Below are 55,604 nucleotides of genomic sequence, written 5' to 3' on the forward strand. Positions count from 1 at the left end.
AGCCTATATATAAAAACAAAAAATTTGACAAAAAAATATAAGCCAGTAGCGGCTTAGCGGTGTTTTTTTTAGATTGGGGGTGTCAAACTCCCGGGCTGTAAACAGTGATGCAGCCCGGCTCAAATCCTGTGCGAAAATAAGAACTGGTTGCTTTTTCTGTGTCCAGATAATATAATATCCTTATACTTTTTTGATTAAATTACATCGAACTGAGAGGTAACTGATATGGCAAAGAAACGTATTGTTATGGCATTGGGTCACAATGCCCTGGGAACAAATCTTCCGGAACAGAAAGAAGCGGTGACTGAAACGGCGAAAGTAATCGCGGATTTTATCCAGGCCGGATGGCAGGTTGCTTTAACGCACAGCAACGCTCCGCAGGTCGGAATGATTCACACGGCTATGAATGAATTCGGAAAACAGCATGACGGTTATACCTCTGCTCCCATGTCCGTCTGCTCAGCCATGAGCCAGGGATATATCGGATATGATTTACAGAATGGAATCCGCGCAGAACTGGTAAAACGCGGTATCTATAAACCAGTAGCCACAATCCTCACCCAGATGATGGTAGATCCATACGACAACTCCTTCTATACACCCATGAAGCCGGTCGGCCGCTTCATGACAGCCGGAGAGGCAAAGGAAGAGGAAGAAAAGGGAAATTACGTGGAAGAAATCCCCGGAAAGGGATTCCGCCGAGTGATCGCGTCACCGAAGCCGGTTTCTATCGTGGAGATCGACGTGATCAAGGCTGTCATGGATGCGGATCAGATCGTCATCGCCTGCGGCGGCGGCGGAATTCCGGTTATGGAACAGGGCTATAACTTAAAGGGCGCCAGCGCGGTCATTGAAAAAGACAGGGCGGCGGGACTTTTAGCCAAAGAGATCGACGCCGATGTCCTCATGATCTTGACCAGTGTCGACAACGTCACCATTAATTACGGCACGCCGGATGAACGTCCGATCTCACACATGAGCATCGAAGAGGCTGAGAGCTATATCAATGAAGGACAGTTTGAATTTGCCTCCATGCTGCCGAAGATCGAGGCGTCCGTGGACTTCGTCACGCACGGCAAGGGACGCAGCGCCATCATCACCTCTCTTTCCAAGGCGAAGGCGAGTCTGGCAGGCAAGGCCGGTACGACAATCGAGTAAAAGAAGACCCGTTACATTTATGAAAAAAATCCCTCCATCTTTACAGGTGGGGGGATTCATCGTCATAGACCAGAGAATTTGTTTTATTTCAGGAGGCTTTATGAAAGTTGATTATCATATGCATACGCTGTGTTCAGACGGAATCTGCGAAGTGGAAGCTGTCGTTGACATGGCAGTAAACTGCGGAATTCTCGCCATGGCGATCACGGATCATGACACACTATCGGGCATCGGCAGAGCCAGACAGCGCTGCCTGGGCCGTATCCGCTACGTTACCGGCACGGAAATTACGTGTGCGGAACATCTCTGGGGAATTCTCCCCATTTCCCAGTCTATTCACCTGCTTGGTTACGGGTTCGATGAGACCGATCCGATGCTGTGCGCGCTGCTCTCCGCCCGGAAAGAGCGGACAGAAGCCGTCTACCAGGAGCTGGCAGAGGCTGTAACCGCGTCAGGATATCCAATCCGTATCCCGGATGTCCCCATGAGCTGCGGAAATGTCCTTCAGCTTCGAGATGTGATGGCTCACGTCAGGGCAGCTTACCCTGCGGTCAGCGCGGAGGCCGCGGGGCTGATCGATTCCTATGCGAAAGCCCTGACAGAGGCCAATATCACCGTGGAAGACGGCATCGCAGCCCTCCACCACGCGGGAGGAAAAGCAGTCTGGGCCCATCCCTATAACTGCTACCACCATTTTCAGAAACAGTCCCTCCATGCACAGGAGGTGTCCATCCTGCTGAAGGAGCTGGCGCTCCTGGGAATCGACGGCATAGAAACTGAATATCCCGCATTCTCCGACTCTGAAAAAAGCTTTTTAAACCGACTCGCCGCTGAATACGGACTGTTTACGACTGCCGGCAGTGATTTTCATGGTTCCGAAAACAGAAACCATATGGGGATGGAGTCAACTCAAAACTCCTTTTTATTATAGACCGACACGCTGATAAAGTACGAGAGCACCATCATCACAACGGTTCCCAGAGCTCCCGCGATGATGACGAAAGTCACTGTGCTGTCACTTACAGCAATATCATCCCCATACGCCGACGCAAGCGCTACGATCAAAAAGACTGCCACTCCAATTAAAACGCTGGGAATCATTCTGGCCTTCTCCACACCCAGCCAGTACGTGAGCGGGATGGAGATCGAATTATAAAAGAATGCCAGGGCAACGCCGGTCAGCCAGTTAATCAGCAGCTCAAACAGAAATTCCGGTCCCATTACCATGCCTTTTATGGCTGTCGCGGCGGCCACAGCCGCCACTGCTATAATCCCAAAGAAAGCTGCAATGCAGACCGAGTAAAGATACTTCTCCAGTACCATCTTCCAGCGCGGAATCGGCATAGTCAGAGCATACGTCTCCCACTTTGTCTGCCTGTCGTAGGAAAACAGATTCAGTACATTCATTCCAGCTATCATGATAAACATGGGAATCAGGAACATTCCCGTCTTTTTACCTCCCAGAAAAACGACTGACCACACCACAAGGATAAACAGCATTGACTTAATACTCTGGCGCATGATATACAAATCTTTGATCAGTAATCCTGTCATTTTCTATCCCTCCTCACAGAATACAGCATGATTTCCTCGATGTTCGTCCGGTCTACCACAAGCTCCGGATATCTTCTTTTCACAATATCTCTCCCATGAATCAGTGCTTCCACTCCATAAGGATTCCGCCTGACGCCCACGATGCGGACACCAGACAGCCCGGCTAACGCTTCTTCCCCGCATCGCAGAATTCCCATATCCTCCAGAAGCTGATCTTTCTCCTCGGAGAACAGGATGCTTCCATTGTGGATCATTGTAATATAATCCGCAACCTTGTCGAGGTCACTCGTTATGTGGGAGGCAATCAGCACGGAATGTTCTCCATCCTCAATAAATTCAAAGAATAGATCGAGAATCTCATCCCGTGCCACCGGGTCTAATCCGCTGGTCGCCTCATCCAGAATCAAAAGCTTCGGATGATGGCTCAGAGCAGCCGCGATCGCCAGCTTCATGGTCATTCCTCTTGAATATTCCTTAACCTTTTTCTTCTCCGGAAGAGCGAATCTGGAAAGATAGGAGGAAAACAGCTCCTCATCCCAGTTTTTATAGATTCTTTTCATAATTCCCGATATCTGAACGGCGTTGAGGAATTCATGGAACTGGCTTTCACTGAAGACCGCGCCGATCTCCTCTTTAATGTCCTGCTCCCGCTCTCTGATATCCATGCCCAGAATCTCGACTTCACCTGTGTCACGCTTCACAATATCCAGCATGGCCTTGATTGTGGTGGATTTTCCGGATCCGTTTTCCCCAATCAGCCCCATTATGCTTCCCTTGGGAATATCCAGGCTGATGTTATTTAATGAAAAATCCGGATACTGCTTGCTTAAATTTTGTATTCTGACCGCATATTCCATAATTATTCCCTCACTCTCCGTCATAGAGCATCTTTAATACATCGCACAGTTCTTCACAGGAAATGCCGCTTCTCCTGGCAATGTCCACGGCCTTCGTCAAATACTCTTCCGCGATCCTTAAGTTTCCTTCCCGGATCACCTCTGTGTTTCTTGCCGCCACGAAGCTGCCTTTTCCGGTTATCGTCTCTATAAACCCTTCCTGCTCCAGATCGTTATACGCCCTCTTCGTCGTAATAACGCTGATCCGCAGATCCTTAGCCAGAGTTCTCATACTGGGCAGGGCGTCCCCCGCCTTCAGATGGCCGCTGATAATCAGATTCTTTATCTGAGATGTGATCTGCTCATATATTGGTTTACCGCTGGAATTGCTGATGATGATATTCACTGCACCACCTCCAAATCTGTTATCCGCATCCCGCATTCATTGTAATTATTGTATATAGTTTATATATACACTATATCATCCCATCACACATCTGTCAACCAGGATAAACTTACAGAATTATTAAAACTGCTTTCGTCAATAGCTTTAGCCGGAATTTCGGAGTTTTCGTTCCGCCGCAGAAATAAAACCTTAATATGCGAATAGAGACAGACTATTCCCCAATATATTAAACCAAACGGACTCAGGTGATGCTATGGATAAGAAAAAACAACTCTTCCGTCTGGTAAAGGTGCTGCTTTTATTTGCCCTGGCTTTTATGGCCGGCCGATTCGGCGCCATGATGACGGATGGAAAACAGGCGGTAGAAACGGCGGCTGATGGGAACTGGGGCTTAAGCTTCCAGCAGGAGGGGCAGCCCCCGGTGGCCAATGCTACCGCCGATTACCTAAAGAAATTCAACGCATACTATGCAGAAAACACGCCAGAAAAAGTGCTCTATTTAACGTTTGACGCAGGCTACGAGAACGGCAACACCCCTGCGATTCTGGACGCGTTAAAGAAGCACAATGCACCGGCCACCTTTTTTGTGGTTGGAAACTACATAGAGACCGCACCGGATCTCGTGAAGCGTATGGTGGCGGAAGGCCATATCGTAGGCAATCACACGTACCACCACCCCGATATGTCAAAAATATCATCCAAGGAAGCGTTTGAGAAAGAGCTGGGAGATTTAGAGAAGCTGTTTACTGAGACCACCGGGCAGACCATGAAAAAATACTATCGTCCGCCCCAGGGAAAATACAGTGAAACCAATTTGCAGATGGCAAAAGACATGGGATACAGCACATTTTTCTGGAGCCTCGCCTATGTAGACTGGTACCAGGATAAACAGCCGTCCAAAGAGGAAGCCTTCAAAAAACTTCTGGGACGCATCCACCCCGGCGCCGTCGTCCTCCTCCACAGCACCTCCAGCACCAACGCCCAGATTCTTGATGAACTTCTGACAAAATGGGAAGAGATGGGATATACATTTAAATCCCTGGATCAGCTTGTGACAGAATAAGATGCAGAAATCACACAGGTTTTGTGGTTGAGGATACGCGGACTTTTACGTAGAGTATCGAGGAAACGGAGGCGTGGAGCCAGTACACAGCGGACTTATTCACAGCCTGGCCGGAAAAGGGAGAGCGGCCCGCTCTCCCTTTTCCCTGATACCCTATGCAAAAGTCCGCGTATCTTTCCTCACAAATCCCCCGTCTTACTCCCCGCTTCGGCAGACCACAGTAACCGGCTCCGCCGCTCCTAACTGTCTGCTCCTGGCATCCGGCTGGCTCGTTCCGATACTGAATTCATAGACTGACGCATTTTCCACATATTCGCCTTCGGCGTTTACGCACTCATACGTATGGGCTCCCAGATCCAGCTCCACCCGCTTTTCTTCTCCCGGTTCCAGATCTACCCGCTGAAAACCGCACAGACTCCAGTGCTCTGCCCGGTCCGGCGAATCCACGGGATTGACATAGACTTCGATCACCTCACACGCACGCCGGTCTCCGGTGTTACGCGCTGTGACATACGCTTTCTTTCCGTCCACCGCTCCGTCTGACAGCTCCGTCTTCCCGTAGGTTAATCCAAAACCAAACGGATACAGCGGCTCTTCCCGGATGTAACGGTACGTTCTGCCCTCCATGGAATAATCCTCAAACGCCGGCAAAGCGGATAAGTCCTTATAAAAAGTCACAGGAAGTTTTCCTCCCGGAGCGCTCTTGCCGAAGATCAGACGTGCAAACGCCGTGCCGCCTTCCGCTCCCGGATACCAGGCCTGAATCACCGCTTTGGCCTTTTCCTGGGCCAGCGATAAGTCGATGGCGCTTCCCGTCATATTGCAGACGATCACCGGTTTGTCCTGGGCCAGAACTTCTTCCATCAGCCTGCGCTGAGAGGCCGGAAGCTCCAGTCCCTCTTTGTCCCCGGAGGAATAGCTGTTGCCGGTATCGCCCTCCTCGCCCTCCAGCGTTTCGTCCAGCCCGACGCAGAGAATCACCACATCGCTGTGCCTCGCGGCGATTCTCGCCTCCGACAGCCGGTCTCCCGGAAGTCCTAAATGTTCCACCCGGTCCTCAAAGAGATGGCAGCCCTGGGCGTACAGCACCGTGGTTCCCTCCGCCGCTTCATTCTGAATTCCTTCCAGGATCGTCGTATAGTGGGACGAGGTTCCGTGGTAATTTCCGATCAGCGCAATCCGGCTGTCCGCGTTGGGACCGATCACCGCGATCTTTTTTACAGAATTTGGATTCAGAGGCAGTATTCCGTCATTTTTCAGTAATACCATGCTCTTCTCAGCCGCCTCCACTGCCAGCCTGCGGTGCTCTTCACATTCCACTGTCTCGTACGGAATTTCATCGTATTCTGTCGTCTCGCCCATGCCCAGCAGGTACCGGGTCGTAAACAGTCTTATAACGGCCTGTTTAATCTCCGCCTCCGTAATCATCCCTTTCTCATACGCCTTCAGTACGTATAGGTACGTATTTCCACAGTTTAAATCACAGCCCTTTGAGACTGCCAGAGCAGCCGATTCCTCTGCATTGTCCGTCACCATGTGGCTCTGGTGGAAGTCACGGATAGCCCAGCAGTCCGATACGAAATGGCCCTCAAAGCCCCATTTTCCACGGAGAATCTCCTCAATCAGCAGTGTACTGGCACAGCACGGCTCTCCCTCATAGCAGTTGTAGGCTCCCATAACGGATTCCACGCCGCCTTCCTGCACACAGGCCTCAAATGCGGGCAGATACGTTTCCCATAAATCCCGTTTCGTTGTGGTGGCGTTAAATTCATGGCGAACCGCCTCCGGCCCGGAATGCACGGCAAAATGCTTCGCACAGGCGGCTGTCTTTAAGTGTTCCCCCTCTCCCTGAAGGCCCTTTACGAAAGCAACGCCAAGGCGGGAAGTCAGATACGGGTCCTCTCCGTAGGTCTCATGGCCTCTGCCCCATCTGGGATCCCGGAAAATATTCACATTCGGAGTCCAGTAGGTCAGTCCCTTATAGATGTCCGTGTCGCCTTCCTTCTGAAATTCATTGTATTTTGCCCTGCCTTCCGTCGATACGACATCTGCCACACTGCGAATCGTCTCCTCGTCAAACATGGCCGCCAGCCCTATTGCCTGTGGAAACACGGTAGCGGTACCGCCTCTTGCCACGCCGTGCAGCCCCTCGTTCCACCAGTTGTAGGCCGATATCTGCAGCCTCGGTATCGCGGGCGCGTCGTAGCGCATCTGGGAGGCCATCTCCTCCACCGTCATCTGTTCCACCAGTTCCACTGCTTTCTGCCTTGCTTTCTGTCTGTCCATAGGTTCCTCCAAATTATCTTTATTCAAAATTCTTATCCTGGTAAAGCTATACCATATTTTTCTTTTCAAGCCTGCATGGCTGCGGTATAATTGCATCATGATTTCACCGTTTCCAGTGAAAGGAGGACGCAGTATGAGCCGTTTAAACTATACACTGCCGGATGAATACCACGGCAGGGAGTTGGAAGGATACGTGGAAAAAGTAGATTACTACTTAAATTCCAATATCCGCATCTGGCACAATGTCCAGAATGAGGGGTATGCCCTGCACCAGCACAGTGCCATCGAGATTCTCGTTCCGATCGAGAACGTATACACCATCATCGTAAACAACAATACGTACCATTTAGAGCCGGGCGATATCCTCTTTATTCCCGGGCTCACTCTTCATGAGATCATAAAGCCGGACTGGGGCGAGCGCTTCTTTTTTATGTTCAACATGGACCCTTTGACCAGTTTCCACGATTACAGCGCCTTAGAGCCGGTGCTGCTGGACCCCTGCCTTCTGACGAAACGGACGAACACGGGAATCTACGAACATATCTATTCCAGGCTTATGGAGATCAGCAATCTCTATTTCTCTCCCGGCGTCACCTTTCGGGAATACTCGATTTATGCCAATTTAATCGATATTCTGACCACGATCGGCCGGGAACATTACGACACACTTTTCGCCGGCACAGATAATACCGCCGAGAAGAGTTACGATTATTACCAGAAATTCAACAGCTTGCTGGCCTACATCAACGATCACTACGGCGAACAGCTGACGCTGGAGAAGATGGCCGATTATACAGGGTTTTCTAAATATCACTTCACCAGGCTGTTCAAACAGCACACGAACTCAACCTTTTACGACTATTTAAGCCGCAAACGGATCCAGGCGGCCCAGACGCTCCTGACGACCGGCGCCTCGATCACGTCTATCGCATTTCAGACGGGATTTAACAACTCAACGTCATTTACACGATGCTTTAAGAAGTATACGAATTACAGTCCCAGTGAATACCGCACGAAATTCATCGAGGACGTGCCAGGGAATGTTCCGGTCTTCTAGAGCGTGTCTTCAGACACGCTCTGGCCCGCGCTTTTATCCCCGGTCATTTAGTCACTGCCTTATCCCTTCACTCCGCCCAGGGCGACGCCGGCAATGATGTATTTTGACAGGAGTAAATACACGATGATCAGCGGAAGCACCGTAAGGGCCAGGCCCAGATAGACAGAGCCATATTCCGTCTTGTAAATATCGCCCCGAAGAAGGCTTACCATAATCGGCATTGTGTATTTGTCTTTGTTCGTGAGGAGCACCAGCGGTGTGAACAAATTGTTCCAGCTGGATACAAAGCTGAATATGGCCTGTGTGGCAATCGCCGGTTTCATGATCGGCATGGCGATCTTATTAAAGATGTAGAACTCTCCCGCCCCGTCGATCCGGGCCGCCTGCACGATTTCCAGGGACAGCGACGGCAGCATATACTGCCTCATAAAAAATACCATAGCCGGGGAAGCGATTGCGGGCAGAATCAGCATTGACAGCTGATTTGTCATGTGGATCCGGTATACCATCTGGTAAAAACCGATCATCGTCACCTGGGCCGGAATCATCATAACCGCCATGATAAAGCTGAAAAATGGTCTGCGCAGACGCCAGTCATACACCACCAGCCCGTAGGCAGTCATGGTGGAAAAATACACTGCGCAGCCCGTAGAAAATGCCGAGATGATCAGCGAGTTCATAAATCCCACCATCGGGTTGAAGCTCTTGCCCAGCAGAATGGACAGGTTGCGCATCATATAGCCGGAAGGAATCATCGAGATGGCATGCTGCTGGATCTGTGTCGTAGAACGCGTAGCATTGACGATCATGATCCAGAAAGGAAGGATGCTCAGTATGGCAAGGCAGATGCAGACAACGTAAATGACGATTTTTAACGCAGTCGAAGTACGCTTCTTATATTTCATCAGCTTTTCCTCCCTTCTTTTAACGCTTTTCTGTATTCCCGCTCCTGTCTGCGCATCTGCTTATTCAGAAGCACCTCATCCTTATCCCGCATCAGGAAAAACAGGACAGCTGAAGCTGCGCAGATGATTACAAACATAATCATGCTGGCTGCGGCGGCGCGGTTGTACATGTAACTGCCGCTGAACGCCTGATTATAGATAAAGACACTGGTAGTAAGCGTGGCATTATCCGGCCCGCCCATTAAAAACAGTTTCGGAATATCGAACATCTGCAGACCGCCGATTAAGCTGGTAACCAGCGTGAACAGCAGAATGGTCTTTAAATTCGGAATGGTAATATAAAAAAATGTCTGAATCCGGTTTGCTCCATCCACCTCTGCGGATTCAAAAAGCTCCGGATTGATTCCCATGACGCCGGAGATCAGAATAATCATCGTGTAGCCATACCACATCCAGAACTGGATAAATTCCACCGTTCCGCGGGCCACCGACTTGTCAACCAGAAAGTTGATGGGCTCCTTTGAAATTCCCAGGCGCATAAAAATATCGTTGACCGGTCCCATAGGATATCCCAGCAGAGCATTAAACAGGATTGCGATAGTTGCAGCCGTGATGATATTCGGCATGTAAAACAGCACCTTAAACAACCCTTCCCCCTTAATATGATACCGCTTGTCGGTAAACCACGCAGTCAGCAGGAGCGCCAGACCAATCTGGGGAACGAAGTTGAACAGCCATATATGGATGGTGTTGCTGAACGCCTTCTTAAATGACGGATTGGAAAGCACTGTTTTAAAGTTCTGAAACGGGTCCTCCAGGAAATTAAAATCCACGGCGCCCATTCCCTTAAAATCCGTAAACCCGATCACCCCGGTAAAGATAATGGGATACAGGGAAAAGATCAGAAATCCAAGTACAAACGGAGCACAGAATATGTATCCCCATTTCGCATATCTCAATCGTTTGCGTTTCATAGTTATAACCTCCCTGTAAAATGGGGGAGGACAGAAACTGCCGTCCTCCCCTTGCTGATGTTCTGTCTCTGGTACTTACTCCACGATGATGTCAAGATTATCGGCTACCTGCTGTTTAAAGTCCGTGAGCGCCTGCTCTCTGCTCTTATTACCGGCAGTGTATTCACGCACCTGGCCGCGCCAGTAGTTGTTGATGGTCTCATCGTACTGGGTTAAGTTTGTACCATTGGCGTACTTGTTGGCCGGAACGAAGACATCAAACATATTCTGACCGCCTAAGAAATCTACGGAGCCGTCCGATTTGCTCATAACCGCACCGGAAGCAACCGCATCCTTCGTACCTGCGTCATTCATGGTTCCATTTGCCCACATATACTGAAGACTGTCTTCTGCGTCATCCAGAGTGATCCAGTCAATGATATCCGCAACCGCGTCTTTTACTTTGGTATCCTTATTAGCCAGTACCCAGGTGCCGCCCCAGAAAAAGCCGATTGGGGAATCACAGACAGCCCAGTCACCAAATGTTCCTTCGCCAACTGCAGTTCCGCCGCAGTTTGGCGCCATGGTGTAGTTGATCAGCCAGGCCGGTCCGAAGAAGCCGAGAATCGGTTTAGCGCCTTCTCCCTTCATATCGGCAAACCATGCATCCTGCCAGTCCTGCGTGTCATTGTGATAGCCGTTGTCCTTTAACTGTTTGGATAAATCCAGGAAAGCCTCTCGTTTTGGATCGATGTTTAATTTACCGTCCACAATCCAGCCTTTGTCCGAGCTGTTTTCCACTGCGTGCCAGATATCTCCGTCGCCGGATACAATGCCGTAGCCCTTGCCCTTTAACTCTTCTGCCGCGTTAAAGAATTGTGTCCAGTCGTTGGTGCCTGCGCCAAGCTTTGCACCAATTTCCTTCGGATCGTCAGTTCCCCAGGTATCCTTGGCAATGGAACGACGATAGATAAACGCTCCGCCGGTTGCCTGGTAGCCCAGCGCCACCACTTTACCGTCAGGATTCGTTCCGATATCGACCGCATACTGTGCGATCTCAGAGGATTTGATCTTACCGTCCGCGTCAATTCCCAGATCTTCATATGGTGCGGCGTAACGGCTGGCATCACCCTGCGTATATTTCAGAACAAATGCAGCTTCCGCACAGTAGATATCCGGCGCATCGCTGCCGCCTGCTGCCAGCGCCTGATCCAGAGCCGGCTGGTACGCGCCATCGGTAGTTGCAATAATCGTTGTTTTAATCTCATAATCAAAATCCGGGTGCAGTTCTTTGTACTTTTCAATCATCTTAGGTACTTCATCGGTAAACGACCAGACATTAATTACCTTGGAATCGGAAGAAGCTTCGTTTTTATCTGCTGCTTTTTCTGTCTCCTCACTGGCAGCCTTTTCTGTCGCACCACCATCGGAAGCAGGCGCTTTTCCACAGCCCGTTAAGGAAGCCGCGATCATACAGCCGCACAATAACCCAGCGATCATTTTTTTCATTGTAAATCCTCCTTTGATCATGGTTCGCAGGCTCATTCGCTCTAAGCCTGCGACGTTTTTGATGGATTCATTCTACCATATACAAAAGGAGATTTTCTCTACATATCTTGCTTTTTACACAGCATAAATTGCGATGTATCTTTGTGTGTTGTGATAGATATTTATTTATTTTAATATTCATTTTATGCATTTTTACCCCGTCCATAAAATTATCGCGCTGCTAATCCGTGATTTTCTTTGTTTTTGGTTATATTTCTTTGATTTTGAGCACGTATAAATAAGCAATATATGAATGGTTGACTAGTCATATAATCAGTTTATTACCATAAACAAGAAAAATGCTGCAGGACCGATCCGCAATGATCTGCCCTGCAGCATTCCTCTTTCTTATTTTTTAAACAGTCTGATTCGTTTTCCCCTCCATCGCATGAACCAGCTCCACGACCATTTCATGAGAAGGAACAGGGACTCCGTTTTTATGACCGGAGCGTACTACCGAACCGCTGATGGCCTCTACCTCCGTCTTTTTTCCATCACGAAGATCAGCGTATATGGAGGGATATCCCTGCCTGGCTCCTTCCAACAGACTGCGGAGACCTTCCAGCACCTTCTCCGGTTCAAAGACAATGCCTTCTGCCCGTGCTGTTTCTATCGCCTCCCTTGTCAGCCGTTCTACCAGGCTCCATGCATGGGCATTGTCCAGTAAATAGCCCTGGGGCACCTGTAAAATTCCGGATACAACACTTACAGAAGTGTTCACAAACAGCTTGTCCCAGATCAGGCGCCGGATTTCTTCGGATACACTGGTCTCTATACCGCACGCTGACATTTCTTCCCCCAGTGCATATACCGAAGTATTCCTGCCATGTACGAAGCCAATACAGGTAGCCCCTCCGCCTCCGTGGAGAACCGATGTATTTCCTGTTAAAACGCTGTTATGGCGTGTCGTTCCGATGACCACACGTGATTCGTCCACAAATTCTTTCAGCAGTTCCTCATGCCCGCATCCATTCTGAAGTGTCAAAAGAAGCGTATCCGGACCGAACAGTCCACGGTTCTGCTCCAGAACCTCTCTGGATACCAGTGATTTAGTAAAAAGCATAACCACATCGGGCGTCTCCCCCAAGCTTTCCCCCGATACAGCCGCCTGCGGAAAGAAATGATTTTCCGCCCCGTCTTTTTCACGAATCAGGACTCCGTTCTTCTTTAAATCATCCGTTTTCTCCGCATGATGTCCATAAATACATACTTCGTTTCTCCTGCTGAGCAGACCGCCGAACAACAGCCCCATGGCGCCTGCTCCTAACACAGCTATTCTCATACGGCATCTTCCTGCTGCTTTCCCATAGATTTTGACTTGCGCATACAGACTGTTACCGCATTCTGCACCGCGCTGCGCATCCCCCGCTCTTCCAGTTCCATAACCGCGTCAATCGTTGTTCCTCCCGGACTGCATACCATATCCTTCAGCTCTCCCGGATGCTTTCCTGTCTCCAGAACCATCCTGGCACTGCCCGTCACCGCCTGGGCACAGAAGGTATAAGCCTGCCCCCGCGGCATACCTCCTGCCACCGCGGCATCCGCCATCGCCTCAATAAAAAGATAGACATAGGCGGGAGAGGAACCTGAAACCGCCGTGACAACATCAAACAGGCTCTCCGCCACCTCCTCCGCACGGCCAAAGCTTCGGAACACCGCCAGCACGTCTTCCATCTGTGCCCGGGACACCAGACCATTTGAACAGACAGCCGCCATCCCTTCTCCCACCATGGCTGGTGTATTTGGCATAACACGAATGACCGGAATGTCACATTTCAAGTACTTCATCAGGACAGGGAGGGATAATCCGGCTGCAATGGATACGACCACACTTTCACGGCGAATCGTTTCCCTGATCTCTGCAATTACCGCCGGGCAGACATTCGGCTTTACTGCCAGAATCAGAATGTCTGCGAAGGCTGCCGTTTTACAGTTCTCATCGGTTATTCCAATCCCGTATTCCGCCTTCAAAGCTTCCAGGCCCCTATGGTTTTTATCCGACACCAGGATATCTCCGGGTTCTGTAATTCCCGCTTTCAGCATTCCTTCGATGATCGCCCTGCACATATTGCCGCCGCCAATGAATCCAAATTTCCGCTCCATTAGATTCCAACTCCCTTTCCTATGTAATTTACTGTTAATAGGTCATGTTCGGTGCCGTTACTGCAAAATAATTTTCATAGTTTTCATACAGGGTAACGCTCGCTCCCTCGCCTGCAAGATCGGTCAAAATAGTCTGAAGGGCATCGATATCGACCTTTCCATTGGTCTTTCCGTCCAGGTATTCCATGCAGTACTGAACACCTCCTCTTAAGGACATATTCGTAACAGACAGCGGCCAGCCAGTAAAGTGACCTGTCATGTTCTTCTCCGCCGCTTTTTCCACGATCTGCTTGTTCAGATAATCGTAATCACCCGCATACTCTTCCGGTATCTCGATTCCCAGAGGATTGGCATAGAATGTAGGGGACGGATCCTTTATAATCAGATAATATCCTTCCTGGCGATCTGCCAGTGTCTTGATAATCGGCTCTGTCTGAGAGAGGTTCGTTCCATAGAATGCGGTCATCTCACCGTACTCATCCAGCTTTTTCGGCACGTCCTCCAGAACAAACTGCTGTGTGCCTGTTGTACCCGCATCCGATGTCGGATCCGGTGTCGTTACGTCCACGAAAGTAATTCCCAGTTCTTCGCACTTCGCCTTTAAATTGTCATGATACGCCAGTTTCGTCGCAATCGCCAGGTGGCGTGGGAAGGAATAGTGCAGAACGGTTTTCACGCCGAGTTCGTTAAGAATTTCCGCGTCCTGAACACCAGCGGTCGAAAAGTCTGTGTTAAATACAACATCTGCCGCCTGCGCAATCACATCATTATCGTCCATCGGAAGCCCAGCCCATATAAATATATCATCGCGGACTTCACGGATCTTATCAATCGCTGCCGCTGTTCCGCTTACAGACTGGGTAAAGATAATCGCCTTCATATCCGGATCAGATGCCAGGGATAATGCGGTGGAAATGGTTGTCTCCATCTCTGTTGCAAAGTTATCCGGAAACGTCACATGGACAACCGTGTCCGGATATTCTGCCACCAGTTCCTCTGCAACCCGGTACTCCTCTTCTGCCTGGGATACGGTGGTGGTCATAATTCCAATCTTATAACCGGCGTTTTCTGCCGCCTCCGCCGTCTTTTCCAGAGTTTCGTCCGTTGTCGCCTTCGCGGCCTCTGCCGTAGTTGTCGTCTCGGGTGTTCCGCTGCCTACTGTACTTCCGCATGCAGTCAGCCCCAGGATCATTGAAAGTGCCAGTACAGTTGACATCACTTTTTTAAACATAATCTTCCTCCTTAATGTTGATTCCTTCTATTATTTTTATTAATTTTCTTCTTTAGAGCGTTTCTCTGCAGCCTGCTTCAAACCATACAGCACCAAAGAGATCGTGATAACCGCATAACCTACAAACACGCGGAAATACTCTCCGATCTGTGCGTCGCCAAACAGCTGATTCCCTGCAAGCGGCGAGGTAAAGAACAGGATATGAAACAATGCTGCTCCCAGAAACACATGGCCAATGCTGGCCTTTTTAATGGATGCACCGCCAACCAAAAGCGCGGCAATCGCATACTGTCCGACCTGCTCATGGCTGCTGAATGTATTCATGTTGCCCATGTTCTGTAAATAAATTACCTGACCAAGGGCTGCTATAATCGTAGAAAATGTAATGGAAAACAGACGGCAGCGTCCTACATTGATTCCGGAGACAATGGCAACATCCATGTTCTGCCCCGTCGTCCGGATATCCTGTCCGATCTTTGTCCTGGATATAAATGCGGTTAGCAGACAGAGCAGAGCAATGATCATTCCCACAACCATGGGAATCTGCGTTGCTGCACACGCCGAATGAAGAGGCGGAATCAGCCATACCAGCGCGGCAGATACCGTAAGCACAACCGCTGCCGCCGCAGACTTACGGCAGCCTTCTACAGCTTCCAAAAGAGTACCGCCGCATCTCTTTTTCTTACGCAGTGCCAGGACTGCAAACACTGCCACTGCCGCAAGCGCCGCGTACACCAGAGACCAATCCAGCGTTATACGCCAGATATGATCCAAATAATTCTTGACATCGTCATGAAATGCAATGGTGTTTTTAAGGCCCACTCCGTTGGACAGCATCAGCTCCGCATCCTGAAACGGGATCACACGGCCCAGCAGGATCAAAAAAGTCAGATCAAACAGACCGATTGAAAAATATCCCAGGATAATACCCGTAATCATCTCCTGGCCAACAGCCCGGTTCATCAGTTTTCCGACTGCCAGTCCAAACAGACCGCCCAGAACAATGGCAATCACTGCCGCGAGTAGCATGCCCGGCGCACCGCCGATATTCCAGTGGGTGATCATCACCAGAGCGATCTCCCCCGCCATCGCTCCCACTACAATACTGAAGTTCAGTCCCATTCCGCAGAGGACAGGTAAAATCAGAGATAAAATTAAAACCGCATTCCTCGAAATACGGGCCACTGTCTCTTTCACAATATAGCCGAGAGGCTGGCCGGAGCAGAGAATGCTTCCAATACATAAAATGACGAACAACAGCGTCACGGCATTCCCACTCAATACATTTCGTACTCTTGCTTTCATCAGATTTTCCTCCCATCGATCTTTGTCAATGCGTAAAGGATAACTCCGTTACAGATAATGACTCTCGCAATTTCAGACAGGCTGCTTCCATCGTCGATGAGCTGTGCCGAGACAACCGGTGCTATCGTCAGGATCGCCTGGTAAAGCACAACACCGATGATTACATGCCAGATATTGGCCTTCTTCAGGGTCGCACCTCCGACCAGGATCGCCGCAATTGCCGGAAATGCCATGTTGCGAGGCGCCGTGTACAGCTGATACATACCGATTCCCTGTGCGTAGATCACAATTCCTATGGCGCCGCAGATTGTGGATAATACGGTACCCATTACCCGCATCCTGTCATTATCGATTCCAATTGACTTTCCGAACATGGGATTCATACCGCTGACTTTCATCATAACTCCGGTTTTGCTCTTCTGAAATGCCCAGAATGCCAGACACCCCAGTCCAAATACAAGGAATAATCCCGTAGGAATCGTGACATTTCCGATTTTAAACGCCAGCAGATTGTTTAATACTTTATCGTAAAATCCATCCAGGGTAATCGTGCTGCGCACTCCATTTCCCATGGCCCATTTAATTCTCGGATCCGTAAAGAACGGAAACAGCATCCAGCCCATACACATCAGTGAGACAATGGAAAAATTGATATACGTTCCCACCATCATCTCAGAACCGCGCAGCCGGTTTAAGAGCAGACCATATAAGAAGCCCACAACCGTTGCAAATACAGACCCCAGTACACAGGCCGCGAGAATTCCCTTCATCCCCTGAATTCCCCATTCCACGGAAAGTACACCGGCCAGCTGGCCGCAGAGAATTCCAAGCGGAAGTGCAAAGTTCAAGCCGACACCGCACTCTACCATAGGAAGCATAGCTAAGACAAAGAAGCTGTTAAGTCCGATACGGACCAGCACATCGGAAACGATGGTTCCACTGTCCAGATGCAGTGTAAATGTAAGCAGAACGAGGACGGCCAGAAATACCATGATGATAAATCTGGAAAAACCGATTGCCTGGTACAGACGCTTAATCTGCTGCATGATTCCTCACCTCCTTCTGTACCTTTCTGACTCCGTTTTCTTCCTTTTTGGCCCTGCCCTGTTCCTCCATAGCTTCGACGGAACTGCTCATAAGCAGGCCAAATTTGTATTCTTCATCGTTGGGCTTTAAGATGCCGGCCAGCTTTCCCTCGGTGACAATCGCAATGCGGTCGCAGACGGAACGCAGTTCAGCCAGTTCCGAGGAAGTCATAATGATTGTCATATGGCGTTCCCGGTTTAGCTGCACCAGATAATTAAGAATCAGTTTCTTCGCCCCGATGTCGATTCCTCTCGTCGGCTCTGAGATAAAGAGCACCTCCGGGTTCATGGCCAGCGCCTTAGCAATCGATACCTTCTGCTGGTTTCCTCCGCTCAGCCGCTTGCAGGGCTGACTGCTGCTGGTACACCGGATATCGATCTCTTCAATCATCTTTTTTGCATATTCGGACGCCGCCCTCTTATTATAAAAGCGCATAAAACCGATGTGTCTCAAATACTCCTGATTCACCCGAAGAGCCGCGATTACCGTATTCATCTCTATGGAGGCGTCCAGATTCAAACCGACGCCTCTCCGGTCCTCCGATACAAACATAATCTTTTTCTTAAGGGTTGACAGCGTATCCGCTATAGAAAGAGTCTCTCCGCGGTACAGAACCTCCCCCGACGCGGGATACAGCCCCATGATACCATTGGCAATCCCTACCTTCCCATGCCCCGCCAGACCGCCGATTCCCAGAATTTCCCCTTCCCTCACCTCCAGGTCGATTCCTTTTACCAGCTCTCCCGGCATCTCCACATGAAAGTTTTTCATGGACAGAATAACCGGGCTATGTAACTCGGACTCCTGTTTCGGTTCCTTCGTCACCAGCTCCACCTTTCGCCCAATCATCATCTCCGACAGCTGAATCGCCGTCACGCCCTCCATATCGCACTGGCTGACGAGCTCTCCGTTGCGCAGTACGACTGCGGTATCCGCATACTGTATAGCCTCATCCAGCCGGTGGCTGATAAAGATAAAAGAGATCCCCTGATCCGCGACTGCGCGCACACAGTCCAGAAACTGTTTAGCCTCCCCTTCCGTCAGCACCGCTGTCGGCTCATCCAGAACGACCAGCTTTATATTTTTTTTATTCAGTTCTCTTGCGATCTCAACAAACTGCTTGTAACCGACAGACACATTCTCTACCGCTACTGTTTCACTCAGCCCCTCGAGTCCGAGAGAGTTAAGCGTCTTCCGTGCATCCTCTCTCATTGAGACCTTATCGACCGTCTCCAGCTTTCTGCTTATGATGCGGCTGAACAGATTCCCCTTCGTAATCTCCCGGTTCAGGCGGATATTCTCTGCTATCTCATACCCATCGATCAGCATAAATTCCTGATGAACCATTCCAATTCCCAGCTCAGAAGCATCCGAGGGTTTCATGATCTTCACCGGCTTCCCTTCGAAGAGGACGTCTCCTGTAAAGCCGCCGGTAGAGTGGATCACGTCCATTCCGAAAAGAATATTCATAAGTGTCGATTTGCCTGCCCCGTTTTCACCGAGCAGGGCTAATATCTGCCCTCTTTTCAGGCGGATACTGACATCCTTAAGTACCCGGACTCCGTAATATTCCTTTCCTATGTGGTTCATTTCCAGAAGGTACTCATATCCCACTGCCTTGTCACCCCAATTCTCTCCGGATTATCAGCACAGACCGCTGAACGTATCCTTGTAATATTCCCCGCCCCTCATAACGACGAGAATCTTTTCCTGGTTCTGTAAAATTCTGATGTCCTCCAGAGGATCGCCGTCTACAATGAGAATATCCGCTTCCTTCCCCGCTTCAACAGAACCGGTTATAGAATCAATACCCAGCAGTTCTGCATTCGCACTAGTTGCCGCCCGGATACAATCCATGGCGGTCATTCCCCAGCGGTTTAAGCACTCCAGTTCTCTCGCAGTCTCCCCATGGTTAATCAGCACACCTCCGCAGTCGGTTCCGATGCCAATCTTAATTCCCATATCCAGAGCCTTGCGGAACATCTTTTCCTGGTTTACCAGAGCCTTTCTCGAATTCTCAATCGTTGAGCTGCCAAGACCATACTTTGCGCCATCTGCCATCATCTGGTAAACGATTGTCGTAGGCACCCAGAATGTTCCATGGGCTTTCATCAGCTCCAGAGTCTCTTCATTAATCATCATTCCATGTTCGATGGAAGCCACGCCGTTCTCGATACAGTATTTGGCCGACTTCGCGGTATGGCAGTGAGCCGCTACCTTTTTACCCGAATTGGCGGCTTCCTCACACAGCGCCTCAATCTCCTTTTGGGAAAACTCGTCCCTGGGCTTACCAAGGAACGGATCGTACAAACCGGAGGTAACATAAATCTTAATTAGGTCCGCGCCTGCCGCTACTTCCGTACGGATCGCCCTTCTGCATTCGGCTTCTCCGTCTACACAGTGTCCGGAACCACCTGCATCCGGTCTGGACCACTGATACTCTGTAGACATGGAAGCATGGCCGCCCGTCTGATTAATCGCCTTTCCCGAAGCGATAATCCTGGGTCCGGGAAGCAGTTTCTGATTGATTACATTCCTGACCGCGATCACGCAGTCACCAATGTCCGCCACATCGCGCACAGTCGTGATACCGGCACGGATCGTCTCCAGCGCATTCCAGTAAGAACGCATCGTGCGGGTTGGAAGATTATACTGAGCAACTTCGTTAATCACATTATTGGAGGCGGTTGTCTCCAGATGTGTATGCGCATCCATCAGTCCCGGCATCAGCGTACGTCCACCGCAGTCAATGATCTCTGTGCCCTCCAAAATCTCCACCCCGGACGCAGCCCCCACATTCACAATGGTACTGCCGTCCACCACAACTGTCCCATCCGGAATAAAACCGCCCCTGCCGTCAATTACTCTTGCATGTGTAAATGCCTTCATAGCCCCTTACCTCGTACTTTCCCGTCTATTTCACCGAGAATATGCAATCGATATCCTAATATTCGATTTATATTCCGTTAAACTTTAGTGAATTAAACGAATTTATCGTTTGCAATCGATTTCACTTTATGCTATGATTATAGTCGTAGCAATCCTACTTTGTCAAGTATTAAAAAAAATTTATATAACACCTTTACAATTTTTCCATATTTTGGATATAATCTACAATAGCGGGGAGTTCTGTAAACTGACGGAGAAGGGATTGGAATTTCCAATGAGATACGATAACTATAAAAAGAAAGAGTGCATCGCCTATGACAATCTACGATATTGCAAAAGAAGCCGGCGTTTCCGCCAGCAGTGTATCCCGTGTTATCAATAACAAAACAGGAGTTAATCCGGAAGTAAGAAAAAAAGTGCAGAAGCTTTTAAAGAAGTACCACTATACCCCTGATGCCGCAGCCCGAGGCCTTGTCAGCCAGTCTTCCCGCATTATCGGAATTCTGATCGCGGATATCCGTAACATCCATCATACCGATGGGGCTTACTATATTGAACGCAAGCTGGCCGCCCTAAACTACTGCTGTGTTATCTTAAATACCGGTGACGATGACGAATCGCGCGCCCAGGCGATCTCTATTCTGGAGCAGCGCCGTGTGGAGGGAGCTGTGCTGATCGGTTCCTCCTTTCAGACAGAATCCGTTGCGCAGGCCATCAAGCGCCATCTGAACAATGTGCCGATCGTCATGATCAATGCCTTCTTAGATGCGCCGAATATTTACGGAGTTCTGTCCGATGAACTGCACGGAGTGGAAGCCTGTGTAAACCTTCTGGCGGAAAAAGGGCGGAAAAGTCTGGCATTTGTCCGTGACTGCCATACTCCAAGCTGCGAATTAAAGGTGGAAGGATTTCGCAGAGGCATACGTCTTCTCGGCCAGACCGAACCCTGGATCTACGATTCCCACGGCACCACGGCAGCGGACGGAAAGAGAGCCACTCTGGAAGTTTTAAAGGATCACCCGGATGTGGATGGAATCATTTATTCTGTCGATTTAATTGCTACCGGAGGCATACGGGCGCTGTATGACCTGGGTATCGCCATTCCGGATCAGGTATCCGTCATTGGTGTCGATAACTCCATTTACGGCGAAATCTGCATTCCCACTCTTACGTCACTGGATAACAAAACCTTTGACTCCAGCATTGCCGCCTGCCGGATCTTGATCGACTGCCTGGAAAACCGTACTACGACACGACAGATGATTCTTCCTTCCGCCATCGTCGTCAGGGAATCAACACCCTGATTCTGCGTTTTAGAAAATTAATTTTAGGGATTGCCTTTCTTGAAAAAATCTGATATAGTGTGATTGCAATCGATTTCACTGTGTAACCCGAAGACTTGTTTTCTGAAAGAAGGTATTCACAATGATTTTTTCGAGTTTAAATTCCACAAATGATTTTTCTCTCTGTCCATCAGCGATCAGACGTGCTGTAGAATATTTAAAAACAACCGACTTTTTCCAGATGGAACCGGGAGACTACCCGCTTGAGGGGAATCTCATGTATGTCAAAGTATTTGATCAGACCTCCATTCCGTTTGAAGATACCCGCCCCGAAATTCATCACCACTATGCAGATGTACAGTACTGGCCGGAGGGTGAAGATCTTGCAGGCATCACCCCGAATCCGGGGACTTATACGGTAGCGGAGACTCACGAGAGCGACGACCTCTATTTCCTGGAGGGAATTCAGAACGAAAGCTTTATCCACTGTCTCCCTGGCTGCATCGCCGTCTATTTCCCATGGGATGTTCACCGCCCCAGCGTGGCTTATGAAGGAAAACCCATCACATACCGCAAAGTAGTCGTCAAAGTACATATGGATTTAATGAAAGACTCGATTTAAATAGTCCGTTGGTTGTTCCAGAAAAGGGGACCCACAGAGGCAAAAGCCTCTCTGCGGGTCCCCTTTAAGTATTTCACTGACAAACATGTATAAATAAACTCTCACCACCCGCACCGTCATATTCCGTTCTGCTCAAACCATTCCCGGAATTCCAGTGCGTCCTCCAGCGTATGATACCACCCAAACCGCTTCAAATCCACCCGGTTCTCGTCGTCAACGATTACGCCCTCCGCTTCCAGAAGCTTCTTCTGCGTATCCGGAGTTCGAAAGGAAGCCGCTCCGCTTAAATATCCGGAGGCGTTCACCACGCGGTGTGCAGGCAGATCCTTTTCCCCCAGGCGGCGGTTCAGTGCATACCCCACCTGCCTCGAATTCCTGGGTTTCCCGCATAACAGGGCAATCTGGCCATAGGTGGCCGCTTTTCCATATGGAATATGATTCATAACGAATCTGACACGCTCATAAAAATCCATGGTACCTCTTTCATCATAAGCCAATCATCTGCTCGATTGCGGCCTGGGGCTTCACGCCCACGGAGGTGGCAACCGCTTTTCCTTCCTTCATCAGAATCAGCGCCGGAATGCTCATAATATGAAACTTCTCAGCCAGCTCCCTCTGCTCTTCCACATTGACCTTTCCCACCTTGATATGGGGATTTTCCTCGGCAATTTTATCTACGACAGGGGAAAGCTTTTTACACGGCCCGCACCATGGCGCCCAAAAATCGAGAAGCACCGGCTTTCCTGAAGTAACGACTTCCTCATGATAATTATTATTTGTGATTGAAAATACAGACATTTTATTTGTACTCCTTTTATTCATTGATTGATGATATAAGAATACACGAAAACGATCTGCTTTACAGTGACTTTGTTACACACGTAATTTGTTCCGAATGCATACCGATACATATCCGGCCAGCTACCGCAGACTGTCTGCCGCCAGCTCCGTGAGCCTCTTCTCATTCAAAAGCTCGATTCCTCCGCGGGTCAGCTTAACCAGGCCATCCGCCTGAAATGCCTTCAGCATCCGGGTGATAACCTCCCTGGCCGTCCCCATGTGGCGGGCGATCTGATCGTGGGTGATAGAAAGCTTCCTACTCTCATCGAGCCCGCTCTCCTCCAGCAAAAACGCCGCAAGACGGCTGTCGATCTTCTTGTTCAGTACCTGGTCCATCAGCCACATCACATCGGAAAAACGCGCCGCCATCAGCTCATTGGTAAAATTGGCAACCGCCGCGCTGTTGTCCATCAGATCCCTGTAGACATCGACTGGGATATGAAGAATCTCCGTGTCCTGCTCTGCTTCCACGATCACATCGAACAGGATGCTCTTCACCATGCAGGGCGCTGAAAATATACATAAATCCCGTTCCAGCAGCCGGTACAGAGTCAACTCCCTGCCCTCCTCCGATATGGTATAAACCCGCAGCTGTCCGTCCAGCGTAAGAATCAGCCCGGTGCACTCATCCGATCCATGGTGAAGCACCTGTCCTTTTTCAAACCGGCGTCTCTGCACGCTTCCAGCCAGTGTCCTCCGCTCTGCTTCCGTCAATTTTTTCCAAAATGGAAGGTATTCTCCCAACTCCATGAACATTCCCTCTTTCTGCTTCCACTATCCATTATATTACCTTTTACCGAAAAGTGACCTCGTCGTTGCAGTCGAACAGGCGGAAAAATTCGGAATACTCCATACGGCCCGCCTTTAATTCTTCTGCCAGCAGCAGAAGTGTCACGGAGTCTATCGCGCCGCCGCAGAGTCCGGAGCGCATGTGGATATTTTCCAGACGATCTTTAAAGCCTCCGGTAAAGGATCCCGACACAAAAGCAAACCGGTAATCGGTCACGCCTTCATCAAATACCTTCCACCAGCGGTTCGGATTGATCTTCTCGTTCCTCTCCTTATTTTCCTCCAAATAGCGGTACATTTCGTCTGCCTGCTTGATCGGAAGGGAGTATCCTTTTCCATACGCCTTATTGTCCATAATCATGCCGTCTTTTCCATAGTAAATGCAGACATCCGGCTTCCTGGTATCTCCCAGTCTTCCTCCCAGAAAATCCAATTCCCTGGTGAGAAGCTCCGCCGTCTGAATCTCATAGTCGCGGTCTGATGTACCATCGAAGCCCAGATCGATTAAAAGCAGATACTCGTGGCTTACATGGGCCAGCCGCTCTCTGACGCTGTCCTTTACGACAGCCATATCGGATTTTACAGAGATCCGGCCCGCATCATCCGCCGGAATCTCCAGGCCTACGATATCGTCCATGATCTTATACGTCTTTCCGGTACGCTTCACATTTAAGCCGATGTTCTCAAAACCACGGATATCATCTTTAATGGTCTCCACCGTCTCTTCCAGTCCCGCCGTCTCCAGATAGGCCTTTACCTGCTCCGGCGAACGATAATCCTTCAGAAGGTACTGGATAATGCGGGTCCTCCGGTTCCTTAAGTAATCCCGGTCCGCCGCCTTCGTTGCCAGCATATCCCACATCACCCGCTTCGGTATCCGGGCAAACTTCGAGACACCGGTGGTATGCTTGAACACGGTTCTCCCCTTTAGCGTAAGCCTGTAGGACTGGGGGATGGTTCCCTCATACCGCCTGGTTCCAGCATCCTCTGCCGCCGTCTTCGCCGCCTGTTCCACCCAGCCCATCTGTTTCAGCCAGCTGCAGATGGTTCGGACGTATTTATCACTGGTTCCTTCTGTATCCTGAAGAAGCTTTGCCCTGTCCTCCTCCTCCGTTTCGAAAAGTCCCTGCAGAATCATATGCTGCGGAATCGAGGTAAAACCGGCCTCACCGATAAAGCCCAGTTTGGCTCCTATTTCAAACTTTGTCAGATGGTCGCCCGCTGCCAGCAGCGAAAGCACCCGGCAGACAGGAGGATACGAGAGAAACGCCGTTGTGAGCGCCTCCTCCTCTTCTTTGCTGCCTGCTTCCGCCTCCGCATAGGAACGTCCCAGATCGGACAGCGAACAGGTATCGGCATTTCTGTCATAATTCAAAAAACCGATGCTGACCGCCCAGCGCAGAAATGAATCCGCCGGCCAGTCGCTCTGGTACTCTTTTCTCTGCCCGGGCAGCACCGCCTGTATAATGCCTGAACACGGTGCATTACTTCTCGTATATCCTTTCGGTGTCCCTTTCCCCTTCAGATGGGCGTACGGCACGATGACCGGATCAGCCTCCAGCTCCTCTATAAATTCTGCTTTGCCATCTTCATCTGAAATGAGCCGGACCAGTTTGTCCTCTATTAACCGTCTGTTGACGGGAGACCCCGGCACAAAGACCGATACCACATTTTTTAAATTATCCAGCTTATAGGCCTCCTGTACCCAGCCAAATGTTCTGACAGCCACTCGGAACACCTCCTTTTCATCTTTAATCTAACGTTTTTCATCTTTCATCTAACGTCTTTCATCTTTCGTCTGCAACACCCACGACCGAGAACTCCGCCGCCTTCTCCGCATGAATCCGGGCCGTATCAAACAGCGGCACATCCGTGTCCCCGTCCTTTACCAGAAGGCCAATCTCTGTACAGCCAAGAATCACTCCCTGGGCGCCTCTCTCTTTTAAATGGGCGATGATCGTTAAATATGCCTCTTTTGATGTCTCAGACAGGATCCCCCGGCACAACTCCTCGTAGATCACCCGGTTCACGGTTTCGATCTCTGCCGCCTCCGGAATGAGCACCTCCACGCCGTACTCCGCCAGTTTTCCCTTATAGAAATCCTGGGTCATGGTATATTTCGTTCCCAAAAGGCCCACACGGTCCATGTTCTCTGTTTTCAGCCTCAGAGCGGTCGCCTCCGCAATATGCAGGATGGGAATATCGATCTTACTCTGAATCTGAGGCGCTACCTTGTGCATGGTATTCGTGCAGATTACGATAAAATCAGCCCCCGCCTTCTGCAGGCTTTTGGCCGCCTCTCCCAGTATTTCTCCGCTTCTCTCCCATTCTCCCGCGGCCTGGCACTCTTCGATCTCCTGAAAATCCACGCTGTAAAGAACGCATCTGGCGGAGTGGAGACCTCCCAGCCTCTCTTTCACCGCCTCATTGATAACCTGATAATAAGTAACCGTGCTTTCCCAACTCATTCCGCCAATCAGGCCGATTGTCTTCATCTCTTCTCTTCCTCCATTTTCTGGCACGATGGACAGTAATAGACCGCCCCGCCCAGATAAGTTTCCTTTACGATCTCTCCGCCGCATACGGGACAGCCGGAAGCCAATGTATTCTTTGACATCAACGTCTGATAGCCCCCTGGATTCCCAAAGATATCTTTTTCGGTGTCGCGTCCGCCTTGTTCCGTCATGGTTTGAAGCACCGTCTTTACCTGTGTCCACAGAACGTTTTGTTCACAGTCTGTAAGGCTGGAAACCTTGCGTTTCGGATGAATTCCTGCCTGAAACAGGATATCCTGAAGGCAGCCGTTGCCAAGCCCCGGTATCCGCTGCTCCGTAGCCAGAAACGCCTTGGCGCTCATGGCCGGTTTCACAGAAGCCAGCAGCTCTTTAAAGTACCCTTCATCAAATTCCTCCGTCAGCGGCGAGATGCTCTCGATACTCTTTCTGTAATACTCATTGTCATAATCTCCCGAATGGCACGAAATACTGCCATACATGGCCACTGTAAATGCAATCGCGGACCTATCCGTAAATTCCAGGAGAAACTGGTATTTCTTCGGACGGACCTCCTCCTTCCGGATAAAACGGGGATTTACTCCATCATTGAAACACAACCTGACGCCGCTGTCGAATTCCAGTTCCGAAAAGATTCCAAAACCGGCCGCGTCAGTCACCGTACGACCGGCCAGAAGCGCCTGGTACTCCTCCGGCTCATGGTTAAACCAGCAGAATTTGTGGGGTGAGGAAGGGGGATATACCGCAGATGCCGTCTTTCCTCTCACTGTCTCTCTCATCTGTTTTGCCAGGTTTATGGCCTCCGGCAGTTCAATCATCGCGTATCCTCCATTCTGACGGCCTTAAACCGTTCCTTCAGCAATCTCTTTAAATATTCGGTATCATAAGTCAAAATCTCCTGTTTCTCATCTCTGGTGTTATATGCTTTCAAAATTATATTCCCATTCTGAAAATCGAAAAACTCGATATCGTCGTAAATATCATACTCCTGGTCCATTAGTTCGTGACCATTTATTCCCTCCGGCTCTGTAAAAGGATTCTCAAAGTCGAGAATCATGACATCAAATGGGCAAGCCCAGAAACAGCCTGTCACTGCCAGAAGGCTGGATTTACTGTCATATACTGCATCTGTCCAGATAAAACTCTCCTGAAAATCTTCTGGTTTATCCGGATAGACACATGCCGGTATATAACGGAACACATCTCCCGTCTCCACACAGAAAATACTGCATCCGTATAAATCCTCCCGGAATACCAGATACCGCTTCCCATTCCGGTGGTGAATCAGCCGGCAGAAATCCCCGTCATCATCCAGATTCCTCCAGCTTAACAGTACGGTTCCGTCCTCTCTCACAAGATCATGGATCACCGCGTGGATATTCCCCTTTAACGTTCCTGTATAATAGCGGGAGCACAAAGAGAAACCATCGTCTAAAGCCGCTGTTTCCGGTATCCCCTTCTGCTCTTCTCCGTGTTCCTCATTGAATATGGAAGAGAAAGATTCCCGATAGTGAAGGTAGGCTTCGCTGTATGCCGCGTTCATCTGCCTCACCTCCTTTTCTGATTGGCTGTCTTGTATTTTTTCTATGTATTTTTATATTCTATCATAAACACGAAATTCGCGAAAGTCCTCATGAAAGGTTTCGATCTGTATCTGCTCCGGCATGCATATCCGCCAAACCTGAAATGCGTGTTGCATAAAGGCCGCTCCAGATTGACAAGCTTCGTGTAATATTATACACTGTCCATATCATCATGCTTTTATATCAGGCAAATAAAGTCTTGACAAAACGGATTCAGAAGGGAAGGGCAATGGACAAAAACAATATTCCGGTTATTACGTGTATGTGTTCCGGTATGACAATCGGGCTTGCCATCGGTGGTGCGGTTGGCCTGTCACAGGGAAGAGCAGGCATAACAATGTGTTATGGCTTATTATTTGGAATGATTATTGGAGTGGTAATCGGAACTGTCATTAAGAAAGTCAAAGAAAAAGAATAACATAACCAGAAAATAAATTTGCATTATAATTAATAGGAGATTTTTATGAAACAATACGTACTGCCTGCATTATTAAAGGCACTTGTAATGTCGGTTTGCTTTACTCTGCTTTGTGTCATTTATGGATTCATATCCGGCAATCCTTATGAGATAACCTTAATACCTGAAGTAATCTTTTTCTTACTGTTCTTCTTTGTTAATTTCATTGAATACTTATGGAAGAACCGGAAAAGGTAGCGGCTAATATATGGATCATTATGCCTGGAGGTATACGATGAAATCGAACCTCCTTATCCTTATTGACAAACACCCCGATAAAGCCCCTTGCCCTTGCCCTCTTTCCTCACTCAAACAACGACATCTGGACCCCCGCCTGTTTATCCTCAAAGGTATGCATATACTCAAACAGCCGATTGCTGCTGCAGACCATTCCTGTATTGCGGCATTCTTCTTTTACCAGGGCGAGCAGACGTCTGGTATCCGGCGACGGGATCTCGTAACTGTTTCCATAGGTACGGATATAGCGCTCCTTCATCCCCGGAAAATGCTGATCCAGCTGCGCATAGAAATACTGCCTGTCCCCATCCCGCAGCGTCACGCCGATGCCAAAGAGCATCAGCCCGTATACCGATGCGTCACGGCAGTATGACAGAATGCCGCGTATGTTCTCCTCTGTATCGTTTATAAATGGAAGAATCGGAGACAGCCAGACGATGGTAGGAATCCCCTCCTCCTTAAGAATCCGCAGTACCTCCGCTCTGCGTCCGGTTGTGCAGACATTCGGCTCGATGATCCGGCAAAGCGCCTCATCATACGTCGTAAGCGTCATGGAAACCACACACTTCGTCTTCCGGTTGATGCTTTTTAATAAATCCAGGTCGCGCAGGATTAAATCCGACTTCGTCTGGATGGACAGGCCAAATCCATAGTAATCAATCAGTTCCAGACTCCGCCTGGTAAGACAGAGCCGCTTTTCCAGATGTAAATAGGGGTCGCTCATGGCGCCTGTTCCGATCATACATTTCTTTCGTTTGCTCTTAAGCGCCTTCTCCAACAGTTCTACAGCGTTGGACTTTACTTCAATATCTTCAAACGCATGATCCATCTGATAACAGGTGCTTCTGGCGTCGCAGTAAATGCATCCGTGCGTGCAGCCTCTGTAAAGATTCATGCCATTCTGTGCAGACAGAATCGACTTTACCTGTTTTTCGTGCATACAATTTCCTCCTAATATCCATTTCCATTTCCAAATCGAATATAATCAAACTGTAACTATAATACCACACTAATCACGTCATCTGTATGTCATGTTTATTCATTTCCCTGCTGTCCGCTGACAATTAATTTTATACAAAAAAACGGCATCGATGCAGGAAGCAGCAGAGGATATCATAATGCTCTGCTGTGTGTCCTGCTCCGATGCCGTGAGGGTTAAACGCCCCGCAGGCAGAGCCTGCCTCGCTTGATCGATATGCTTGATCAGGTATAGTAGCTGGCCCGCCACTCGCCGGAATAAACGGTCGCTATCCATTAACTCCTCAGCCAATATGGTTTGCCACCTCAAACGCATCCCATATCGCATACATAATATTGGATACTTTCCTTGCGTCTCCCAACAAATACAGTTCCGGTACGTCAAATTCCAGCTGGCGGTACAGAGAGTCTTCCTCCTCATACCCCACTGCAAGAATTACGCTGTCACAGGCGATTTCCCGATCTTCTCCGCCGCAGGAAGCATGCAGAATTCCGCCGCGATACCCGGTCACTCTGGCGGAGGTTATGGTCTTTACCCCGTGATAGGGAATCAGGCGTTCCAGCATGTCCTTGTTGGCATGACACAAGGGGCCGTTGACCGCCATCAGCCGGTCGAGAGCTTCCACGATCGTCACGTTCTTCCCCTGTTCTGCCAGCCAGAGCGCAGTTTCACAGCCGACCAGGCCGCCGCCTATAACCACGGTGGTATCTCCGCAGTCCTTTTCCCCGGTCAGGACCTGAGCCGCAGGATATACCCGCTCGTCATCACCCAGGGAAAATACCTTAGGCCTGGAGCCGGCAGCAATGATAACCGCATCATAATTTCCCGCCATAACCATGTCCCGGTCCACACAGGTATGGAAATGTACCGGAACTTTGAGGTTCTGAAGCTGAACCTCATACCAGTGCGCCAGTGCGAGATCGTCCTCCTTGAAGTCAGGAGCTCCTCCTGGAATCAGGTTGCCGCCCAGCCTGTCTCCCTTTTCGAACAGCTCCGGCTTATGGCCTCTCACCGCCAGCACTCTGGCGGCCTCACAGCCTGCCGCGCCGCCGCCCACGACCATCACCCGTCTGCTCTTTAGGATGGGTTCATAGGCGGTCACCCGCTCCCTGGCAGCCTGCGGGTTCACCGCGCAGTTGATCATGGAAAATTCCTGAACACGGCCCATACAGCCTTCCTGACAGGAGATACACGGGCGGATCTGTTCCCATTTTCCGGCCCTTAGCTTATTCACATAGTCGGGATCGGCCAGAAGCGGGCGGCCAAGGCTGACGATGTCGCACTCGCCGGCCTCCACAGCCTCGGAGGCCATCTCCGGATTGTCCATACGGCCTGCACACAGCACCGGGACATCCACAGCCTCTTTCACCATCTTGCAGTACGGACGGAAAAGTCCCTTTTTCTGATACATCGGCGGATGGTTCCACCACCATGCGTCATACGTTCCCACATCGGTGTCCAGCGCGTCATAGCCGTACTGTACCAGCAGCTTCGCAGTCTCCAGGCCCTCCTCGATATCGCGGCCCTTCTCCTCAAATATTTCTCCCGGCAGAGCGCCTTCCCGCCAGTCCTTAATCATACTCTTTAAGCTGAAACGCAGCACCACGGGAAAATCCTGTCCGCACCGGGACTTGATCTCTTCCACCACTTCCCGGGCGAACCGCAGCCTGTTTTCCAGTGATCCCCCATACTCGTCCGTCCTCTGGTTAAACATGGAGATGGCAAACTGGTCCAGCAGATAGCCCTCGTGAACCGCATGAATCTCCACGCCGTCAAAACCGCCCCTTTTCGCATGATACGCCCCGTCTCCGAATGACTTTACAATGCTGTGGATCTCCTCCTTCGTAAGCGGCCTGCAGATTTTATCCAGCCACCGGTGCGGAATCGCGGACGGAGCGACCGGCGGAAACTCTCCGAGATTCGTCGGTATTGTCACCCTTCCGAAGCCGGCCGACATCATGAGAAATATCTTGCTTCCGTATGCATGTACCCGTTCCGTCATCTCCTTCGACGTCCGGATAAAATGCACCGGATTGTACGTGGAATTGGGGCAGTTTGGCATACTCTGGGTCTCAACCTCACAATCTGAAAAGGTCACTCCCGTGATGATCAGCCCCGTGCCGCCCTTGGCGCGTTCCGTGTAATAGTCGATTCCCCTCTGATTAAAGCCGCCCTCGGCGTCAGCCAGTCCCAGCGGACCCATGGGGGCCAGGGCAAAACGGTTTTTCAATGTGACCGATCCTATTTTGACCGGTGTAAACAGATTCTTGTACTTCATGGCACCCTCCTGTTATTTTTATAACGATATTATACCGTTCCATACAGGACAGGCGCTATCAACAATTGCTTGATGGCTGTCAATACTTTTTTTATTCCTCCGGGAAATCCACAGAATAGCTCCGCAGAAAATCCTCCAGTGCCCGAATCACCGAATAGCAGCCGTTATTCTCCTTATAAACGCCGTACACTTCCCATTTCAGCCTCTCCCGGAAGGGAATTGCCCTCATATGGTCCATACGGAAATGCTCCGCGGCAAAATCAGGCACCACCGCAAGCCCCGTCCTCTGCCTGCACAGCTGGTACTGAAAGTTTGCATCTGCGGTTTTGGCAGCAATAAGCGGCTTAAATCCCCTGACCTCGCAGGCCTTCAGAAAGTCGTGGTACATATGAAAGTACTCGTTCATCAGGATCAGCTTTTCACCACGGACCAAATCAATGGTGACCTCTTCCAGATCATAGAAGGGGTGGCCTTCGTAAACCAGAAGACAGACTCTGCATCCGGCCAGACGCCTGTTTTTTACGCCGTCTTCCTTCCACGCTCCAACGACGAAACCGTATTCGATGGTGGAATCCATCAGCCGCTCCTTCACCTCCTGATTCGAGTACTCACACCATTCCACGGAAATCTCAGGATTCTCATCGATAAATTTCTGAATCACCGAAAAAGAAAGTAAGTTAAATACTCCGCAGGCACAGCCAATGCGGAGCAGTCGTTTTTCATTTTTCAGCTGTTGGATACCGTTGCGGATTTCCTCGAACTCCCGAATCAGGATACCCGCCCTCTCATGGAGCAGTTCTGCGCTCTCCGTCGGCCTCACACCCTGTTTCGTCCGTTCGAAGAGCACCGTATCCAGCTCGCTCTCCAGCATCTTAATATTGCGGCTCAGGCCCTGAGGCGTGATAAACAGCTTCTGTGCCGCCTGGTTGATGCCGCGTTCCTCATAGACCGCCTCAAAGCTTTTTAAATCCTTGACATTCATACCATTCTCCCGGGAGCCGTCTTCCCTATACCCCGTTTCGGGCGCAGATATCCTTCAGGCAGCATTTTTCACAGAATGGCTTCGTCCTGGCTGTACAGACATCTCTGCCATGGAATACGAGGCGGTGACAGAAATCACTGCCCTCCTCAGGCGGAATCAGCTTCCACAAAGCCATCTCCACCTTTTTCGGGTCCTTTAAATCCTCCACCAGTCCCATACGGTTCACCAGACGGATACAGTGGGTATCAGTGACGATGGCCGGTCTGCCGAACACATCGCCCATAATCAGATTCGCGCTCTTTCTTCCCACTCCGGGAAGCTTTAAGAGTGCATCGAAATCGTCGGGAACTCTGCCGTCATACTGTTCCTTCAGGATCTTCATGCACGCGCTGATATCCTTTGCTTTGCTGTGCCCCAGGCCGCAGGGCTTCACGATCTTCTCGATGTCTTCCACTTCGGCCCCTGCCAGCGCCTCCACGTCCGGATACTCTGCATATAAATCCTGTACAACCACATTTACCCTGGCATCGGTACACTGGGCCGCCAGGCGCACGCTCACAAGGAGCTTCCAGGCCTCATCGTAATCCAGTGTACAACCGACGTCAGGGTATTCTTCTTTTAGGCGCCTGATGATTTCAAGCGCAAGCTTTTCTTTTGTCATAGCCGTCTCCTCCAATCCTGTAATCATATTATCATTGATTGGGGAAGACGGCAAGTGGCAGTGCATCGTTTACAGCATCTGGCTGAACTCTACCTTTTCCCGATTCGGTCCCAGAATGGTGAAAAAGCGGACGCCATTTGCCCAGAAGGGCAGAAACTGGATCTCCTCGTCAAGCATAGGGTATCCCGCTTCTTTGATCTCTGCAAATACCGCTTCAATATCCGTCACATCGAGAGCCACGTGATCCACCGCTCCGTTCCTCTCCGCCGCCTGATGGTTCTCATACGTCTCAATCACAAGACTGCCGCATTTCAAAAAAGCAACTCTCTCCCCAGCCGCTTCATTTACCGTTTCAAATGCAGTCTCAAACCCCAGTTCATGGTAAAATGCCGTCGTCTTTTCTATATCATTCGTCGGAATTCCAATATGCTGGAGTCCCGTTATGTACTGTGCTGCCATTTTATCTTCCTCTCCCCTGTATCATGATCCACAGCTCCGTCTATTCCTCCGCGTTACGATTCTGCCACATTGATAATCACCTTCATGGTGCTCTCCCGGTTCTCATCGATATACCGGTATGCCTCCAGATAGTCCCTGAATGCGAAATGTTTGGAGATCAGCGGCGCCAGCACCACCTTTTTCTCCTTTACCAGACGGATCGCATCGAGATAGTCCTCATTTCGGTACATCATACTGGTATTCAAGTCCAGCTCATGGTCATTTAAGACAGCCAGATCAATCTGGGCGGTTCCCGCAAATACCGCCACCAGGATGATGGTACTTCCCTTGCGCGCATATTGAATGGCCTGTCCCATGGTAATATTATTGCCCGCGCAGTCGTAGATGACGTCAGCCTTATCCGGCCCGAAATTCTCCACCATGGCCTCACCGAAATTCTTCGTCTTCGTATTGATGCAGAAATCCGCGCCGCATTCCTTCGCCTTTTCCAGCCTCAAATCGCTGACATCCGTAATCATAACGCTCTCCGCACCCAGGCCCTTCGCCGTCTGGGCCACCAGGATTCCGATCGGTCCCGCTCCCAGGACTGCGATCTTAGCGCCTTCCACATTTCCGGCACGCTTCACCGCGTGAACCGCCACCGCCAATGGTTCAATCATGGCGCCCTCGTCAAAGCTCATCTCCTCCGGAAGCAGCGTCACCTTGGCCGCGTCGACAGCGAAGTAATCGGATGCCACACCGGTCGTCTGAAATCCCATTACCTTCAATTCTTCGCAGAGATTGTATTTGCCATGACGGCACGGATAACATTTTCCGCAGACCACCTGCGGCTGGATCGTCACCTTCTGCCCCGCCTTCCATCCTTTTACATCGCTTCCGAGCTTCTCAATCTCCCCCGATACTTCGTGTCCCTGAGTGACCGGATAGCTGGTAAACGGATGCTCGCCATGGTAGACATGGATGTCCGATCCGCACACTCCGATCTTTCTGATCTTAACCAGTACCTGATTCTCTTCCGGCTCCGGAACCGGCACTTCCTGAAACTCAATTTCCCCCGGAGCAGTCATTACCTGCTGCAGCATCATACATGTACCCTCTTTCTACATTTTGGTCTGTGCAATAATATAAATACTTTTATATATCTTTTTATCAAAGTATTTATATTATTGCACAAACCAGGGAAAATGTCAATCCTGAATACTTCTTCTTTTACCTGGATGCGGATATTCTCAGTCTATACGATTACTTACAGACGCATAAATCCCCTGTGCCATTACCATTTAGTAAAGTCACAGGGGATTTGATTTTCATTTATACAGGATTCGATACTCCATCCTTCTTTAACAGCCTGTCCGTAAAATGAAAATTAAAGAACTGCACAAAAGGCCCCAGTCCCAAAGCGGATACCAGCGTTCCCAGGCCGACAATTCCGCCTGCCGCGAAGCACACCACCGCGCAGAACACGTCACAGGCCATACGGCACCAGAAGTAGGATATCTTTTTCTGTTTTCTGCACATGATCAGCGCAAGGCTGTCATACGGCGCCACGCCTACATCGGAGGTCTGGTATAAAGAGAGCCCGAAGCTGCAGACTACCACACCGATGAATACGGTCAATAGCTTCTGCCACAGCACGGAAGGCATTCCAAGGGTCACCTCCCATATTCCGAAAAAGAAGGTAACGATGTATCCCAGAAGCAGCGCGTTCACAGCCGTGCCCAGGCCGATCAGCTGCCGGCCCATGGTAATCTCAGCAATGAAAATCACAAGATTCACCAGGATAAGGAAAAACGCATACTGAATGCCGGTGCAGTCCGACAGGGCCATTACCATGCCGCTGAAGGGGTCGTTGCCCAGTCCTGAAAGTTTAAAAATGCTGATTCCCATTCCCGTAAAAATATTACCGATGATCATGATGACGGCCCGCCTGCGGTCCAGTTTCTTAAAGTAATCTCTTATCATTTTATGAAGGGGTCCTTTCTCCTCAGTTTGCGCGTTTCGCAGCTGGTTTTTCATGCCTGCACCGCCAAAAAACTGCGCTCCTGCCCCATCATACCATCCTTTTCCAGAACATGCCATAACAACCTTTAAAAATTTATGGTGTTCTCAATCAATTGCCTGGCCGCAGCGGCAGCTTCTTACACCGCCTGCGGAGTCTCATCCTCCAGAATCTTAGAAAGCGCCGTGCCGCTGCTGGTATGGCAGCGGACCACGCGGGTGGTGCCGTCGTCGATGCCGTCCAGGGCACATTTTACCATCTTGTGGGAAACCGTGTTGGTAAACAGGACCAGCAGGTCCGGACATCCGATCTTCTTATCCATGTTGGTGCTCATCTGGGTAAAGACCTTTGCCTTGCATTTAAATTCCCTGCATATCTTCTTGTACTGGCTCACCATACGGTCGTGGCCGCCGATAATTACTACGCTCATTTATGATACCTCCAGTTCTCTATCGTGCTGTCTGCAATTCACAGCCTGCCGGGTTTTACACCATTACTGTTTCCTCCGGCTCCTTGGTTTATGTAGTTAGTTGTAACTAACTACATTTTACCAGCTATTACAACATTTGTCCATAGCCGTTCTTGAGAACATTTCTTAATAGATGGGAAATGGACAAAAAAAGAGCCACACCGTCTTTCGTGGTATGACTCTTTTGAACCGCTTTCTATTGTTTCTGTTCCAGTAAATTGGTCATGCTCTTCAGACTGACCATGAGCGTTGATGTATTATGAAGCAGCGCGGAAGTGGCCGGCGCCAGGATTCCGTTGACGCCCAGCAGGATCAGGCCCAAATTAAATCCGATCACAAACCGGTAATTTCTGTTTACACGGACCATCAGCGCGTTGCTGATTCGCTTCAGTGTCACCAGTTGATCCAGCGCGTCCTCCGATATGGTGATATCCGCGATTTCCCTGGCGATCTCCGCCCCCTCGCTGATGGCGATTCCCACGTCGGCGGCAGATAAGGCGGGGGAATCGTTAATCCCGTCACCGACCATAATGACTTTTCTGCCTGCGGCTCTCTCCGCCTCCACGAAACTGGCCTTGTCCTCCGGAAGTACTTCGGAGTAATACTCATCCACGCCCACCTTATGCGCAATGGCCCTTGCAGTCCGGTCACTGTCTCCCGTCATCATAACGATCTTGGAAAGGCCCAGCGCTCTCAACTGACTGACCACTGAGGCGGCCTCCTCCCTCAGGGGATCGATAATGCAGATCACCGCGGCAAGGCGTCCTCCAACCGCCATGTAGAGATGGGAATACTCCGTCGGAAGGCTCTCGTACTGTTCTCTTCCGTCTTCCGGAATCACGCTCCCCTCATCCTCGAAGACAAAGTGGTGACTGCCGATAATCACCCGTTCCCCTCCGATATAGGAGGCGATTCCATGGGCTACAATATAGTCCACCTTCGAGTGCATTTCCTCGTGGATCAAACCTCTCCGGACGGACTCCTGAATGACCGCGTTCGCCATGGAATGGGGGAAATGTTCCTCCAGACAGGCTGCAATCCGAAGCATCTCATCCTCGTCCCGCTCCTCGAAGGTCACGACGCCGGCCACCACCGGCCTGGCCTTCGTGAGAGTACCGGTCTTATCGAATACGATGGTATCCGCCTCCGCCACGGACTCCAGATAGACACCGCCCTTGACTGTAACCAGATAGCTTCCCGCCTCCCGCATGGCTGAAAGCACGGACAGCGGCATGGCCAGCTTCAGCGCACAGGAGAAGTCTACCATCAGGATCGAAATCGCCTTCGTCACATTCCGTGTGAGCAGCCAGGTGAGTACCGTGCCGCCCAGACTCCAGGGAACCAGCGCATCGGCCATGGCGGCCGCCTTTCCTTCCACATTGGATTTCAGCTTCTCGGAGTCCTCAATCATTTTGACGATCCGCTCGAATCTGGTGGATCCGGCCGCCTTCTTCACACAGATGGTGATGCTCCCTTCTTCCACTGCGGTTCCCGCGTATACGTATGTATCCGGCTCCTTCTTTACCGGTATGGACTCGCCTGTCATGGAGGCCTGATTGACCATGGCTTCCCCGGTCACGACAACTCCATCCAGCGGAATCACGCTGCCCACATGTACTGTCACGAGGTCGCCCTCGCGGATTCGGGAGACCGGAACCAGAACCTCCGTTCCGTTCACATTCTGCCATACCTTCTCGATGTTCAGGGACATGCTTCGAGCCAGATCTCCTACCGATTTCTTATGGGTCCATTCCTCCAAAAGCTCCCCGATCCCCAGCAAGAACATCACGGAACCGGCCGTATTGTAATCCAGTCTTGCGATCGACACTGTGATGGCGGTGGCATCCAGAACCTCAACCGTCAGCTTTCCCTTCAGGAGACAGCGAAGGCCCTTTACGATATAGCCAGCGGACTTCACCGCCGTATACACAGCCCGAAACGGCACAGGCAGAAATACCTTTGTAAACGCCCTCACAACGACCCGCTGGATCAGTTTTTCCTTGTATTCCCGGTTCAGCGCCCGGCCGCTGTCCTTCGGGACCAGCTCACAGAGTGACTCGTCCTGAAAGGAAAAACGCCTGATTTCCCCGATGATGACCGACCGCAGGCCGTCTTCATACAGAATCGCCGCATCCGCGGTCCTCTCATAGACCTTCACCTCCTTCACTCCCGGAATGAGGCTCAGGGCACAGCAGAACAGATCCGCCTCTCTCAATGTCAGCTGACGCCGGTCGAGATGGATTCGAAGCCGTCCTTTTATCTCGTGTTTCACTATAAATCTCATGTCTTTGTCTCCTGTCCTATGTTTATCCAGCTCTTCAAAAAGGAACGCCTGATGAAAATTCCATCAGGCGGTGTCTTCTTTTACTCTGCTGCTGTCTCTTCCACCTCTTCCGCGGTCTCAGAAACCATCTCTTCGCTCTCGTCTTCAAAGGCTTCATCCGCTCTCTGGCGGTTGATCTCCTTCGCCTCAGCCAGAATATCGTCTGCGTTCTCCTGGATCGAAGTGGCAGTTGTCATCACGCAGTCCTTCGCGCGCAGACCGGCGGCCAGACAGTTGACGTAAAACTTCTTCGCATCTTTACTCGCCAAAATTTTAACGCCTGCTGTACCGAATAAAACACCTCCTGCAAAGATTCCGATTTTTTTCATTTTGAAGCAGTCCAACATTTCTTTATCCCCCTGTTTTTCTTATTTATGCTTGTAACCCGTGTAAAAAACCATCGCCAGGCAGAACAGCATCGCCCAGGCCCAAAACCTGTGTTTTTTCATCTTCAGTCACTCCTTTTACAAACGTTTTACTAGAAATTCACTCGGTTAGTCAACGCCAACAGGCCTTATTGAGAAATTGAGTCATTTACCGGTGTGATCCGGTAAACAGTGTATCCCGCGTCCTTGACAGTCTCCTTTAACACGGCGTCGCTGAGCTCCTGTTTCATGCGGACATCCGCCTCCGCCTCCATTAAATTCACGCGGGCATAGACGCCCTCCAGGGAATTTAATGCATTCTCCACCCGGATCGCGCAATTGCCGCAGGACATCCCGTCCACCTTCAAAACCCGGCGGTGCAAATAGTGGGTGAGATCCTTATCACTTACCTTTATTTTCTTCACCGCAGCCTCGCCCGAACCTCCGCAGCAGCCGGTGGTCAGCCTCTTTCTGTAGCTTCTTATCGCCAGAACCCCTGCCATGATAAGGGCCAGGCATATTATCGCTGTTGCCATATGTGCTCCTTCCTTTCTTCCAATTTCTTCTATTAGTTATAACTAACTATAGATTAGTACCTGCTAACTGAATTGTCAATAATTTTTTTAATATTCTTATTTTGACCTTTTTCCCCGGCTATGATAAACTATTTGTATCACGCATTCTGATACTTTAACCGCAGGGAGGTAAACTAACATTGAAGATGAACGAATCATCCGAAAACTATCTTGAAACCATACTGATTCTTAGCAATAGAAAGCCCCACGTCCGTTCCATCGATATCGCCAATGAACTGGATTTCTCCAAGCCGAGTGTCAGCGTCGCCATGCGCAACCTCCGTGAAAATGGTTATATTCTGGTGGATCAGGATGGCTATATCACCCTGACAGATTCCGGGAAACAGGTTGCTGAGACCATGTATGAGCGCCATACGATGCTTTCCAACTGGCTGATGTATCTGGGAGTCGATGAAAAAACCGCGGCGGAAGACGCCTGCCGGATCGAGCATGTGGTGAGCGCAAAAAGCTTTCAGGCTATCAAGGATCACGTGACAAAAGGGAATGAATTATTGGAAAAATAGGAAAACAGGCGGTCCGGGGAGAAACCATTTCTCTGCAGACCGCCTGTTTTTCTGTTTTTGTTTTGTTTTGCTTTTGCTTTTTATACAGTTTGTATTCTGTTCCGTTTCCTGCTAAAGCCGGCTCACACCTGAATCCGTCTCGCCACATCTTCACCGATCGCAAGGCGCACGTTATCCCGTCCGATGATGATTCCATCTTTTCCCTGCTGGAAAACACGGATATCGCTTCCCTCTCTGATCCCATATCCGTTTAAAAATTCCAGAATCTGGGGAGCACCAAACATCCATTTGATCGTATAGTCGTCTCCCGCCTTTGCCTGTGCCAGTGACTGCATAGCTGCACCCCCGTTTCCACATCACGCGATGCGTGTTTTCGTTCTATGCGCTTTGAAACTATCCGCCTCTTCTTACTCCTAGTGTAACCATTTTGGCGTCGGTTAGTCAATGGCAATGCGGGTTAGGCACTTTTAATCTTTTTTATATTTCTTCTCTCCTATGCCAGCGCCTTTCCCAGCTCCCCGCAGGCGCTTTCCGCCTCCGCGTCCGGAGCGTCATTACAGATCACGCAGTCGCAGGCCAGTACAGCGCCCTCCTCCCGGCAGGTCTCCTCCCAGGTTCTCATCCACTCGCCGTCTCCCCATCCGTAGGAGCCGAAGAGCGCAATCTTCTTCCCTCTCAGCTTCGCCTCGCAGCTCAGGAACATCGGCTCAAATTCGTCCTCCTCCAGCTGCTCACTTCCCATGGACGGGCAGCCGAATGCAACCGAATCAAATTCATCCATTTTGTCCGCCCCGAATTCCGCAGCCGTAAACAGAGAGACCTCCGCTCCTGCCGCCTGCGCGCCTTCCACCACTTTTGCCGCCATAGCCTCCGTATTGCCTGTTCCGCTCCAATACACTACTGCCGTTTTGCTCATGATTTAATCCTCTCTTCCTTTCTTTTTTACCAACCACGGCGTCCCGGTTCCAGGGCCGGACCGAATACCGGCACAAGGACAGATACGCCTATGTCTCATATGAATTCACGGGTTAGTTTTAACTAACTTCAAATAGTATAGCATTGGGATTCCGTAAATACAAGTACCGCTATTTAACAATGTTTCTCACTATCTGCAGGAACAGACCGAGGGGCCGGGGCCGGCAGGAGCATGGGCCGACAGGCTTAAGAATATCGATTGCCATGTACTTTTCTGTAATATTATGGTATTATTTTATATATTTTTCACTGTTTTTTCCCTTACCAAAACACGGTAATAAAAAGCAAAAATACAATCAGGAAGGTTCCATCATATGTTAAATACTATCGAATCCATCAACAATGCCGTGAACAATTTTATCTGGGGTGTCCCAGCCATGGTCTGCATCATCGGCGTAGGCCTCTATCTGAGTATCCGCACCAATTTTCTGCAGATCCGCAAGTTCTCCTATTCGATCCGTGTTACCCTGGGCCGGATGTTCCGCAAGCGCGGCGCATCCGACGGTACCATGACGCCGTTTCAGGCGGTCTGCACCGCTCTGGCCGCCACAGTCGGCACCGGTAATATCGCTGGAGTGGCCGGAGCCATCGCCATCGGTGGGCCTGGCTCCGTATTCTGGATGTGGGTTTCTGCGCTTCTGGGTATGTGTACGAAGTTTTCTGAGGTAACTCTGGCCGTGCATTTCCGTGAAGTGAATGAGAAAGGCGACTTAGTTGGCGGCCCCATGTACTACATAAAGAACGGCCTCGGAAAAAACTGGCATTGGCTGGCCACTCTGTTTTCGGCCTTCGGCGTCCTCACTGTGTTCGGAACGGGCAATGCCACTCAGGTAAACACCATCACAACAGCGATCAACTCTGCGCTGCTGAGCTACCATTTGATCGAAGAGGGCTCTGCGCACACCACCAGCCTTATCATCGGAATCATTCTGGCGGCTCTGGTTGCCCTGGTCCTTCTCGGTGGAATCAAAAGAATCGGAAGCGTGACGGAGAAACTGGTTCCCTTTATGGCGCTGTTCTATATCGTGCTCGCCTTCGGCGTGATTCTTCTCAATATTAAACGGGTTCCCGCCGTATTTTCGTCGATTGTTTACGGGGCATTTAACCCGGCAGCCGTCACAGGCGGCGTGGTCGGAACCTTCTTTATGAGCATGAAGAAAGGCGTCTCCCGCGGCATCTTCTCCAACGAAGCGGGCCTTGGAACGGGATCCATCGCCCACGCCTGTGCCGACACGAAAAAACCGGTCAAGCAGGGCTTTTTCGGGATTTTCGAAGTGTTTGCCGACACCATCGTCATCTGTACGCTGACCGCATTTGTCATCCTCTGCAGCGGCGTTCCGGTTCCTTACGGGGAAGCGGCCGGCGCGGAACTGACCATTCTCGGGTTTACTTCCACCTATGGCAGCTGGGTCTCCATTTTTACAGCCGTTGCCATGTGCTGTTTCGCATTTTCCACCATCATCGGCTGGGGATTATACGGTGCGAGATGTATCGAGTTCCTGTTCTCCTCGCGCATTATCAAAGCGTTCATGATCGTCTACTCTCTCGTCGCAATCCTGGGTGCCACCATGGATTTAGGGATGCTCTGGAGTATCGCCGAAACCTTTAACGGCCTGATGGCAATTCCCAACCTGATCGCGGTGTTCCTGCTGTCCGGCACTGTAGTCAGGCTGGTCAAAGAATACTTTGACGGGGAAGGAAAAGAGTAATCTGCGAATTTTAAGAATTATTATTTGCTTCTTGACATACCTCGAGTTTCTATGTATGATAGGATTACGATACATAGAAACTCGAGGTATTATTTTAGGGAAATATTTCCCGGACGGAGGTAAATGTGGACAAAAAATATATGGCTGTAGGCTCTTCCATGCTGATCCTGAAGCTATTGGAACAGCAGGACATGTATGGCTATCAGATCATCAAAGAGCTGGAAATAAGAAGTGAACGAGTTTTCACGCTGAAGGAGGGGACGCTTTATCCCCTGCTGCACGCGCTCGAACAGGATGGGGCGGTGATCTGCGAACAGAGAACTGCGGAAAATGGCCGTGAGCGTAAGTATTACATCATTACCGAAAGCGGCCGGAAGCTTTTACACGATAAGCTGAAGGAATGGGATTCCTTTCAGACGGCGGTGAATCAGGTGATCGGGGGTGTTTTGTTTGGATAACCCCTTCCAGAAGAATCACAATCAGCATACGGATTATGAAGAAGCATTTTTAGAGGATGTGGCGGATCAGATCGCCTATAAGCCTCTGCGTCCGGCAGTGGTAAGAGAATTAAAGGACCATATCGATGACAGGACGGAAGAGTATCTCTCAGAAGGGATGAGTCCCGAAGATGCGGTTAAGAAAGCGGTGGATGCCATGGGGGACGGTGTGGCGATCGGCACCGGGATCAACGCGGTCCGTCACGTCCAGTCCAGCCGCCTTCTGATGGTTTTAACCGTGCTTCTCCTTCTCATCGGTCTCGCTGCGGAAACCTGCACGGCCGTGATTCCGGAACTGACGTTCCGCGGGCTTCATATCTATCTGACTGGCGCTGTCCTTCTGGTGGTCATGGCGCTGAAAGGATACCCTCTGCTGATCCGGTACCAGAAGCGGCTGCTCATTCTGGCGGCAGCCATATTTACCGCGGAAGCCATATTCCTTTCCATGATCGAATTCGATTGGATACCGGACGCAATCTGGGACACGGCATACATCATTCCATGGCATATGATTGATTACTATGCGATTCTGCTGTCCGGACCGGTTGTTGTCATCCTTCTCTACCGAATGCGGAAACAGACATCGAAAGCCATGGCAGCCGCTTTTCTTCTCACTGCCGGTGCAGTCCTTATCCATTACTTTACATACAAAAGCTTTACGCTGGCCGAGACCGTGACTTTCCTCTTCTCCATGATCGGAACCGTGTTGTATATGATCTGCCGGGAGATATTCACCGGAAATAAAAGAAGGCTCCTGATCCAGGCAGCCGCCGGGGGCGTGGTACTCCTTCTTGTTTATGGTATGCTTCCCGGCCAGTCCTGGTATTTTCAGGCATTTGTAAATCCGGAGGCGAACGCATACGACACCTTAAGCGACTCCTATAACGGGGTTCTGATTCAGGAGCTGCTCTCCAAATCGCCGCTGGCCGGCAGGATCTCGCTTACGCCGGAGGAACTGATGGAGTATGGAACCGGCGAATGGTATTTCAGCTATGGAGATGCCAGAGAGGCTGCCGCGGAAGGGAAAAAGCTATTCTCTGAACATCACCGGTCCATCTTCCGCTCCAATCAGTCAGATGTCACTTTATGGGACATACTGCCCCAGCATTACGCGAATAACTATCTTCTGGCCGTATTCATTCTACAGTTCGGCTGGCTGGCCGGAATTCTGTTTCTTGCAGTTATGGCAGCCTTCTACGCAGTCCTCTTCTCCTGCATCCGAAGGATACACGGCGCGCTCGCCGGAGCGGTGTCCTTTCACTGCGGCCTGTGCCTGCTGTTTCAGAGCGTGCTCTATATACTTGGGAACTTCGGTTTTCAGTATGGCAGCTTTACTAATCTTCCCATGGTTTCGGAGGGCAGTATCAGTATCCTCGTAAATATGCTTCTGCTGGGATTTATCTTCTCTTCCTACCGGTATGACCGGGTCATAGACGCGCCTGCCTGCGGGCAGCGAAGCAGTGCGGTCTGAATTGCAGTGCGGCCTTAACTGGCCGCCTGCAATTCCAAGCCATAGATAAACATATTCAGGCGGTAGTCCGTATGGGGGCTGAATTCCACCGTCTTCTCTCCCAGCCGCCGCATTCCCCGCTTCTCGTAAAACTGGTAAGTACAGCTGGAATCCGTGAAGAGGTATAGAGTCTTCGCCCCTTCCTGTTCCAGATAATCAAGGGCCTGGGCAAAAAGCATTTTTCCGATGCCGGTTCCCCTTGTACTCTCATCCACGGCAAAGAAACAGATTTCCGCGTCAAAAGCATTTCCTGCATTTTTCAGCAGTTCTTCGTCCGTCTGGTCAAAGGTACTGAAGAATTTTCCGATTCCTCTTCCGGTTTTCGTCGTAAACAGCAGCGCAATGGACCAGAACTGAGCCAGGGTACGGCGAAGGGCGAGTTTCGGAACGGATTTTTTACTCCCCGCCAGAATAACTCCCAGCACCTTTCCATCCACAGCCGCGACACAGGAAAATGTCGCCCGCAGCAGACAGGAACGCAGATACAGCCTTGCCATATGCTTTGCATCCTTCGGATTGCTGCTCAGTGCATCGTATTTCCACGTCTTGCGTATGATATCCTCTATAAATGGATAATCCTTTCGTGTGATAGGGCGCAGTGTAATATGTTCTGAATTCATGACTCAATTCTCCTTTTTTCTTGTATTTGTTCTGTTTCATCTGTATAATAATTCATACAGTAACTGTACGGTCAAGAGGAAAAGGGGATTTTTTATGGAAAGAGTAAAATTATTTACGATCGGTCAATTTGCAGCCCTTCATAACATCAACAAAAAAACTCTGATGTGGTACGATGAGATCGGCTTATTCAAGCCGGCGGCCGTAAAAGAGAATGGCTACCGCTATTACACCTACTATCAGAGCTCTTTGCTGGAGACGATTCTGATTTTACGGGAACTGAATATGGGAATTCCTGAGATCAAAGAGTTTTTAGACAGGCGTGGGGCAGAAGCCTACGTTCAGCTTCTGCATAAAAAGATTCAGGACGTGGACCGTGAAATAGAAAAGCTGAATGCGATCCGTGATATGCTGACGGACCAGTGCGATACCTTCACCGATTTACTGAACGCCGATCTGACCCGGATCGACGTTGTCGAATGTGAAGAGGAGTATCTGCACATCATTGCCTCCGATCAGGCCCTGTCCATGGAGGATGAGATCGAACAGATGGTTGAATCCATGAAACAGCACCATTTTAAGAGTCTCCACGATACTACTTACGGCTCCCTGATCTCCGTCTCCCACCTGCTCCATTCCGAGTTCGACCAGTATGACGGCCTGTTTATGAAGGTTTCCAACACAGCTTCCGTAAATGAAATCCATAAAAAGCCGCGCGGCAGCTATCTGCGCGCCTACTGTATGGGAAGCTGGGACAAGCTTCCGCAGCGGTATTCTGAAATCCTGGACTATGCGAAGCAGCACGGCCTCACGCTTTTCGGATACGCCTACGAAACAGGGGTAAACGAGATGACCATCAATTCCATTGACGAATACATCACACGAATTGAGATTCCGGTCAAAAACTAAACAATGAATAAAGGCGCCGCCTCCCGCTGCTGGATAAAATTCTGCAGTACCTCCAGCCCCCGGCGGAGTTGTTCGTCACTCTCCGCCGAGCTGGTTGCCACTCTGACGGCATTTGCTTTCAGCTGTTTTCCGACATAGAAGCGCTCTGCGCCGAATACGCTGACTCCCCTGCCGGAGAGTTCGGCCTCACACAGCCTTCCGGTTAAATGCTCCGGGAGTTCCAGCCACTGATAATACGATTCCATGCAAATATCGCGGTCGGGAAAAAGGAAGTGTAAATCTGATTGCGCTCCGCGGCGGCCGCTCTCTTTTTCTGTATGATTTTCCACGCCAGGCCGCTACGGATTATCTCGGCTGCAATCTCCATATTTAAAGAAGAAATCTTCAAATTCTGGCTGAACATCCCCTGTTCCATGGCATTGATATACTGATCCGGCAGATATAAATATGCAATTCTTATCCCCGGACATAGTGGCTTGGAAAGCCCGCTGACATAGATACAGTGTTCCGGCGCCTCCAGGGCGAGGGGCGAATACGGTGTCTCAAGCAGGGCGGCGTAATTGTCATCCTCAATCGCGATCAGGTTCTGTTTTCGTATAATCTCAGCGATCTCCCTCTTCCTCGAATCTGAAAAGGCGATATTGGTTGGATTTCCTCCCGCCGGCATCATATATACGCCTTTGATTTTTTGAAGCGTACAGACATTTTCCAGTTGGTCGGGACGCATTCCCCACACGTCATTTTCAATAGGCACCAGCTGTAAATAAAGCTGATTGGCCAGGCTGATGAAATTTGGATACGTGTAAGTGTCGACGGCAATGCGGTCTCCCGCCTCAAAAAGTGAGGAAAGTATGGTCGCAAGTGCATTCTGAGCGCCTGCCGCGATCATGGTGTTGTGCTCATTGGCCTCCAGGCCAAACCGCTGCAGCCACCGGGAAGCGGCCAGAATCTGCCCTCTGTCCCCAAGGGGATGGGAGTACTCAAACAGCCTCTCTGAAAATGGTTTTTTCAGAATCTCCATCGTCAGATCCCGGATCGCCGCGTTGGACTCGTAGAAGGGATGGATGATGGCCAGTTCGATTCTGGGTTCGGTATTTTTCTCTACTGTGGACGTGGGGACATTGGCATAAGGCGTCACATACGTCCCTTTTCCCGTGGCGGCGTGGATCAGCCCACGCATTTCACAGAGCTTGTACGCCTTTGTGATGGTGCTCAGATTCAAATCCAGAAAGTCCGCCAGCTCCCGCTGTGGGGGCAGCTTCGTATTGGCCGCCAGCTTCCCGCTCTTAATATCCTGCTCCATCAGATCGGCAAGACTGTAATAGACCGGGTATGCCAGCTTCTGCTTGTCCGGCTTCCAGGACATTGGATAATTCTCAAATGAATTAATTGACATAATAATCTCCTCCAGTACTAAGTTTCTGTGTTCGCTGCCGTATTAGAAAAGGCGGTGTTACGGCCCCGGGGATACGGTTGCTGGGTGGGTGGGATTATCCGACGGATTCGGTTGGTTTGACGGATTCGGCTGGTTCGGCATGGAAACGTCGGAAATAGGGGATGTCGCTGGTATTTGGTTATTTCTGCTTTCGCTTCCAGGCTGGGAGGATGGATTTTCTCCATCGCTGCTGGTATTTCCGGGGTCAGCCGTCTGGCTCTCTCCAGTCGTATCATCTTCTGCTGGCGAACTGTTTTCTGTCTGGCTGCTGTTTGGAGTTGTTTTCTTTGATCCCTCCCCCGGCGTAGTCTTACCAGTTTCCGTTCCATCCAGATGATAACATAATATCGGTATGTGTGCCTCAATATTTTCATAAATAGTTTTTGCCACCGCAGGAGGAAGGTTTATACAGCCATGGGAACCGTTTTTCTTATAGATGGTCCCTCCAAAACTGGACCGCCAGTAACCATCATGCATCCCGATATTTCCGTTAAAAGGCATCCAGTATGTAACAGGCGTATTATAGTTTTTGCCCTTCAAAACCGCGTTGCGCTTCTTATAGGTCAGTTCATAGGCGCCAGCAGGGGTGCTCCAGCCCTTCGCCTCATTTCCGGATACAAAATCCGATTCAATCAGCAGCTTCCCATTCTTATAATAGAACAAATGCTGGGCCGTGAGATTCATCTCCACGTAAGTGTCCCCGTAATCCGGGCCGTCGTGGCTGGCCGCTTTCTGGGCGTAGACCGGCTCCCGCTCCTGACTTTCACCGGATCTGATTATTTCCAACAGAGCCTCCGTTTCCGCCTCCTTATCAATCAGCCAGCCATAATGACCTTTTGTGATCGTCACAGTTGGTCCGTAGGAAGTTTTCAGTTCCTTCGCGCAGTATGCAGTATTGTATTTTTTCGCCAGATTCACCACATACTCTTCAACTCCGTTCCGGTCAACGACTGCACTTCCTTCTCCCTCCATCGACAGCCACGGAAGAATCGTACTTCCATCCAGTACCTCAGAACGGCTTCCGAACCGGTAGGTCACGGTCACATCTGCACAGACCTTTAACGCCTCCTTTTGAGCCAGCAGTTCCGGGTCCGTCTCTGAGACTCCCGGCTCTTTATAGACAGCCCGTTCGTCCAGCGAGATACGCGTTTCCAGGCTGGAGACCGCTTTTCCTATTTCTTCTGACAGACGTTTCCGGACAGGCGCCTTTCCCGGTTCTTCCTTAATAATCTGTAATCCGATTCCACTCACAAAAGCCACATACGCGTCAGCCGGCTCCACAACCTGTTCCGGATTGAGACAATCCAGAGCAGCAACCGCCAAATCCATGTTTTCTTTATCATATTCCACCATATAGCTGGAGGGATACTCGGCTCCTCTTATGGCTAGCAGCCCCCATAGCAGAGAATTCTGCTTCCTCAAAATGTTCTCTAATGTCCCGTCAAAGACAGGATGCAGACCGATCGTTTCTCCATTTATCCGCTCCTCTGCTCCGTCCCTCTCCTCCAGGATCAGTTCATAACGTTCAATTCCCTTCCTGATCTCTGACTGCACCTCTTCTATCGTCAGCCCCGAGACAGTAATACCGCCAATCTTCGTGTTTGGCAGAAATGTATTTCTGTATTTCAGGCTGATCATGCAGTAGACTATTGCTGCCGCCGCTATCATACAAAGGGAAATACGTCTGGTAAAATAGATCCATTTTCTTCTCCTTCGCCGTCTTCTGGCCTTCACGCTGCGGTCCGTGATGTGTTTCTCATTACATCGCTTCGACGACCGCTCCCCGCCATTACTCCTTCTTTCAACCATATATCTTTCTTATGCTCCTCATTTCAATCCGTCTGTCACTTTACTTCTGCAATACAGCTTTGAATCTATCGGTATTATATCATCAACCTTGCACCACAAAAACAGAAGAATTGTGTGGCAGACAATTTAAGCGGCAGAACTATGGTAAGAGGTTACAGTTCACAGCCCTGTCGGCCTCTGCTTCCCGGTCTGCCTCGATAAGCACAAAGAAAATATAGACTTTTTATACGAAATGTAGTAGACTGAATCAGGAAGTGCGGATAGAATTATCTGCATTTTTTTATTTAAACAGATCAGTTCTCAGAAAGTGAAAATAAAAATATATGATAAAAAAGGACAGCGCAGATTTTTCAGCCGTGAAAACCAATACGCAATTAATGGGTGATGAGAATTTTGCTTATTTTTCTCCCAGTGAGCAGTTGAAAACAATGATCTCTAACTATACCATAACCTTTCCAGTCAAAGGTGTCATTTCCGATGACTATACTATCGTGCCGCATGGAAGTGCAACTCTTGTCCTTACATATGACGGGGCCAATCTGCACAGCCAGATATTCGGACCGTCCTCCAAACCATATTTTGTTGGAAAAAATGCGAATGCATGCAGCGTGATATTTATTATTGAATTTCAGCCGGCAGGGCTGTTTGTATTCACCGGAACAAAACAGAATCAGCTGATGGATACGATCACTTCCTTTGAACAGATCGCGCCCCGCCTGGATTCTTCCATAAAAGAAATATTCTGCAACGCGGGAACCGCGGAAGAACTGCTGACCAGAATCGAGAGTCTGCTGCATTGCAGCCAATGCGGACAATACCCGGCTGAATTCCGCCTGGCCGTGCAGCTGATCATTCAAAGCAATGGTAACATAAGTCTCAAAGAAATAACAGAAAAAACATTTTACAGTGAACGGCATTTAAACAGGCTTTCCAATCACTATTTAGGATTTAACCTGAAACATTTTTCCCGAATCGTGCGTATCAACAAAGCCATTTATCTGCTGCACCATACGAGCCACAGCCTCGATTATATATCTGCCGAATCCGGTTTTTATGATATTTCTCACTTTATAAGGGATTTTAGGGCCGTATGCGGCGTTACTCCTCAGAAATACCGAAGCAACATGTCCGATTTTTACAGTGCGATCGCAAAGTTTTAGTCTATAATTGAGAAAAAAGAGGAGGTATCCATATGAAATACGGAGGTACATTGCTTATAGTTGATGATATGGAAAAAGCGAAATATTTTTACGAAACAATCCTGGAGCAAAAAGTCCTCATGGATTTAGGAGAACACGTCTCATTGGAAAATGGCCTCAGCCTGCAGGCAAACTACGAAGAAATGATCGGTAAATCACTGAACAGAAAGACAGAAGCAAATAACTTTCAGCTCTATTTTGAAACAGACCAGATCGACGACTGGGAGAGAAAGCTGGAGGCCATCGAAGGAGTGGATTTTATCCATCACCCGACGGAATATCCCTGGGGCCAGCGGAGTATGCGGTTTTATGATTTTGATAAATATATCATCGAGGCAGCAGAAAGCATGGAGTGCGTCATCAGGCGTTTTCTCAGCCAGGGATTAGCGGTTGAGGAAGTGTCCAAACGGACTATGTATCCGGTTGAGTTTGTTGAAATGCTGGTGTAATTGGATAAATCTTTACTGATCTGCAACGAAATGGATCGACATTCTGGCCATACCAACGAAAAAACGGCATGGTATGCCATAGCAAAGGCAGATGTTTTTTCACACATCAAAACAGGTATCTGACGAAGAAGCATTTCTTCATCAGATACCTGTTATTATTATCTCTTACATTCCTATGCTATCGCAGCTTCTTAATACAACTTCGCCCCCGCCGGAATCCTGTCATCCACCATCAGCAGATTCAGTCCCTCATGTCCGTCTTCCTCATGCACTGCTGAAATCAGCATACCGCAGGAGTCAATTCCCATCATCTTTCTTGGCGGCAGATTCACGATGGCAATGGCTGTCTTACCAATCAGATCCTCCGGCTCGTAGTACTCATGAATTCCGCTTAAAATCGTGCGGTCTGTGCCGCTTCCATCGTCCAGAGTAAACTGGAGAAGCTTCTTGCTCTTCGGCACTGCCACGCAGTCTTTGATCTTCACTGCACGGTAATCAGACTTTGAGAAAGTCTCAAAATCCACCATCTCTTCAAACAGCGGCTCGATCTTCACATTGGAAAAATCAATTTCCACTGCGGCTTTCACGTTCTCAGCCGCCGGAGCTGAAACAGCGGCCGGAGCTGCCTTCTCTGCCTTTCTGTTATTATCAGAACCGCCCAGCGTCTTCATGGTCGGGAACAGCAGAACGTCACGGATTGCATAGGAATCAGTCAGCAGCATAACGAAACGGTCGATGCCAATGCCGATACCGCCTGTCGGAGGCATACCGATCATAAGCGCATTTAAGAAGTCCTCATCCATGGAGTTCGCCTCTTCATCGCCTGCGGCCTTCAACACTTCCTGGGCCTCAAAACGGACTCTCTGGTCAATCGGATCGTTTAATTCAGAGTAAGCGTTGGCCATCTCACGCTTTGTGATAAACAGCTCGAAACGCTCCGTATAGTCAGGATCATCCGGTTTTCTCTTGGTCAGAGGAGAAATCTCCACCGGGTGGTCCATGATAAAGGTCGGCTGCACCAGATTCTCTTCCACAAACTCTTCAAACAGCATGCTTAAGATGTCGCCCTTCTTGTGGCGCGCCTCATACTGGATATGGTACTGGTCTGCCAGCGCCTTTGCTTCTTCATCCGTATGAATCTCCGTAAAGTCAATTCCCTTATATTTCTTCAGCGCGTCTACCATGGTAATGCGCTCAAATGGCTTCGATAAATCGATTTCCACGCCGTCGTACGACACGACTGCGGTTCCCAGAACCTTTAAGGCTACGGAACGGAACAGGTTCTCAACCAGGTCCATCATACCGTGGTAATCCGTATATGCCTGATACAGCTCCATTAAGGTAAATTCCGGATTGTGGCGGGTATCCACGCCCTCGTTGCGGAATACGCGGCCAATCTCATAGACTCTCTCCAGACCGCCTACGATCAGTCTCTTCAGATACAGTTCCAGAGAAATCCTGAGCTTCACATCCTCGTCCAGCGCGTTGTAATGAGTCTCGAATGGTCTCGCAGCCGCACCGCCCGCGTTGGCAACCAGCATCGGCGTCTCCACTTCCATGAAGCCCTGGTCGTCCAAATGATCACGGATGGCCTTGATAATCTGGGAGCGCTTTACAAAGGTGTCACGCACCTCCGGATTCATGACTAAATCCACGTAACGCTGTCTGTAGCGAAGGTCTGTATTGGTCAGGCCATGGAACTTTTCAGGAAGAATCTGAAGGCTCTTGGTCAGCAGAACGACGCTGGTGGCATGGATGGAAATCTCACCGGTCTTCGTGGTAAATGCGGTTCCCTTAATACCGACAATATCGCCGATATCCATCTTCTTGAAATCCTTATAGGACTCCTCGCCAATGCTGTCTCTGGCTACATAAGTCTGGATATTTCCCTTTAAATCCTGAACGTTACAGAAAGAAGCCTTTCCCATCACACGCTTGGACATCATACGTCCTGCTACGGAAACTTCCTTTCCTTCCCATTCCTCATAATTTTCCTTAATGTCACTGCTGTGCACAGTTACATCATACTTTGTAATCTTAAACGGATCCTTTCCCGCTTCCTGAAGCTCCGCCAGCTTATCGCGGCGCACCTTCAGCAACTGGTTTATATCCTCTTCCTTAACCTGGTTCTGGTTCTGCTGTTCTGCCACTTATATACACTCCTTTGTGAACTTGACTTTTGGACTTATGACACTCTCTGGATTTCCAGCACCTTGTACTGGATCACACCGGCCTGGGTTTCCACATCTACGACATCGCCGGCTTTTTTGCCCATCAATGCCTGGCCTACCGGTGACTCGTTGGAAATCTTGTTCTGAAGGCTGTTCGCCTCTGTGGAACCCACGATCTTGAACTCCATCTCCTCGTCCTCATCCACGTCGTAAACCTTTACCTTACAGCCAATGTTAATCTTATCTAAATCAATCTCATCTTCTACAACAACTTCTGCGTTCTTAAGCAGCTTCTCAAGCTCCTCGATACGAAGCTCGATATCTCTCTGCTCGTCTTTCGCAGCATCATACTCCGCGTTCTCAGATAAGTCCCCCTGCTCCCTGGCTTCCTTAATCTTCTGGGCAACTTCTTTTCGTTTCACTACTTTTAAGTTCTGAAGCTCATCCTCATATCTCTTAAGACCTTCATATGTTAATATATTTTTCTTATCTGCCATGGTTTTACTTCCTCCTGGTTTAATTCTCGCTCTTTCGCATTCAAAGTATTATATCTTAAACGTACCGGATTGTCAAGAATTCCGCCTATTTTCCCTCGCAAATAGGTAACAGTTCAGACGGCTTATCTTCTTGACCGAAAAATCCGGAACATAAAAAATGTGTTTTCTATTCTTATCCATTTCCGATGTATTTTATTCTGCTTTTTTATAAACTCACACTTTATTTTCAATCCTCTTCCAGGATAAACCGCAGATACGTCCTGTCATCGAAGCTGTGAAATCCCGGGGCAATCCCTTTCGGTCCCTTAAACCGGAACATGCACATGGGATCTGTCTCCTTCACCTCCCGGATGACGGCTTCGCTCTCCGCAAGATTCCCGAAAAGTTCCGGGTATCCGTCGCTCGCCAGCACCACCTCTTCTCCTGGCCGGACCGGATACACCTGGGTGTGTTCTTCATGGATGGGAAAACCATCCAGCACGTCGTAGGAATACTCCCCGTCACCATTGGCAAACTGGCACTCTCCCACCAGAAGCGGCATGATGTACTCGCGCCCCGTGTCATGCTCCGCCAGCTCCTCAAGCGTCTTTCCGGCCGCCAGCTCCAGCTGGTTGTAAGCCGATCTGACACCCGCGGTCAGTTCATCCATCACCGTCGTCTTCCTGTAAAGCCTGCCGCCGACCATACACTGGCAATCCCCAAAGCACCAGACCTCCCGGCGCATACGGCTGTATACAATGAGAACAGCCTGAGGCCGCTCCTCCCTCACCCGTTCCAGTACCTCCGGATTTTCCGCCGCCTGAAATGAGGCCTCCCGCAGCACGCCATTTAAATAAGAAACAGCGCCTTCCGCATTCATATCCGCAGGAAGCGTTTCCAACGCCTCCAGAAGCACATCTTTGGCGAATCGGCCCCCTGTCTTTTCCCCTGGCCAGACGAGGCTTCCCTTGCTGGTCACCCCATCGATGACCGCGTAATAGTTACGGCCTGTATGCAGGCCATCCTCGCACAGTTCCTGGTTCGGCTGCTTGGCCTGGATCCATGTTTCAATAATCCGCTCTCCCATTTGGAACACTCCTCCTCCCGGCGACTTCCATTTTTCTCTCTCCTGCTGCCTCTCTCCACAGCGAAACCGCCCCGCGAACCGCTGCACAGAGAATACGAAATGGCAGGTTTTCTCCCTGCCATCGTTGTCGGAAGCATCTGCCCCCGCTAAAGCCATATAATATCAGTTGGTAGTATACCACATAACGAGAATAATAACAATATCGTCTTCCTAATTCAAAAGACAGGCCTTTCCCCTGTTCGGGCGTTTGACACATCAATCAATCAAAAAGTGCTGCAAAGCCTTATTGCAGGCTTATTTTTTTGTCAACTTTTTAGCTTTATTATATAGTAATATTTAGTGATATGTGCTATAATGGTGTTGAGGTGATTATTTATGCGGGTTACTACATCCAGATCAAAAAACTCAGAATCCTTTTACATTACCAAATCCTATACGAATG

General features: G+C 49.8%; 54 protein-coding genes and 1 pseudogene. 14 read left to right on the top strand and 41 right to left on the bottom strand.

The window, feature by feature from the left end; all coding sequences use genetic code 11:
• Positions 1 to 225: 225 nt before the first annotated feature.
• Both arcC and DFR60_RS28385 read left to right on the top strand, forming a co-directional pair.
• On the top strand, positions 226 to 1,158 hold the full coding sequence (gene arcC / locus DFR60_RS28380) for a carbamate kinase (protein WP_110326421.1): 933 nt from the start codon (positions 226 to 228) through the stop codon (positions 1,156 to 1,158).
• A 100-nt stretch (positions 1,159 to 1,258) separates the two neighbouring features.
• Positions 1,259 to 2,089 carry a PHP domain-containing protein gene (locus DFR60_RS28385; protein WP_110326423.1) on the top strand — a complete coding sequence of 277 codons (831 nt, stop codon included), beginning with the start codon at positions 1,259 to 1,261 and terminating at the stop codon, positions 2,087 to 2,089.
• Here the strand turns inward: DFR60_RS28385 and DFR60_RS28390 are convergent.
• The 3 genes from DFR60_RS28390 to DFR60_RS28400 are packed head-to-tail and all read right to left on the bottom strand — an operon-like array spanning position 2,068 to position 3,954.
• Positions 2,068 to 2,712: an ABC-2 transporter permease gene (locus DFR60_RS28390; RefSeq protein WP_110326425.1), complete on the bottom strand. Its 645-nt coding sequence runs from the start codon at positions 2,710 to 2,712 to the stop codon at positions 2,068 to 2,070. The genes DFR60_RS28385 and DFR60_RS28390 overlap by 22 nt on opposite strands.
• The gene (locus tag DFR60_RS28395) at positions 2,709 to 3,569 is read right to left on the bottom strand and encodes an ABC transporter ATP-binding protein (RefSeq protein WP_110326509.1); all 861 of its coding nucleotides are present in this window, start codon (positions 3,567 to 3,569) and stop codon (positions 2,709 to 2,711) included. The genes DFR60_RS28390 and DFR60_RS28395 overlap by 4 nt, the downstream gene beginning before the upstream one ends.
• A 10-nt stretch (positions 3,570 to 3,579) precedes the next feature.
• A complete protein-coding gene (locus DFR60_RS28400) occupies positions 3,580 to 3,954 on the bottom strand; it encodes a GntR family transcriptional regulator (protein WP_002600546.1) in 375 nt (124 codons plus the stop codon).
• A gap of 253 nt (positions 3,955 to 4,207) precedes the next feature.
• Here DFR60_RS28400 and pdaA point away from each other — a divergent pair, with 253 nt between their 5' ends.
• Entirely contained in the window at positions 4,208 to 5,017 is an 810-nt protein-coding gene (gene pdaA, locus DFR60_RS28405; RefSeq protein WP_110326427.1) for a delta-lactam-biosynthetic de-N-acetylase, read from the top strand.
• A 195-nt stretch (positions 5,018 to 5,212) separates the two neighbouring features.
• Here the strand turns inward: pdaA and DFR60_RS28410 are convergent, their stop codons facing one another.
• Positions 5,213 to 7,303, bottom strand: a complete 2,091-nt coding sequence (locus DFR60_RS28410) for a glycoside hydrolase family 3 protein (protein WP_110326429.1) — start codon at positions 7,301 to 7,303, stop codon at positions 5,213 to 5,215.
• A gap of 133 nt (positions 7,304 to 7,436) precedes the next feature.
• Between DFR60_RS28410 and DFR60_RS28415 the strand changes: the two genes are divergently transcribed.
• Positions 7,437 to 8,360, top strand: coding sequence for an AraC family transcriptional regulator (locus DFR60_RS28415; RefSeq protein WP_110326431.1), 924 nt, complete (start codon positions 7,437 to 7,439; stop codon positions 8,358 to 8,360).
• 59 nt (positions 8,361 to 8,419) lie between these two features.
• Here DFR60_RS28415 and DFR60_RS28420 read toward each other — a convergent pair whose 3' ends face one another.
• From DFR60_RS28420 to DFR60_RS28465, 10 genes are all read right to left on the bottom strand, one after another.
• Positions 8,420 to 9,265, bottom strand: coding sequence for a carbohydrate ABC transporter permease (locus DFR60_RS28420; protein WP_002600550.1), 846 nt, complete (start codon positions 9,263 to 9,265; stop codon positions 8,420 to 8,422).
• Positions 9,265 to 10,239, bottom strand: a complete 975-nt coding sequence (locus DFR60_RS28425; protein ID WP_110326433.1) for a carbohydrate ABC transporter permease — start codon at positions 10,237 to 10,239, stop codon at positions 9,265 to 9,267. The genes DFR60_RS28420 and DFR60_RS28425 overlap by 1 nt, the downstream gene beginning before the upstream one ends.
• A gap of 75 nt (positions 10,240 to 10,314) precedes the next feature.
• Positions 10,315 to 11,727 (bottom strand): ABC transporter substrate-binding protein, encoded by a 1,413-nt coding sequence (locus DFR60_RS28430; protein ID WP_110326435.1) that lies wholly within the window; start codon positions 11,725 to 11,727, stop codon positions 10,315 to 10,317.
• Between the two features lie 394 nt (positions 11,728 to 12,121).
• The gene (locus DFR60_RS28435; RefSeq protein ID WP_110326437.1) at positions 12,122 to 13,048 is read right to left on the bottom strand and encodes a ketopantoate reductase family protein; all 927 of its coding nucleotides are present in this window, start codon (positions 13,046 to 13,048) and stop codon (positions 12,122 to 12,124) included.
• Positions 13,045 to 13,869: a pyrroline-5-carboxylate reductase gene (proC, locus tag DFR60_RS28440; RefSeq protein WP_110326439.1), complete on the bottom strand. Its 825-nt coding sequence runs from the start codon at positions 13,867 to 13,869 to the stop codon at positions 13,045 to 13,047. The genes DFR60_RS28435 and proC overlap by 4 nt, the downstream gene beginning before the upstream one ends.
• 34 nt (positions 13,870 to 13,903) lie before the next feature.
• Positions 13,904 to 15,100, bottom strand: a complete 1,197-nt coding sequence (locus tag DFR60_RS28445) for a DUF3798 domain-containing protein (protein WP_110326441.1) — start codon at positions 15,098 to 15,100, stop codon at positions 13,904 to 13,906.
• A gap of 39 nt (positions 15,101 to 15,139) precedes the next feature.
• The gene (locus DFR60_RS28450) at positions 15,140 to 16,405 is read right to left on the bottom strand and encodes an ABC transporter permease subunit (RefSeq protein ID WP_110326443.1); all 1,266 of its coding nucleotides are present in this window, start codon (positions 16,403 to 16,405) and stop codon (positions 15,140 to 15,142) included.
• Positions 16,405 to 17,451, bottom strand: coding sequence for an ABC transporter permease subunit (locus tag DFR60_RS28455; RefSeq protein WP_110326445.1), 1,047 nt, complete (start codon positions 17,449 to 17,451; stop codon positions 16,405 to 16,407). Before DFR60_RS28455 ends, DFR60_RS28450 begins: the two co-directional genes overlap by 1 nt.
• Positions 17,438 to 19,105, bottom strand: coding sequence for a sugar ABC transporter ATP-binding protein (locus DFR60_RS28460; protein ID WP_110326447.1), 1,668 nt, complete (start codon positions 19,103 to 19,105; stop codon positions 17,438 to 17,440). The genes DFR60_RS28455 and DFR60_RS28460 overlap by 14 nt, the downstream gene beginning before the upstream one ends.
• A gap of 30 nt (positions 19,106 to 19,135) precedes the next feature.
• The gene (locus tag DFR60_RS28465) at positions 19,136 to 20,380 is read right to left on the bottom strand and encodes a metal-dependent hydrolase family protein (protein WP_110326449.1); all 1,245 of its coding nucleotides are present in this window, start codon (positions 20,378 to 20,380) and stop codon (positions 19,136 to 19,138) included.
• A gap of 314 nt (positions 20,381 to 20,694) precedes the next feature.
• Here DFR60_RS28465 and DFR60_RS28470 point away from each other — a divergent pair, with 314 nt between their 5' ends.
• A complete protein-coding gene (locus DFR60_RS28470; RefSeq protein WP_110326451.1) occupies positions 20,695 to 21,684 on the top strand; it encodes a LacI family DNA-binding transcriptional regulator in 990 nt (329 codons plus the stop codon).
• A 121-nt stretch (positions 21,685 to 21,805) separates the two neighbouring features.
• The gene (locus tag DFR60_RS28475; protein WP_110326453.1) at positions 21,806 to 22,285 is read left to right on the top strand and encodes a NanQ anomerase/TabA/YiaL family protein; all 480 of its coding nucleotides are present in this window, start codon (positions 21,806 to 21,808) and stop codon (positions 22,283 to 22,285) included.
• A gap of 116 nt (positions 22,286 to 22,401) precedes the next feature.
• On the opposite strand, the gene DFR60_RS28480 is transcribed toward DFR60_RS28475, so the two are convergent.
• The 7 genes and pseudogenes from DFR60_RS28480 to DFR60_RS28510 all read right to left on the bottom strand — a co-directional run bounded on the left by DFR60_RS28480 (position 22,402) and on the right by DFR60_RS28510 (position 27,970).
• A complete protein-coding gene (locus tag DFR60_RS28480) occupies positions 22,402 to 22,758 on the bottom strand; it encodes an MGMT family protein (protein WP_110326455.1) in 357 nt (118 codons plus the stop codon).
• A 13-nt stretch (positions 22,759 to 22,771) separates the two neighbouring features.
• A pseudogene (trxA, locus tag DFR60_RS28485) lies at positions 22,772 to 23,110 on the bottom strand (thioredoxin); the annotation flags it as partial.
• A 96-nt stretch (positions 23,111 to 23,206) separates the two neighbouring features.
• Complete coding sequence (locus DFR60_RS28490; protein WP_055660193.1) at positions 23,207 to 23,875, bottom strand: Crp/Fnr family transcriptional regulator; 669 nt, start codon at positions 23,873 to 23,875, stop codon at positions 23,207 to 23,209.
• A gap of 43 nt (positions 23,876 to 23,918) precedes the next feature.
• Positions 23,919 to 25,643 (bottom strand): restriction endonuclease FokI C-terminal domain-containing protein, encoded by a 1,725-nt coding sequence (locus DFR60_RS28495; RefSeq protein ID WP_110326459.1) that lies wholly within the window; start codon positions 25,641 to 25,643, stop codon positions 23,919 to 23,921.
• A gap of 58 nt (positions 25,644 to 25,701) precedes the next feature.
• Positions 25,702 to 26,409 (bottom strand): aspartate/glutamate racemase family protein, encoded by a 708-nt coding sequence (locus DFR60_RS28500; protein ID WP_110326461.1) that lies wholly within the window; start codon positions 26,407 to 26,409, stop codon positions 25,702 to 25,704.
• Positions 26,406 to 27,245, bottom strand: a complete 840-nt coding sequence (locus tag DFR60_RS28505) for an endonuclease VIII (protein WP_110326463.1) — start codon at positions 27,243 to 27,245, stop codon at positions 26,406 to 26,408. The genes DFR60_RS28500 and DFR60_RS28505 overlap by 4 nt, the downstream gene beginning before the upstream one ends.
• Positions 27,242 to 27,970 (bottom strand): hypothetical protein, encoded by a 729-nt coding sequence (locus DFR60_RS28510; protein WP_110326465.1) that lies wholly within the window; start codon positions 27,968 to 27,970, stop codon positions 27,242 to 27,244. Before DFR60_RS28510 ends, DFR60_RS28505 begins: the two co-directional genes overlap by 4 nt.
• A 269-nt stretch (positions 27,971 to 28,239) precedes the next feature.
• Here DFR60_RS28510 and DFR60_RS28515 point away from each other — a divergent pair, with 269 nt between their 5' ends.
• Positions 28,240 to 28,428, top strand: a complete 189-nt coding sequence (locus DFR60_RS28515) for a hypothetical protein (RefSeq protein WP_110326467.1) — start codon at positions 28,240 to 28,242, stop codon at positions 28,426 to 28,428.
• 343 nt (positions 28,429 to 28,771) lie between these two features.
• Here the strand turns inward: DFR60_RS28515 and DFR60_RS28525 are convergent, their stop codons facing one another.
• The 11 genes from DFR60_RS28525 to DFR60_RS28580 form a co-directional block, all read right to left on the bottom strand.
• Positions 28,772 to 29,644 carry an SPL family radical SAM protein gene (locus DFR60_RS28525; RefSeq protein WP_110326470.1) on the bottom strand — a complete coding sequence of 291 codons (873 nt, stop codon included), beginning with the start codon at positions 29,642 to 29,644 and terminating at the stop codon, positions 28,772 to 28,774.
• 322 nt (positions 29,645 to 29,966) lie between these two features.
• A complete protein-coding gene (locus tag DFR60_RS28535; protein ID WP_110326474.1) occupies positions 29,967 to 31,961 on the bottom strand; it encodes an oxidoreductase in 1,995 nt (664 codons plus the stop codon).
• Between the two features lie 91 nt (positions 31,962 to 32,052).
• Entirely contained in the window at positions 32,053 to 32,943 is an 891-nt protein-coding gene (locus DFR60_RS28540) for a LysR family transcriptional regulator (protein WP_110326476.1), read from the bottom strand.
• Positions 32,944 to 32,968: 25 nt separating this feature from the next.
• Positions 32,969 to 33,604, bottom strand: a complete 636-nt coding sequence (locus DFR60_RS28545; protein ID WP_110326478.1) for an endonuclease III domain-containing protein — start codon at positions 33,602 to 33,604, stop codon at positions 32,969 to 32,971.
• Between the two features lie 69 nt (positions 33,605 to 33,673).
• A complete protein-coding gene (locus tag DFR60_RS28550; RefSeq protein ID WP_055651018.1) occupies positions 33,674 to 34,063 on the bottom strand; it encodes a VOC family protein in 390 nt (129 codons plus the stop codon).
• Between the two features lie 53 nt (positions 34,064 to 34,116).
• Positions 34,117 to 35,145 (bottom strand): zinc-dependent alcohol dehydrogenase, encoded by a 1,029-nt coding sequence (locus DFR60_RS28555; protein WP_110326511.1) that lies wholly within the window; start codon positions 35,143 to 35,145, stop codon positions 34,117 to 34,119.
• 229 nt (positions 35,146 to 35,374) lie between these two features.
• Positions 35,375 to 36,025, bottom strand: a complete 651-nt coding sequence (locus DFR60_RS28560; protein ID WP_110326513.1) for a YczE/YyaS/YitT family protein — start codon at positions 36,023 to 36,025, stop codon at positions 35,375 to 35,377.
• Between the two features lie 176 nt (positions 36,026 to 36,201).
• Positions 36,202 to 36,492 carry a DUF2325 domain-containing protein gene (locus DFR60_RS28565; RefSeq protein ID WP_110326480.1) on the bottom strand — a complete coding sequence of 97 codons (291 nt, stop codon included), beginning with the start codon at positions 36,490 to 36,492 and terminating at the stop codon, positions 36,202 to 36,204.
• 235 nt (positions 36,493 to 36,727) lie between these two features.
• The gene (locus DFR60_RS28570; RefSeq protein ID WP_110326482.1) at positions 36,728 to 38,815 is read right to left on the bottom strand and encodes a heavy metal translocating P-type ATPase; all 2,088 of its coding nucleotides are present in this window, start codon (positions 38,813 to 38,815) and stop codon (positions 36,728 to 36,730) included.
• A gap of 80 nt (positions 38,816 to 38,895) precedes the next feature.
• The gene (locus DFR60_RS28575; RefSeq protein ID WP_110326484.1) at positions 38,896 to 39,201 is read right to left on the bottom strand and encodes a DUF6110 family protein; all 306 of its coding nucleotides are present in this window, start codon (positions 39,199 to 39,201) and stop codon (positions 38,896 to 38,898) included.
• 167 nt (positions 39,202 to 39,368) lie between these two features.
• Complete coding sequence (locus DFR60_RS28580; protein WP_110326486.1) at positions 39,369 to 39,755, bottom strand: heavy-metal-associated domain-containing protein; 387 nt, start codon at positions 39,753 to 39,755, stop codon at positions 39,369 to 39,371.
• A 179-nt stretch (positions 39,756 to 39,934) separates the two neighbouring features.
• On the opposite strand from DFR60_RS28580, the gene DFR60_RS28585 reads away from it, so the two are divergent.
• Positions 39,935 to 40,318, top strand: a complete 384-nt coding sequence (locus tag DFR60_RS28585) for a metal-dependent transcriptional regulator (RefSeq protein ID WP_025529833.1) — start codon at positions 39,935 to 39,937, stop codon at positions 40,316 to 40,318.
• 122 nt (positions 40,319 to 40,440) lie between these two features.
• On the opposite strand, the gene DFR60_RS28590 is transcribed toward DFR60_RS28585, so the two are convergent.
• On the bottom strand, positions 40,441 to 40,653 hold the full coding sequence (locus tag DFR60_RS28590; protein WP_025529832.1) for a FeoA family protein: 213 nt from the start codon (positions 40,651 to 40,653) through the stop codon (positions 40,441 to 40,443).
• Between the two features lie 158 nt (positions 40,654 to 40,811).
• Positions 40,812 to 41,234: a flavodoxin gene (locus DFR60_RS28595; protein WP_110326488.1), complete on the bottom strand. Its 423-nt coding sequence runs from the start codon at positions 41,232 to 41,234 to the stop codon at positions 40,812 to 40,814.
• Between the two features lie 373 nt (positions 41,235 to 41,607).
• Between DFR60_RS28595 and DFR60_RS28600 the strand changes: the two genes are divergently transcribed.
• From DFR60_RS28600 to DFR60_RS28610, 3 genes are all read left to right on the top strand, one after another.
• A complete protein-coding gene (locus DFR60_RS28600) occupies positions 41,608 to 43,002 on the top strand; it encodes an alanine/glycine:cation symporter family protein (protein ID WP_110326490.1) in 1,395 nt (464 codons plus the stop codon).
• A gap of 125 nt (positions 43,003 to 43,127) precedes the next feature.
• On the top strand, positions 43,128 to 43,460 hold the full coding sequence (locus DFR60_RS28605) for a PadR family transcriptional regulator (protein WP_110326491.1): 333 nt from the start codon (positions 43,128 to 43,130) through the stop codon (positions 43,458 to 43,460).
• Positions 43,444 to 44,970, top strand: coding sequence for a permease prefix domain 1-containing protein (locus DFR60_RS28610; RefSeq protein WP_243005208.1), 1,527 nt, complete (start codon positions 43,444 to 43,446; stop codon positions 44,968 to 44,970). The genes DFR60_RS28605 and DFR60_RS28610 overlap by 17 nt, the downstream gene beginning before the upstream one ends.
• 14 nt (positions 44,971 to 44,984) lie before the next feature.
• On the opposite strand, the gene DFR60_RS28615 is transcribed toward DFR60_RS28610, so the two are convergent.
• On the bottom strand, positions 44,985 to 45,629 hold the full coding sequence (locus tag DFR60_RS28615; RefSeq protein WP_110326495.1) for a GNAT family N-acetyltransferase: 645 nt from the start codon (positions 45,627 to 45,629) through the stop codon (positions 44,985 to 44,987).
• Positions 45,630 to 45,723: 94 nt separating this feature from the next.
• Here DFR60_RS28615 and DFR60_RS28620 point away from each other — a divergent pair, with 94 nt between their 5' ends.
• Positions 45,724 to 46,536 carry a MerR family transcriptional regulator gene (locus DFR60_RS28620; RefSeq protein WP_167437755.1) on the top strand — a complete coding sequence of 271 codons (813 nt, stop codon included), beginning with the start codon at positions 45,724 to 45,726 and terminating at the stop codon, positions 46,534 to 46,536.
• On the opposite strand, the gene DFR60_RS31080 is transcribed toward DFR60_RS28620, so the two are convergent.
• From DFR60_RS31080 to DFR60_RS28630, 3 genes are read right to left on the bottom strand one after another with little or no spacing between them, the layout of a single operon-like run.
• Positions 46,533 to 46,781 (bottom strand): hypothetical protein, encoded by a 249-nt coding sequence (locus DFR60_RS31080; RefSeq protein WP_243005209.1) that lies wholly within the window; start codon positions 46,779 to 46,781, stop codon positions 46,533 to 46,535. The two genes, DFR60_RS28620 and DFR60_RS31080, sit on opposite strands and share 4 nt — an antisense overlap.
• Complete coding sequence (locus tag DFR60_RS28625; RefSeq protein ID WP_243005210.1) at positions 46,739 to 47,932, bottom strand: aminotransferase-like domain-containing protein; 1,194 nt, start codon at positions 47,930 to 47,932, stop codon at positions 46,739 to 46,741. The genes DFR60_RS31080 and DFR60_RS28625 overlap by 43 nt, the downstream gene beginning before the upstream one ends.
• Before the next feature lie 57 nt (positions 47,933 to 47,989).
• Complete coding sequence (locus DFR60_RS28630) at positions 47,990 to 49,780, bottom strand: L,D-transpeptidase family protein (RefSeq protein WP_110326499.1); 1,791 nt, start codon at positions 49,778 to 49,780, stop codon at positions 47,990 to 47,992.
• 377 nt (positions 49,781 to 50,157) lie between these two features.
• Here DFR60_RS28630 and DFR60_RS28635 point away from each other — a divergent pair, with 377 nt between their 5' ends.
• Positions 50,158 to 50,940 (top strand): helix-turn-helix domain-containing protein, encoded by a 783-nt coding sequence (locus DFR60_RS28635; RefSeq protein WP_341458012.1) that lies wholly within the window; start codon positions 50,158 to 50,160, stop codon positions 50,938 to 50,940.
• A 32-nt stretch (positions 50,941 to 50,972) separates the two neighbouring features.
• Positions 50,973 to 51,428 carry a VOC family protein gene (locus DFR60_RS28640; RefSeq protein WP_110326503.1) on the top strand — a complete coding sequence of 152 codons (456 nt, stop codon included), beginning with the start codon at positions 50,973 to 50,975 and terminating at the stop codon, positions 51,426 to 51,428.
• Positions 51,429 to 51,619: 191 nt separating this feature from the next.
• Here the strand turns inward: DFR60_RS28640 and lysS are convergent, their stop codons facing one another.
• The 3 genes from lysS to DFR60_RS28655 all read right to left on the bottom strand — a co-directional run bounded on the left by lysS (position 51,620) and on the right by DFR60_RS28655 (position 55,162).
• Complete coding sequence (gene lysS / locus DFR60_RS28645; protein WP_110326505.1) at positions 51,620 to 53,578, bottom strand: lysine--tRNA ligase; 1,959 nt, start codon at positions 53,576 to 53,578, stop codon at positions 51,620 to 51,622.
• 35 nt (positions 53,579 to 53,613) lie between these two features.
• Positions 53,614 to 54,096 carry a transcription elongation factor GreA gene (gene greA, locus DFR60_RS28650; RefSeq protein WP_002600589.1) on the bottom strand — a complete coding sequence of 161 codons (483 nt, stop codon included), beginning with the start codon at positions 54,094 to 54,096 and terminating at the stop codon, positions 53,614 to 53,616.
• Positions 54,097 to 54,322: 226 nt separating this feature from the next.
• Positions 54,323 to 55,162, bottom strand: a complete 840-nt coding sequence (locus DFR60_RS28655) for a hypothetical protein (RefSeq protein WP_110326507.1) — start codon at positions 55,160 to 55,162, stop codon at positions 54,323 to 54,325.
• Positions 55,163 to 55,604 lie beyond the last annotated feature (442 nt).

This window comes from Hungatella effluvii (assembly GCF_003201875.1).
In the GTDB taxonomy this organism is placed as follows: domain Bacteria; phylum Bacillota; class Clostridia; order Lachnospirales; family Lachnospiraceae; genus Hungatella; species Hungatella effluvii.

Coding starts and splice junctions, on each gene's coding strand:
- arcC (WP_110326421.1), top strand. CDS start 226: ATGGCAAAGAAACGTATTGTTATGGCATTGGGTCACAATGCCCTGGGA.
- DFR60_RS28385 (WP_110326423.1), top strand. CDS start 1,259: ATGAAAGTTGATTATCATATGCATACGCTGTGTTCAGACGGAATCTGC.
- DFR60_RS28390 (WP_110326425.1), bottom strand. CDS start 2,712: ATGACAGGATTACTGATCAAAGATTTGTATATCATGCGCCAGAGTATT.
- DFR60_RS28395 (WP_110326509.1), bottom strand. CDS start 3,569: ATGGAATATGCGGTCAGAATACAAAATTTAAGCAAGCAGTATCCGGAT.
- pdaA (WP_110326427.1), top strand. CDS start 4,208: ATGGATAAGAAAAAACAACTCTTCCGTCTGGTAAAGGTGCTGCTTTTA.
- DFR60_RS28410 (WP_110326429.1), bottom strand. CDS start 7,303: ATGGACAGACAGAAAGCAAGGCAGAAAGCAGTGGAACTGGTGGAACAG.
- DFR60_RS28415 (WP_110326431.1), top strand. CDS start 7,437: ATGAGCCGTTTAAACTATACACTGCCGGATGAATACCACGGCAGGGAG.
- DFR60_RS28420 (WP_002600550.1), bottom strand. CDS start 9,265: ATGAAATATAAGAAGCGTACTTCGACTGCGTTAAAAATCGTCATTTAC.
- DFR60_RS28425 (WP_110326433.1), bottom strand. CDS start 10,239: ATGAAACGCAAACGATTGAGATATGCGAAATGGGGATACATATTCTGT.
- DFR60_RS28430 (WP_110326435.1), bottom strand. CDS start 11,727: ATGAAAAAAATGATCGCTGGGTTATTGTGCGGCTGTATGATCGCGGCT.
- DFR60_RS28435 (WP_110326437.1), bottom strand. CDS start 13,048: ATGAGAATAGCTGTGTTAGGAGCAGGCGCCATGGGGCTGTTGTTCGGC.
- proC (WP_110326439.1), bottom strand. CDS start 13,869: ATGGAGCGGAAATTTGGATTCATTGGCGGCGGCAATATGTGCAGGGCG.
- DFR60_RS28445 (WP_110326441.1), bottom strand. CDS start 15,100: ATGTTTAAAAAAGTGATGTCAACTGTACTGGCACTTTCAATGATCCTG.
- DFR60_RS28450 (WP_110326443.1), bottom strand. CDS start 16,405: ATGAAAGCAAGAGTACGAAATGTATTGAGTGGGAATGCCGTGACGCTG.
- DFR60_RS28455 (WP_110326445.1), bottom strand. CDS start 17,451: ATGCAGCAGATTAAGCGTCTGTACCAGGCAATCGGTTTTTCCAGATTT.
- DFR60_RS28465 (WP_110326449.1), bottom strand. CDS start 20,380: ATGAAGGCATTTACACATGCAAGAGTAATTGACGGCAGGGGCGGTTTT.
- DFR60_RS28470 (WP_110326451.1), top strand. CDS start 20,695: ATGACAATCTACGATATTGCAAAAGAAGCCGGCGTTTCCGCCAGCAGT.
- DFR60_RS28475 (WP_110326453.1), top strand. CDS start 21,806: ATGATTTTTTCGAGTTTAAATTCCACAAATGATTTTTCTCTCTGTCCA.
- DFR60_RS28480 (WP_110326455.1), bottom strand. CDS start 22,758: ATGGATTTTTATGAGCGTGTCAGATTCGTTATGAATCATATTCCATAT.
- DFR60_RS28490 (WP_055660193.1), bottom strand. CDS start 23,875: ATGGAGTTGGGAGAATACCTTCCATTTTGGAAAAAATTGACGGAAGCA.
- DFR60_RS28500 (WP_110326461.1), bottom strand. CDS start 26,409: ATGAAGACAATCGGCCTGATTGGCGGAATGAGTTGGGAAAGCACGGTT.
- DFR60_RS28505 (WP_110326463.1), bottom strand. CDS start 27,245: ATGATTGAACTGCCGGAGGCCATAAACCTGGCAAAACAGATGAGAGAG.
- DFR60_RS28510 (WP_110326465.1), bottom strand. CDS start 27,970: ATGAACGCGGCATACAGCGAAGCCTACCTTCACTATCGGGAATCTTTC.
- DFR60_RS28515 (WP_110326467.1), top strand. CDS start 28,240: ATGGACAAAAACAATATTCCGGTTATTACGTGTATGTGTTCCGGTATG.
- DFR60_RS28525 (WP_110326470.1), bottom strand. CDS start 29,644: ATGCACGAAAAACAGGTAAAGTCGATTCTGTCTGCACAGAATGGCATG.
- DFR60_RS28535 (WP_110326474.1), bottom strand. CDS start 31,961: ATGAAGTACAAGAATCTGTTTACACCGGTCAAAATAGGATCGGTCACA.
- DFR60_RS28540 (WP_110326476.1), bottom strand. CDS start 32,943: ATGAATGTCAAGGATTTAAAAAGCTTTGAGGCGGTCTATGAGGAACGC.
- DFR60_RS28545 (WP_110326478.1), bottom strand. CDS start 33,604: ATGACAAAAGAAAAGCTTGCGCTTGAAATCATCAGGCGCCTAAAAGAA.
- DFR60_RS28550 (WP_055651018.1), bottom strand. CDS start 34,063: ATGGCAGCACAGTACATAACGGGACTCCAGCATATTGGAATTCCGACG.
- DFR60_RS28555 (WP_110326511.1), bottom strand. CDS start 35,145: ATGCTGCAGCAGGTAATGACTGCTCCGGGGGAAATTGAGTTTCAGGAA.
- DFR60_RS28560 (WP_110326513.1), bottom strand. CDS start 36,025: ATGATAAGAGATTACTTTAAGAAACTGGACCGCAGGCGGGCCGTCATC.
- DFR60_RS28565 (WP_110326480.1), bottom strand. CDS start 36,492: ATGAGCGTAGTAATTATCGGCGGCCACGACCGTATGGTGAGCCAGTAC.
- DFR60_RS28570 (WP_110326482.1), bottom strand. CDS start 38,815: ATGAGATTTATAGTGAAACACGAGATAAAAGGACGGCTTCGAATCCAT.
- DFR60_RS28575 (WP_110326484.1), bottom strand. CDS start 39,201: ATGTTGGACTGCTTCAAAATGAAAAAAATCGGAATCTTTGCAGGAGGT.
- DFR60_RS28580 (WP_110326486.1), bottom strand. CDS start 39,755: ATGGCAACAGCGATAATATGCCTGGCCCTTATCATGGCAGGGGTTCTG.
- DFR60_RS28590 (WP_025529832.1), bottom strand. CDS start 40,653: ATGCAGTCACTGGCACAGGCAAAGGCGGGAGACGACTATACGATCAAA.
- DFR60_RS28595 (WP_110326488.1), bottom strand. CDS start 41,234: ATGAGCAAAACGGCAGTAGTGTATTGGAGCGGAACAGGCAATACGGAG.
- DFR60_RS28600 (WP_110326490.1), top strand. CDS start 41,608: ATGTTAAATACTATCGAATCCATCAACAATGCCGTGAACAATTTTATC.
- DFR60_RS28615 (WP_110326495.1), bottom strand. CDS start 45,629: ATGAATTCAGAACATATTACACTGCGCCCTATCACACGAAAGGATTAT.
- DFR60_RS28620 (WP_167437755.1), top strand. CDS start 45,724: ATGGAAAGAGTAAAATTATTTACGATCGGTCAATTTGCAGCCCTTCAT.
- DFR60_RS31080 (WP_243005209.1), bottom strand. CDS start 46,781: ATGGAATCGTATTATCAGTGGCTGGAACTCCCGGAGCATTTAACCGGA.
- DFR60_RS28625 (WP_243005210.1), bottom strand. CDS start 47,932: ATGTCAATTAATTCATTTGAGAATTATCCAATGTCCTGGAAGCCGGAC.
- DFR60_RS28630 (WP_110326499.1), bottom strand. CDS start 49,780: ATGGTTGAAAGAAGGAGTAATGGCGGGGAGCGGTCGTCGAAGCGATGT.
- DFR60_RS28635 (WP_341458012.1), top strand. CDS start 50,158: ATGGGTGATGAGAATTTTGCTTATTTTTCTCCCAGTGAGCAGTTGAAA.
- DFR60_RS28640 (WP_110326503.1), top strand. CDS start 50,973: ATGAAATACGGAGGTACATTGCTTATAGTTGATGATATGGAAAAAGCG.
- greA (WP_002600589.1), bottom strand. CDS start 54,096: ATGGCAGATAAGAAAAATATATTAACATATGAAGGTCTTAAGAGATAT.
- DFR60_RS28655 (WP_110326507.1), bottom strand. CDS start 55,162: ATGGGAGAGCGGATTATTGAAACATGGATCCAGGCCAAGCAGCCGAAC.